Annotated in this window: 40 protein-coding genes (2 of these 40 only partly in view); 18 read left to right on the forward strand and 22 right to left on the reverse strand. The window is 71.1% G+C overall.

Annotated elements, in window-relative coordinates:
- Positions 1-1,286: the 5' portion of a PA14 domain-containing protein gene (locus KLK06_RS07055; RefSeq protein WP_214634476.1), read on the reverse strand. 1,225 nt of this gene lie to the left of the window's left edge; only the first 1,286 of its 2,511 coding nucleotides appear in the window; its start codon is at positions 1,284-1,286; its stop codon lies beyond the left edge, outside the window.
- Positions 1,287-1,457: 171 nt separating this feature from the next.
- Here KLK06_RS07055 and KLK06_RS07060 point away from each other — a divergent pair, with 171 nt between their 5' ends.
- Together KLK06_RS07060 and KLK06_RS07065 are read left to right on the forward strand one after the other, a co-directional pair.
- Entirely contained in the window at positions 1,458-2,258 is an 801-nt protein-coding gene (locus tag KLK06_RS07060; RefSeq protein WP_214634477.1) for a DeoR/GlpR family DNA-binding transcription regulator, read from the forward strand.
- Between the two features lie 65 nt (positions 2,259-2,323).
- A complete protein-coding gene (locus tag KLK06_RS07065) occupies positions 2,324-3,814 on the forward strand; it encodes a sugar ABC transporter ATP-binding protein (protein ID WP_214634478.1) in 1,491 nt (496 codons plus the stop codon).
- 9 nt (positions 3,815-3,823) lie between these two features.
- Here the strand turns inward: KLK06_RS07065 and KLK06_RS07070 are convergent, their stop codons facing one another.
- Positions 3,824-4,882: a CehA/McbA family metallohydrolase gene (locus KLK06_RS07070; RefSeq protein WP_308168152.1), complete on the reverse strand. Its 1,059-nt coding sequence runs from the start codon at positions 4,880-4,882 to the stop codon at positions 3,824-3,826.
- Positions 4,882-5,751 carry a haloalkane dehalogenase gene (locus KLK06_RS07075; protein ID WP_214634480.1) on the reverse strand — a complete coding sequence of 290 codons (870 nt, stop codon included), beginning with the start codon at positions 5,749-5,751 and terminating at the stop codon, positions 4,882-4,884. Before KLK06_RS07075 ends, KLK06_RS07070 begins: the two co-directional genes overlap by 1 nt.
- Positions 5,752-5,899: 148 nt before the next feature.
- Between KLK06_RS07075 and KLK06_RS07080 the strand changes: the two genes are divergently transcribed.
- Positions 5,900-6,496, forward strand: a complete 597-nt coding sequence (locus KLK06_RS07080) for a TetR/AcrR family transcriptional regulator (RefSeq protein WP_214634481.1) — start codon at positions 5,900-5,902, stop codon at positions 6,494-6,496.
- A gap of 61 nt (positions 6,497-6,557) precedes the next feature.
- On the opposite strand, the gene KLK06_RS07085 is transcribed toward KLK06_RS07080, so the two are convergent.
- The gene (locus tag KLK06_RS07085; protein WP_214634482.1) at positions 6,558-7,424 is read right to left on the reverse strand and encodes a polysaccharide deacetylase family protein; all 867 of its coding nucleotides are present in this window, start codon (positions 7,422-7,424) and stop codon (positions 6,558-6,560) included.
- A gap of 194 nt (positions 7,425-7,618) precedes the next feature.
- On the opposite strand from KLK06_RS07085, the gene KLK06_RS07090 reads away from it, so the two are divergent.
- The 6 genes from KLK06_RS07090 to KLK06_RS07115 all read left to right on the forward strand — a co-directional run bounded on the left by KLK06_RS07090 (position 7,619) and on the right by KLK06_RS07115 (position 13,473).
- Positions 7,619-8,671 (forward strand): AraC family transcriptional regulator, encoded by a 1,053-nt coding sequence (locus KLK06_RS07090; RefSeq protein ID WP_214634483.1) that lies wholly within the window; start codon positions 7,619-7,621, stop codon positions 8,669-8,671.
- A 125-nt stretch (positions 8,672-8,796) separates the two neighbouring features.
- Positions 8,797-9,234 carry a VOC family protein gene (locus tag KLK06_RS07095; RefSeq protein WP_250904963.1) on the forward strand — a complete coding sequence of 146 codons (438 nt, stop codon included), beginning with the start codon at positions 8,797-8,799 and terminating at the stop codon, positions 9,232-9,234.
- A 47-nt stretch (positions 9,235-9,281) separates the two neighbouring features.
- Entirely contained in the window at positions 9,282-9,458 is a 177-nt protein-coding gene (locus KLK06_RS07100) for a hypothetical protein (protein WP_214634485.1), read from the forward strand.
- Positions 9,455-10,792, forward strand: a complete 1,338-nt coding sequence (locus KLK06_RS07105) for an NAD(P)/FAD-dependent oxidoreductase (RefSeq protein WP_214634486.1) — start codon at positions 9,455-9,457, stop codon at positions 10,790-10,792. The genes KLK06_RS07100 and KLK06_RS07105 overlap by 4 nt, the downstream gene beginning before the upstream one ends.
- Positions 10,793-10,892: 100 nt before the next feature.
- Complete coding sequence (locus KLK06_RS07110) at positions 10,893-12,356, forward strand: hypothetical protein (protein WP_214634487.1); 1,464 nt, start codon at positions 10,893-10,895, stop codon at positions 12,354-12,356.
- Between the two features lie 217 nt (positions 12,357-12,573).
- On the forward strand, positions 12,574-13,473 hold the full coding sequence (locus KLK06_RS07115; RefSeq protein WP_214634488.1) for a M23 family metallopeptidase: 900 nt from the start codon (positions 12,574-12,576) through the stop codon (positions 13,471-13,473).
- A gap of 93 nt (positions 13,474-13,566) precedes the next feature.
- On the opposite strand, the gene KLK06_RS07120 is transcribed toward KLK06_RS07115, so the two are convergent.
- On the reverse strand, positions 13,567-14,169 hold the full coding sequence (locus tag KLK06_RS07120) for a bifunctional 2-polyprenyl-6-hydroxyphenol methylase/3-demethylubiquinol 3-O-methyltransferase UbiG (protein ID WP_214634489.1): 603 nt from the start codon (positions 14,167-14,169) through the stop codon (positions 13,567-13,569).
- A gap of 67 nt (positions 14,170-14,236) precedes the next feature.
- Entirely contained in the window at positions 14,237-15,226 is a 990-nt protein-coding gene (locus KLK06_RS07125) for an alpha/beta hydrolase (protein ID WP_214634490.1), read from the reverse strand.
- A 68-nt stretch (positions 15,227-15,294) separates the two neighbouring features.
- Here KLK06_RS07125 and KLK06_RS07130 point away from each other — a divergent pair, with 68 nt between their 5' ends.
- Positions 15,295-15,873 (forward strand): TetR/AcrR family transcriptional regulator, encoded by a 579-nt coding sequence (locus KLK06_RS07130; RefSeq protein WP_214634491.1) that lies wholly within the window; start codon positions 15,295-15,297, stop codon positions 15,871-15,873.
- On the opposite strand, the gene KLK06_RS07135 is transcribed toward KLK06_RS07130, so the two are convergent.
- Positions 15,870-16,796 carry an SDR family oxidoreductase gene (locus tag KLK06_RS07135; protein ID WP_214634492.1) on the reverse strand — a complete coding sequence of 309 codons (927 nt, stop codon included), beginning with the start codon at positions 16,794-16,796 and terminating at the stop codon, positions 15,870-15,872. The two genes, KLK06_RS07130 and KLK06_RS07135, sit on opposite strands and share 4 nt — an antisense overlap.
- Before the next feature lie 184 nt (positions 16,797-16,980).
- Between KLK06_RS07135 and KLK06_RS07140 the strand changes: the two genes are divergently transcribed.
- Together KLK06_RS07140 and KLK06_RS07145 are read left to right on the forward strand one after the other, a co-directional pair.
- Positions 16,981-17,895, forward strand: a complete 915-nt coding sequence (locus KLK06_RS07140; protein WP_214634493.1) for a helix-turn-helix transcriptional regulator — start codon at positions 16,981-16,983, stop codon at positions 17,893-17,895.
- Positions 17,896-18,154: 259 nt separating this feature from the next.
- Positions 18,155-19,498, forward strand: coding sequence for a sulfatase (locus KLK06_RS07145; RefSeq protein WP_214634494.1), 1,344 nt, complete (start codon positions 18,155-18,157; stop codon positions 19,496-19,498).
- Positions 19,499-19,630: 132 nt separating this feature from the next.
- Here KLK06_RS07145 and KLK06_RS07150 read toward each other — a convergent pair whose 3' ends face one another.
- From KLK06_RS07150 to fxsT, 7 genes are all read right to left on the reverse strand, one after another.
- Positions 19,631-20,746, reverse strand: a complete 1,116-nt coding sequence (locus KLK06_RS07150; RefSeq protein ID WP_214634495.1) for a MerR family transcriptional regulator — start codon at positions 20,744-20,746, stop codon at positions 19,631-19,633.
- Positions 20,747-20,939: 193 nt separating this feature from the next.
- Positions 20,940-21,956, reverse strand: coding sequence for a hypothetical protein (locus tag KLK06_RS07155; protein WP_308168130.1), 1,017 nt, complete (start codon positions 21,954-21,956; stop codon positions 20,940-20,942).
- Between the two features lie 144 nt (positions 21,957-22,100).
- Positions 22,101-23,711: a serine/threonine-protein kinase gene (locus KLK06_RS59630; protein ID WP_250904965.1), complete on the reverse strand. Its 1,611-nt coding sequence runs from the start codon at positions 23,709-23,711 to the stop codon at positions 22,101-22,103.
- Between the two features lie 135 nt (positions 23,712-23,846).
- Entirely contained in the window at positions 23,847-24,926 is a 1,080-nt protein-coding gene (locus KLK06_RS07165) for an FAD-dependent oxidoreductase (RefSeq protein WP_308168131.1), read from the reverse strand.
- Positions 24,927-25,027: 101 nt separating this feature from the next.
- Positions 25,028-26,521: a M28 family metallopeptidase gene (locus tag KLK06_RS07170; protein ID WP_214634496.1), complete on the reverse strand. Its 1,494-nt coding sequence runs from the start codon at positions 26,519-26,521 to the stop codon at positions 25,028-25,030.
- A 187-nt stretch (positions 26,522-26,708) separates the two neighbouring features.
- The gene (locus KLK06_RS07175; RefSeq protein WP_214634497.1) at positions 26,709-28,175 is read right to left on the reverse strand and encodes a S8 family serine peptidase; all 1,467 of its coding nucleotides are present in this window, start codon (positions 28,173-28,175) and stop codon (positions 26,709-26,711) included.
- Positions 28,176-28,261: 86 nt separating this feature from the next.
- Complete coding sequence (fxsT, locus tag KLK06_RS07180) at positions 28,262-31,303, reverse strand: FxSxx-COOH system tetratricopeptide repeat protein (RefSeq protein WP_214634498.1); 3,042 nt, start codon at positions 31,301-31,303, stop codon at positions 28,262-28,264.
- A gap of 85 nt (positions 31,304-31,388) precedes the next feature.
- Here fxsT and KLK06_RS07185 point away from each other — a divergent pair, with 85 nt between their 5' ends.
- Positions 31,389-33,425 (forward strand): alpha-amylase family glycosyl hydrolase, encoded by a 2,037-nt coding sequence (locus KLK06_RS07185; RefSeq protein ID WP_214634499.1) that lies wholly within the window; start codon positions 31,389-31,391, stop codon positions 33,423-33,425.
- Here KLK06_RS07185 and KLK06_RS07190 read toward each other — a convergent pair.
- Positions 33,422-35,239: a GMC oxidoreductase gene (locus KLK06_RS07190; protein WP_214634500.1), complete on the reverse strand. Its 1,818-nt coding sequence runs from the start codon at positions 35,237-35,239 to the stop codon at positions 33,422-33,424. The two genes, KLK06_RS07185 and KLK06_RS07190, sit on opposite strands and share 4 nt — an antisense overlap.
- Before the next feature lie 117 nt (positions 35,240-35,356).
- Between KLK06_RS07190 and KLK06_RS07195 the strand changes: the two genes are divergently transcribed.
- Entirely contained in the window at positions 35,357-38,125 is a 2,769-nt protein-coding gene (locus KLK06_RS07195; RefSeq protein ID WP_214634501.1) for an AAA family ATPase, read from the forward strand.
- Between the two features lie 48 nt (positions 38,126-38,173).
- Here the strand turns inward: KLK06_RS07195 and KLK06_RS07200 are convergent, their stop codons facing one another.
- Genes KLK06_RS07200 through KLK06_RS07210 form a run of 3 tightly spaced genes read right to left on the reverse strand, consistent with a single transcriptional unit; the run spans position 38,174 to position 40,326 of the window.
- Entirely contained in the window at positions 38,174-39,064 is an 891-nt protein-coding gene (locus KLK06_RS07200) for an SMP-30/gluconolactonase/LRE family protein (protein WP_214634502.1), read from the reverse strand.
- Between the two features lie 41 nt (positions 39,065-39,105).
- Positions 39,106-39,681, reverse strand: coding sequence for an MBL fold metallo-hydrolase (locus tag KLK06_RS07205; RefSeq protein WP_214634503.1), 576 nt, complete (start codon positions 39,679-39,681; stop codon positions 39,106-39,108).
- A 9-nt stretch (positions 39,682-39,690) separates the two neighbouring features.
- Positions 39,691-40,326 carry an HNH endonuclease family protein gene (locus tag KLK06_RS07210; protein ID WP_214634504.1) on the reverse strand — a complete coding sequence of 212 codons (636 nt, stop codon included), beginning with the start codon at positions 40,324-40,326 and terminating at the stop codon, positions 39,691-39,693.
- A gap of 114 nt (positions 40,327-40,440) precedes the next feature.
- Here KLK06_RS07210 and KLK06_RS07215 point away from each other — a divergent pair, with 114 nt between their 5' ends.
- Genes KLK06_RS07215 through KLK06_RS07225 form a run of 3 tightly spaced genes read left to right on the forward strand, consistent with a single transcriptional unit; the run spans position 40,441 to position 43,819 of the window.
- Positions 40,441-41,064 (forward strand): TetR/AcrR family transcriptional regulator, encoded by a 624-nt coding sequence (locus KLK06_RS07215; protein ID WP_214634505.1) that lies wholly within the window; start codon positions 40,441-40,443, stop codon positions 41,062-41,064.
- On the forward strand, positions 41,061-42,404 hold the full coding sequence (locus tag KLK06_RS07220; RefSeq protein ID WP_214634506.1) for an MFS transporter: 1,344 nt from the start codon (positions 41,061-41,063) through the stop codon (positions 42,402-42,404). The genes KLK06_RS07215 and KLK06_RS07220 overlap by 4 nt, the downstream gene beginning before the upstream one ends.
- Positions 42,401-43,819, forward strand: a complete 1,419-nt coding sequence (locus KLK06_RS07225) for an aspartate aminotransferase family protein (protein WP_214634507.1) — start codon at positions 42,401-42,403, stop codon at positions 43,817-43,819. Before KLK06_RS07220 ends, KLK06_RS07225 begins: the two co-directional genes overlap by 4 nt.
- 29 nt (positions 43,820-43,848) lie before the next feature.
- Here KLK06_RS07225 and KLK06_RS07230 read toward each other — a convergent pair whose 3' ends face one another.
- Both KLK06_RS07230 and KLK06_RS07235 read right to left on the reverse strand, forming a co-directional pair.
- Entirely contained in the window at positions 43,849-49,305 is a 5,457-nt protein-coding gene (locus KLK06_RS07230) for a non-ribosomal peptide synthetase/MFS transporter (RefSeq protein ID WP_214634508.1), read from the reverse strand.
- Complete coding sequence (locus KLK06_RS07235) at positions 49,302-51,689, reverse strand: non-ribosomal peptide synthetase (RefSeq protein ID WP_214634509.1); 2,388 nt, start codon at positions 51,687-51,689, stop codon at positions 49,302-49,304. Before KLK06_RS07235 ends, KLK06_RS07230 begins: the two co-directional genes overlap by 4 nt.
- Positions 51,690-51,853: 164 nt before the next feature.
- Between KLK06_RS07235 and KLK06_RS07240 the strand changes: the two genes are divergently transcribed.
- Positions 51,854-52,993, forward strand: coding sequence for a monooxygenase (locus tag KLK06_RS07240; RefSeq protein WP_214634510.1), 1,140 nt, complete (start codon positions 51,854-51,856; stop codon positions 52,991-52,993).
- 90 nt (positions 52,994-53,083) lie between these two features.
- On the opposite strand, the gene KLK06_RS07245 is transcribed toward KLK06_RS07240, so the two are convergent.
- Together KLK06_RS07245 and KLK06_RS07250 are read right to left on the reverse strand one after the other, a co-directional pair.
- Positions 53,084-55,177: a carbohydrate-binding protein gene (locus tag KLK06_RS07245; protein ID WP_214634511.1), complete on the reverse strand. Its 2,094-nt coding sequence runs from the start codon at positions 55,175-55,177 to the stop codon at positions 53,084-53,086.
- 187 nt (positions 55,178-55,364) lie between these two features.
- On the reverse strand, positions 55,365-57,671 hold the 3' portion of the coding sequence (locus KLK06_RS07250) for a carbohydrate-binding protein (protein ID WP_214634512.1). Its footprint extends 249 nt past the window's final position; 2,307 of the gene's 2,556 nt are visible here — the last part of the coding sequence; its start codon lies beyond the right edge, outside the window; its stop codon occupies positions 55,365-55,367.

A 57,671-nucleotide genomic window follows, 5' to 3' on the forward strand; every position in this document is an offset into this window, starting at 1 on the left:
TCGGTGACACCGACGACGAGCTCCTGGGATCCGCCGCGCTTGAGCGCGTCGGTCACGTCCACGGTGATCCGGCCGTAGCCGCCCTTGTGCGTGCCGACCTGCTTGCCGTTGACGTAGATCGTGGCGTCCCAGTCGATCGCGTCGAGGTGCAGCAGCAGGCGCTCGCCGCTCCACGAGCGCGGAACCTCGAACGTCCTGCGGTACCACATGCGGTCCTCGTGCCGGCCGATGCCGGACAGCTGCGACTCCACCGGGTACGGGACGACGATGCGCTCGGCCAGGTCACGGCCGGTGGGGACGGCCTCGCCCGGCTTGGCGGCGGCGAACTGCCAGGTGCCGTTGAGGCTGCGCCACCTGTCCCTGACCAGTTGGGGGCGCGGGTACTCGGGCAGCGGGTTCGCCGGGTTCACGTCCTTGGACCAGCGGGTCTTGAGGATGTAGGCGGACTCGTTGGCGACGAAGGCGTAGGGGAACGCGGCGACGGGCGTGCCGTCGGCGAAGGAGAGGCCGGTGCCGTCGTAGGCGGCGCGCAGCGTGCTCCCCGCCTTAGCCGGAACCGGATATTTCAGCTTAAGCACCACCGTGTCCCGATTTTTCAGGACTACGGAGGTTACGGGCCATTTGGTGCCGGCGACTGTGAGGACCAGGTGGTCGGTCAGGTCGGCGGGCAGCGGGGCGAGCGCCTTGGCGAACGTCAGCGTGGCCAGGTCACCCGTCGAACCGACCTTCGCCTCGGTGGGCCCGGGCGGGTCGAACCCGTCCGGCGGCGTGAACGCCTCGGACGGCACGGCCACCTTCGGCTGGCTGGCGCTCTGCCAGCGCAGGTGCAGGTTCGCCCCGCCGAAGTGCTCGAAGTACTCGACCTTGATGTCGTAGTCCTTGCCCGCCTCCAGCGCGATGGGCGTGCCCACCTGCTCCCTGTCCCAGTCGTCCACCCAGTGGTCGATGACGGCCTTGCCGTCCACCCAGAGCCGGAAGCCGTTGTCGCCGATGATCGAGAACGTGTACGTCTCGGAGTGCTCGGGCCGGATCTTGCCGGTCCACCGGACGGTGACGTCGTCCTCCCTACCGGTCAGCAGCTTCAACGTCGGGTTGAGGTCGGCCAGTTCCAGACTCGGGTCCACGACGCTGGCCTTGAGCTCGCCGAAGTCGAACGCGCCGGCCGCCGAGGCGAGGTAGTAGTCGCCGCGCAGCCCGTGCCGTTCGGCCGCGGCGCCCGCCGGGGTGGGAGCCTGCCATAACACGGCCAGCAGCACGGCGATCATTGCCGCGAGTGACTTTCGCACAGAGTGTCCTTTCGCGCTGGGGCATACCAGCCGATCAAGATCGGACAGGTTATGACCCTTCCTGGGTCCCAAATAAGCATCCATGGACCGAGCCGGTCAAGATTTCCGATCAAATTCGTTCTCATATGATCAGAGGTGAGCCGGAGTTGAGCATTCGTCTATGATCGGGTCGTGAGCGACACGCAGAGCGACGGCCGCAGGCCGGTGTTCGCCGCGGAACGCCGGCAGCGCATCCTTGAGCTGGTGCGTGCCAACGGCGCCGTGTCCCTGCGCGAGCTCGCCCAATCCGTGCACTCCTCCGAGGTGACCGTCCGCCGCGACCTGCGCGCGCTGGAGTCGGAGGGCCTGCTCAACCGCCACCACGGCGGGGCCACCCTGCCCGGCGAGCTGTCGCGCGAGGCGGGCTACACGCACAAGGTCTCGCTGGAGGCCGCCGAGAAGGCCGCGATCGCCGACCTCGCCGTGGCGCTGGTCGAGGACGGCGACGCCATCGTCGTCGGGCCCGGCACCACCACGCAGGAGTTCGCCCGCCGCCTGACCAGGCACGCGGAGCTCGCCGTGGTGACCAACTCCCTGCTGGTCGCCCAGGTGCTGGCCGGCTCGCCGCGGATCGAGGTGATGCTGACCGGTGGCTCGCTGCGCGGTTCGATCCTGGCCCTGGTGGGCAGCGCGGCCGAGCACTCACTGTCCGGGCTGCGGGTGCGCCGGGCGTTCATCTCCGGCAACGGGCTCACCGCCGAACGCGGCCTGTCCACCCCCAACATGCAGGTGGCGGGTGTCGACCGGGCGCTGGCCGCGGCCGCCGAGGAGGTCGTGGTGCTGGCCGACCACACCAAGATCGGCGTCGACACGATGGTGCAGACCGTCGCCGCCGAGCAGATCGGCCATCTGGTCACCGACGAGGGCGCGCCGGGCGACGTGCTCGACGAGCTGAGCGGCAGGGGCGTCAGGCTGCACATCGCCCGCATCTGATCGAATGTGACGTTTCTGTTACTGGATTGTTTCCTTCCGCGACCACGATCGAGGCGGAGGCAAGCGTGATACAGGTGGCCGGCGTTCTCAAGACATTCCAGGGCGTGACCGCGCTGGACCACGTCACGCTCTCCGTGCGCCCCGGCGAGGTGCACGCGCTGATCGGCGGCAACGGGGCCGGCAAATCCACCCTGGTCAAGGTGCTGTCCGGCGTCTACCAGCCGGACGCGGGCCAGCTGCGATACCTGGACGAGCCCGTCAGGTTCGGCAGCCCGGCCGAGGCCAGGCGGGCCGGCATCGCCACCATCCACCAGGAGACGAACCTGGTCCCGACCATGAGCATCGCCCGCAACCTGCTGCTCGGCAGGGAGCCGCGCAGCCGCCTCGGGCTGATCGACTTCACGGCCGCCAACGCCCGCGCCGAGCAGGTCCTGGCCGAGTACGGCCTGCGTACCGACGTCCGCAAACCCCTGGGCACGCTGAGCGAGGGGGCCAGACAGCTCGTGGCGCTGGCCAGGGCGGCCACCGCCGACGCCCGCCTGGTCATCATGGACGAGCCCACCTCCGCGCTGGAGCACGCCGAGCTGGAGACGCTGTTCGGCGCGGTGGCCCGGCTGCGCGACGAGGGCCGCTCGGTCGTCTACGTCACCCATCGGCTGGAGGAGCTGTACGAGGTCTGCGACCACGTCACCGTGCTGCGTGACGGCCGCGTCGTGCACACCGGCCCGCTGGCCGGGCTGGATCGGCTCCGGCTGGTGTCGCTCATGCTCGGCCGGCCGTTCCACCCGGTGGAGGAACCGATCGAGCCCGGCGAACCGGACGAGCCGGCCGACGAGCCGGTGCTGGAGGCGAAGGGGCTCACCCGTCACCACGTGCTCGACGGCGTGTCGCTGGCGGTGCGCGCGGGCGAGGTCGTCGGCCTCGGCGGCCTGCTCGGCGCCGGGCGCAGCGAGACGGCCAGGGCGATCGCCGGTGTCATGCCGGTGGACGCGGGCCAGGTGACCGTGGCCGGGGCGGCGGCCCGCAAGTGGTCGATCAGGAGCGCCATCCGCGCCGGCGTCGGCCTCGTACCCGAGAACAGGAAGACCGAGGGCATCGTCCCCACGCTGTCGGTACGCGACAACATCGCGCTGGCCGCACTCCCCCGGCTGTCCCGGGCCGGGATCGTCTCCGACGCGCAGATCGACGGCATCGTCGAGACGTTCATGAACCGGCTCGGCATCAAGGCCGTCTCACCGCGCCAGCCCGCGGGCGAGCTGTCGGGCGGCAACCAGCAGAAGGTGCTGCTGGCCCGCTGGCTGGCCATGCACCCCAAGGTGCTGCTGCTCGACGAGCCGACCCGCGGCGTCGACGTGGCCACCAAGCTGGAGATGCAGTCGCTGCTCGACGAGCTGGCCGTGGACGGGCTGGCCATCCTGCTGATCTCCTCGGACGTGGCCGAGCTGGCGGGCAACTGCGACAGCGTGGTGGTGCTGCGCGACGGCGCGATCAGCGCGCAGCTCAGCGGCGCCGAGGTGACCGAGGACCGCCTCCTCGCAGCGCTGGCGAAGGATTAGACCCCCGGTTCAGGTCAGAATGATCGGGTTGCTGAGCGCCGCCATGCGCCCTTCGGCGTGGCGTACTTCGACGCGGACGAACGCCGATTCCGCCGCGCTGGTACGCCACTCCACGGCGCCTGATCCATCGCTGGGCAACGATTCGCGGTGCGCCTTGCCGCGATCGGTGTGGAAGCTGACCGTGCCGGATGGCACACCGCGTACGTCCACCCGTACCAGCGCCGGCTCGTCGCGGGTCGTCAGCCGCTCACCGATCCCGGCGCTGCGATCACCGGCGGAGACCGTGAGCGACAGTTCGATGGCGGCCGACTCGGCGATCCAGCTGCGGCCGGCCCGGATGCCGGCGAGGACCGCGTCCGTGCTCAGTTCCTCGGCCAGCACGACGGTGTGCGGTGTACCGATCTGGCCCTCCAGATGGGTGTCGCTGTTTCCCATCGCGGGCCGCCATCGCCCGCCGTGGATGTCGGCGGCCAGACCGCGGCCCCACTCGGCCAGCGCTGCCTCGTTGTCGGCGTTCCAGGGCAGGTCCGAGGTCCACAGCCCGTTCCACACCTCGACCACGTCGAACTTCTGGAACGGATACATGAACACGCCGGAGGGGTACGGCGCGTGCGGGTGGGCCGCCACGCACAGCCCACCGGCTCGACGTACCTGGTCGAGATGCCGGTCGACCACGTCGTCGCGTAAGCCGTATCGCCAGTCGACCACCTGCCCCGGGTCGATGCCCAGCGCCAGCCAGTGCCCGGTCCGGGTGGTGACCTCCTGGCCCAGGATCACCAGCAGACCGGTGGCGTGCGAACCCCACGCGGCGTGCGCGTCGGACGTGTTGTGCTCGGTGGTCGCGATGAAGTCCAGCCCCGCCTCACGGGCACCGGCCGCCAGCCGCTCCGGCGTCAGCTCTCCGCCGTTCGAGTGCACCGAATGCACGTGGCAGTCACCTCGGTACCAGCCACGCCCCCGACCCGCCACCCGCCTCGGCGGGAACCGCGACTCCGCAACCCGTTCCGCCCGTTCGTCAGCCTTGGCCATCCCGGCAGCGTAGTTCACGGCGACCAGCGCCCCCATCATCACGGTCGAGAGGCGTCCAGGCGGTGGTGGGCGGCCCAGTCGGTGATCGCTTTGGCGATGGTCTCGGGTTGGTCTTCGGGGGCGTGGTGGCCGGCCGGGCCGCAGTGCCGGGTCTCCAGAGCGGCGATGTTCGCGGCGCACCACGCGGCCATGCGGTCGTCGATGAGGAGGGTCGGCGAGGAGTCGAAGGTGAGCAGGAGTTTGGGGACGTCGGTGCTGGTGGCCAGCCAGGCGTCGTACTGCTCGACGCGTTCGGCGACGTCGGCGGGCTCGCCGTCCAAGGGGAGGGAACGGGCCCATTCCAGAAGGGGGCGGCGGCTCTCGCGGGTCGGATAGAACTCCAGATAGGCCTGGATCTCTTCCTCGGGGAGCGGGTTGAGCACGCCGCCGGTGAAAGCCGAACGCACAAAGAAGTCCTGGTCGAGCACCAGCGTCTCGCCCTGCGGTCCGCGCATGGCCTCGGCGCGGGTGCGCGGCCCATCGCCCAGCTCGCTCCAGGACATCGGCCGGACGATCGTCTCGAAGAAGGCCACGCCGCGGACGCGGCCGGGGTGCCGGGCCGCCCAGTCGAAGGCCAGCGATCCGCCCCAATCGTGGCCGACCAGCACCACCTCTTCCAGACCCATCCGGTCGAACCAGGCGTCCAGGTAGCGGGCGTGGTCGCCGAACCGGTACGGCACGTTCGGCCTGCCTGAGCGCCCCATACCGATGAGGTCGGGGGCCAGCAGCCGGACCTCCGAGCCGACCGCGGGCAGCACCTTGCGCCACAGCCGGGACGAACCAGGATTGCCGTGCAGGAAGACCCAGGCAGCGCCGCTGCCGGTCTCCTCGTAGTGCATCGTCGAGTCGAGCACATCGATCTTAGGCATGTGAACCGTCCTCATATCTCATCGGCCGGCGTTCGGGACCGGGCGGAGGAAGCCCGACACGATACGTGGCGTGTCGCCTTAGCGAGTATCGATCTCTCGCGCTCGGCCTGTCAACACGACACGTTCCGTTTCCCTATAGGCTGGGCACATGCCGAATCCGCCGAATCCGCAACGCCGCAGCGAGAAGAGCCGCCGCGCCACCCTCGACGCGACGCTCGACCTGTGCGCCGAGCAGGGATATGCGCAGGTGACGGTGGAAGGCATCGCCGCCCGTGCGGGCGTGAGCAAGAAAACGGTCTACCGGTGGTGGCCGTCCAAAGGCGCGGTCGTCCTGGAGGCCGTTCACGATGCCGCGGTGCGGCCCACGGTCTTCCCGGACACCGGCGATCTCGTCGCCGACCTGTGTACTCAGCTGTCCGGGGTCATTGACGTGCTGAGCGCGCCGCGCACACGATCGGCCTTCATCGGGGTGCTCACCGAGGCCCAGCATGACCCCGGCCTCGCCGAGCAAATGCATCGCCAGTGGATCGGCCCGCGCATCGATCAGTTCAAGCACCGCCTGCGCAAGGCTCAGGATCAGGGGCACCTGCCGCCCGGCGCCGATCTGGATGTGATCATGGACGTGGTGTACGGGCCGATCTTCCACCGCCTCATGGTCCATCTCCCGCTGCCCGACGAGGCTTATCTTCGCAAGGTGGTCGACAGTGTTCTCCCCGCGTCCGACCAGCCTCCCCGCGAGCGCTGAGCCCACTCTTGTACGTACGGTGGTGGGCTTGCGCGCCTCGCCGGGCCCCATCCGGGAGTCGTCAGGGAGCTGTGCTCGTGCCCGTGCTCGCGTAGTGCTCGGCGATCTCGTCGCTCGTCGTCAGCCACACGCCGGGGTGCTGGACGATGTACTCAAGTGCCTGATCGAGGTACTTCGCGCGGAACGCCTGGCCGATGACGAACGGGTGCAACGCCAACGCCATGACCCGCCCGCTGTCGGCGGACTCGGCATAGAGCTGGTCGAACTGATCCTTGACCAGTTGCACGAAGTCGTCGCCGCTCATGCCGTGCATCGTGAAAATGCCCAGGTCGTTGAGTTCGAGCGAGTACGGCACGCTCAGCATCCCCGGGACGTTCAACCGGTACGGCTGGTCGTCGTTGGTCCAGTCCAGCACGTAGGTCAGGCCGAGCTCGGCGAGCAGGGACGGCGTCTGGAACGTCTCGGTGAGCGCGGGACCGAGCCAGCCGCGCGGCCGCTGCCCGGTGGCCTTCTGGATGGTGTCCACCACCTCGCTCAGGTAGGCGCGCTCGTCGTTGACGTCGGCCTGGAGCGTGGAGTTGTTCTTGCCGTGGGCGAGCCATGCCCAGCCGCGGGCGTTGCCCGCCTCGATGATCTGGGGGTACTGCTCGCACACGTCGGCGTTGAGCAACGTGCTCGCCCGGAGCCCGTGCCGGTCGAGAACCTCCATCACGCGCCAGATCGCCACCCGCGGGCCGTAGTCGCGCCAGCCGTAGTTCAGCGGATCCGGCACCAGCGTCGCGGTCGCTTCGTTGATGCTGGTGGAGGGGCGGTCGATCGTGAAATGCTCAACGTTCAGGCCCACGTAGAAGGCGACGCGGGCGCCTCCTGGCCAGCGGATCGGTTCGCGTCCGACGATCGGGCTGTAGTCGAACAGAGTGTTCTCCATCGCGTTTCCTCTCGGATTGCGTCACGGCCCCGTCAAGGGCTGCCTGTCCATAAAGGTAGGAACCCGAACGCTCCGTCAGGAGGGCCGAAGGCGCCACCGAGTGGGCCGAAGACGCCACCCAAATTGCGACATATCCTCTTTTTCCGGTATGTCAGGCTTGGCGGATCATCGCCGCCCCGGGAGACAGGCCGTTGATGGTGAACAACACGATGCGAGACGGCGTGGTGGCAGACACCGCGAAAGGCACCGTCTCCCCCCATCTGACCCGCTTACTGCTCCGCGCGGGCATCGCCGCCGGCCTGGATCGATCGTCCCTGGTCGGCGTTCCCGGCCTCTCCGTGCTGGATGAGAACGGGATCCGCATCCCCACCGCGACCATCCTGCGGGTCTGGGAACTGATCTCCAGCCCGATGTGGGGAACGGGTAGCAGCAAGCGGGTCATGGAGCTGTGGCGGCCGGGCGCGCTGGGTGTGTGGGACTACCTTTTCTCCGTCTCCAGCACCCTCGGCGACGCACTGCGCGCCTCCAGCCGCCACTTCACGGCCATCGCCGACCCCGCCGACCAGCTCCTCGTCACACACGACGACGACGGCGGAACGACAGTCGGCTGGCAGGGCCCCTACCGCAGCCATCCGGAATACCCGATGATCGCGGAATTCGTGCCGTACATGCTGCTCACGGTGACGAGCCTGGGAGCCGGGCGACGGCTCACACCGGTGCGCGTACGGCTTCCGCACCGCCCGCCCACCGACGCCAGGCGTCTTGTCGAGCTGTACGACACCAGAAGCATCGAGTTCGAGGCCGACCATCCATCGGTCACGTTCGCCGAGGCGGACATGGACGTTCCCCTGCCCCGCGCCGACCCCGCGCTCGCCGCGATCCTGAACGACCATGCGCGACTGTCCATTGCGGCCGCCCGGCCGGTGCTGGGCTGGCTCGACCGCTTCCACGCCATTCTCGAGTCCGCGGTCGCCGACGGCCCGCCGGGCCTGGACCAGGTGGCCGGCCGGCTGGCCATGAGCCCCCGCACCCTCCAGCGACGCCTGCGCGATGAGGGCACCAGTTGGCGGGAAGAGCTGGAAAAGCTTCGGCAGCGCCGGGTGGACCGCCTGCTGCGGGAGACCTCGCTCAGCGTGGAGTCCATCGCCGCGCGAGTCGGCTTCACCGACCCCCGGGCGCTACGTCGAGCCATCCACCGCTGGTACGGCCACGGCCCGGCCGTCATCCGCGCGAGCGGCCCGACCTAGTCCACGCTGCCCTTCCCCGCCCCAAGACTTTCCCGAGCGATTTGATGAGGTTTGTGTACTTCCACGATGCGTGAGGTGAGGGTGGATGTCAGGACACAGGAGCCGAGGGAGCTGACATCGTGGACATGAAGCTCGAGGTTGTGGTGCTGCCCGTCGCCGATGTGGACCGGGCCAAGGACTTCTACAAAGCACTGGGCTGGCGAGAGGATGCCGACGTCGCCACCGGGGAGGACTTCCGGGTGGTGCAGCTGACACCCCCAGGATCGGGGTGCTCGGTCATCTTCGGCACCGGCGTCACCTCGGCCACTCCGGGCTCGGCGCAGGGCCTGTACCTGATAGTGACCGACATCGAGGCGGCCCGGGCCGAGCTGGTCGACCGTGGCGCCGAGATGAGCGAGGTGTTCCACGACTCGGGTGGCGTGTTCCACCACGCCGGGACCCGGGAACGGGTCTCCGGCCCGGATCCGGACCGTGCCAGCTACGGCTCGTTCGCGTCGTTCAGCGACCCGGACGGCAACGGCTGGTTCCTCCAGGAGATCACCACCCGCCTGCCGGGCCGGTGACCTGCGAGCTCCGGTCGGCGCGATCCTTTGCGAAGAGGAGTACTGGCATGCAGGCGACCTATGGTTCCACGGCCGAGTTGGCCGCCGCGTTGCGCCGTGCGGAGGCCGCGCACGGCAAGCACGAGGAGGAGATCGGGCAGCCCGACCCGGACTGGCCGGACTGGTACGCGCAGTACATGGTCGATGAGCAGACAGGCCGCCCCGGCCCGGGGGCGAGCGCATGAGCGACTACGACGTCATCGTCGTGGGCGCCGGCTCGCCGGGCGAGCATTGCGCCGGCGAACTCGCCGACGGCGGCCTGCGCGTCGCGCTGGTCGAGCGCGATCTGGTCGGGGGCGAGTGCTCCTACCGGGCGTGCATCCCGTCCAAGACGCTGCTGCGCCCAGGAGAGGCGGTGCACGACGCGCGCGAGGCGGCGGCCACCGCGCAGGTCGACGTCGGGGCGGCGCTGGCCTGGCGTGACTTCATGGTCTCGGACTACTCCGACGCCGGGCAGGAACGCTGGCTGGCGGACAAGGGCATCGCCCTGCTGCGGGGAACCGGCAAGCTCACCGGAATCGGCGAGGTCGAGGTCGATGGCGTACGCCACTCCGCCCGGCATGTCGTCGTGGCGACCGGCTCGGATCCGGTTGTCCCGCCCATCCCGGGCCTGCGCGAACTCGACGGCGTGTGGACCAACCGCGAGGTGACCGGCATGAAGGCCGTCCCGCGCCGCCTGCTCGTCCTGGGTGGCGGGCCGGTCGGCGTCGAGATGGCCCAGGCCGTACGGCGCTTGGGCGGCGAGGTGGCCCTCGCCGAGGCCGCCGCGCACCTGCTCGCCCACGAGCCCGCGCCACTGGGCGAGGCGCTCGGCGAGGTGCTGCGCGCCGACGGCATCGAGCTGCGGCTGGGCGTGCACGCGACCGCCGCGCGGCGCGACGGTGAGGACTACGTCCTCATCCTCGACGACGGCGGCGAGCTGCGCGGCGACCGCCTGCTCGTGGCCACCGGCCGGCGTCCGCGCGTGGACGGGATCGGCCTGGAAACGGTCGGCGTGAAAGCCGACGGGCACGGGATCCCGGTCGACGCGCGGCTGCGGGCCGGAGAGCGGCTGTGGGCGATCGGCGACGTCACCGGCGTACGGCTGCTGACCCATGTAGGCAAATACCAGGGCGAAGTCGTCGCCGCCAACATCCTCGGCGAGCCCCGCGAGGCCAATTACGCGGCCATACCGGACGTCGTCTACACCGACCCGCAAGCAGCCGCGGTCGGTGCCGCCGAGGCCCGGTTCGCCGCCACCGTCCCGGTGTCCGAGGTGGCCAAAACGGCCACCTACACGCGCGCCTACGCCCAGTCCAACGGATTCCTGACCCTGCTGTCCGACGGCGAGCGGCTGACCGGCGCCTACGCGCTCGGCCCGGAGGCCGGCGAGTGGCTGCAGCAGGCCACCCTGGCCATTCGCGCCGAGGTCCCGCTCGCCGTGCTGCGCGACACCATCCAGCCCTTCCCCACCTTCTCCGAGATCTACGTCTCCGCCCTCAAGGCACTCCACACCACCATCACCGCCGCGCGCCCGTGACCCATCGGCTCGCGCCGGAGCTTCATGAGTGTGCATCCCTTCCGGCAAGTCTCGTCGCCATGTCCGCCCTCCGGAGCCGACCGGCGCTAAGTAAAGGCAGGTGGGATCAACCAAATCGCTTCGTTCGTGGCTACGGGCCGATCCATGGCGCACGCTGCTGATTCTGGTAGCCGTCTGCTACGGGATCGTCCAGTTGGCCGGGGTCACTCCCAAGATGGGAGTGGGGTGGGACGAGGTCGTCTACGTCAGCCAGGTCGACCCGCGGGTGCCCGCCACCGAGTTCATCGCGCCCCGCGCTCGGGGAATCACCCTGATCGTCGCCCCGGTGGTGCTGATCACCTCGTCGACGGAGGCGCTGCGGATCTATCTGAGCCTGCTGTCGGCCGTGGCACTGTACGCGTCGTTCGGAACCTGGCTGCGGGTACGCTCCGGACCGACGGTGCCCCTCGCCGCCCTGCTGTTCGCGTCCTTGTGGCTGTCGTTGTTCTATGGCGGCGCGGCCATGCCGAACATGTGGGTGGCGTTCGGCGCGGTGGCCGCCGTCGGCTGCTTCCTGCGCTGCACGCGGCCGGACAGCGGGCGGGGGCCCCTGATAGGGCTGGCGGTGAGCGTGGCCGCGGTGGCCCTGCTTCGCCCGCCGGACAGTGTCTGGCTCGTCCTCCCGCTCGCGGTGGCGCTCGCCAAGCCGGGATGGCGGCGGATCGGAGCCGGGGCGGCCCTGATCGTGGGTCTGGTGGCCGGCTGGGCCGACTGGATCATCGAGGCATTCGTCCGCTTCGGCGGCCTGGTCGCTCGATGGCAGGCAGCCGGAGCGGCGAACGAGACCGGCCTGCACTTCTCGCTTTACGAGCACGCTCGAGCGCTCAACGGACCGTTGCTCTGCCGGCCTCCCGCGCACTGCGGGCCCGTTGTGCTGCCCTGGCTGCTCTGGTGGTGCGCGATCCCCGTCCTGGTCCTGCTCGGCCTGTACGCGGCGCGACGCCGTGAACGCCTGGCCGAGTGCGTGATGCCGGCCCTCACCGGCCTGTCGATGGCCGTGCCGTACATCTTCCTGGTCGGCTACGCGGCGCCCCGGTTCCTGCTGCCCACGTACGCGCTGCTGGTGTTCCCGATCGCGCACTGCGCGCTCTGGCCGCTGGAAGGGGCACGCGGGCAAGCGGCTCGCCGTGCCGGTGCCGCTCTCGTGGCCGCCGGCTTCCTCGCGCAGTTCACCCTGCAGGGCCTGACGCTCGACAAGGTCGTCTCGCCTCGCCTGTCCAAGCGGCAGGCCGACGTCGAGGTCGCCGGCGCGTTGGCCACGTTCGCCGTCCACCGGCCTTGCCTGGTGTACGGCGAGCACGCGGTGATGATCGCCTACCGGATGGGGTGCGAGGCGCACACCGTCTTGCGCTGGCCGCAGGACAGCGAGGTGCCGGCCCCCGTGCTCGGTGCCCAGAACGCGGGAAAGACCGTGGTCGCCGTCGACAAGGGCCGGTCGATCCCGGCGCCGTTCCTGCTGGCGTGGGAGAGGCGGCGGCTGCCAGGAGTGCGGCCCGGCACGTGGTACGCCTACGTTCCCCGCTGACGATCCATCGGGGATGACCTCGGCCTCGACGCCAAGCGCAAGAAGCCGCAAAATTTCATGTCACAAAGATTGATGAAGAGAACTTTCAGAGTTATGTTCATGATCGACCCTCCCTCCCGCGGCCTTCCCTCCCCGTCGAAGTGGATCACCGTGCCGCCAACGTAGGAACTGGGCGCCTAACCACATCCCCCCAACGCACCTGTTCAGAGAGGTGAGCATGCCCACAACCGGCAGGCCGACCTGGCCCAAGACCCTCCGATTCGCGATCACCGCCCTGTTAGTCACTTTCGCGGCGGCGCTGGTCCCCCAGTCCGCCTCAGCGCAGGGCAGCGCCGTCCTGGCCGTGGCCCACAAGAGCCCGTTCAACTGCGGGAAGACCTTCTACGCCAACAACTGGACCCCCACCCACAACCCCTCGGGCTCCATCGACTGGCAGGACTACGGCAGCGATGACATCAACGGTGAGACCGTACGTGCCACCGCTGCGGGCACCGCGTACTTCTATGACGCGGGAAGCACCAGCTACGGCAAGTGGGTACAGGTCAATCACAGTGACGGCACCAGTACCCGATACGCCCACCTCGCGACCCAGGTGAAGTCGGCCGGCAGCTCCATGGCCGTCGGTCAGGGCACCGTGATCGGGACTGTCGGCTCGACGGGCGGCGCGACCGCTCCGCACCTGCACTACGAACAGCGCACCTCCAGTGGCGCGATGGACACCAGCCCGACCGTGGACGGCGTGAACGTGCCCTTGGGCACGAAGAAGGCCGTTACGAGCACCAACGCCTGCGGCGGCAACCCCTACACCCCCGAGGAGGTCTGCGGCAGCGGTTACTCGGTCATCGACTCGGCCGCCCTCACCGGAGGCCGCACCTATCTGCTCTACAACTCGGGCAATGGCTACAACTGCGTCACGACGTTGAAGACGACGAGCCTCGGCACGGCGTCGGCGGTGTCGGCATTCCTTGAGCCGGAAGGAGAAAGCGGGACGACCGACTCGGGCAGCTACGGCTATTACGCGGGGCCGGTCAAGCGGGACGCGGCCGGACAATGCGTCAAGTGGGGCGGTTCGGTCGGCAGCAGCTCGTACACCAGCGGCTTCGAACACTGCGGTTAAGAGCGTTGTTCAGGTGATGGTCGGTCGCTGAAGGAGCCGTGGCAGGGTTCCTCCAGCGACTGGTCTTCTGAGCGGACCGCTTGCTGACCCCGCTCAGTCCTGCGGCTTGCGCCACATGATGCTGTAGCGCAACAGGAGGTGGCGGCGATACCGGGAGCCGGGCAGGATCTCTGTCGCCAACGCTCGCATCTGCGGGTACGTCACCGGCGGCGGCCACACCATGGGGGACGGATGCTGCCACTGGCCCTTCGCGGCGCGGTGGAGGGCACCGACGACGACGCCGGCCAGGTCGCGCGGCAGGTCGTTGGGCATGCTGCTGCGGGCCAAGCCGACGATGGCCAGGACGCCGCCGGGGCGCAGCAGGTCGCGCATGCGGGCCAACCCCGTGGCGGCGTCCACGTGATGCAGGGTGGCCACCGACGCGATGACGTCGAACGAGGCGGGCTCGAACGGGTGGGTGAGGAAATCGCCGAGGATGTAGTCGACGTCGTCCGGGTACCCGCGGGCATGGTCGATGCTGGTCGCGTCAAGATCGATGCCGGTGACATGTGGCACGGCCTGCCGGAGTGCGCGGGATAGCATGCCCTCGCCGCAGCCGATGTCGAGGGCGCGCTGGGCGCCATCGGGGACCGCGCGCAGGATGTGGGGATGGTAGTGGATGTTGTGGTTCCACCGCTTTCCGTCCTTCACTGTCATGTGATCATCCTGCCGAACATGGGCCCCGCTGGTCGGGTGGTCGGTGAAAGCGGCAGGCCAGGGCCCGTCACCGAACGATGGCGCCCCGGAGGAACTCGACGATCTCCGCCCGCGCGGCCTTCGCCTGCGGCACCACGCCCGGCATGCTGAGGAACGCGTGCGTCGCCCCGGGATATTCGGTGAGCCGCGCGGGCGTCCCGGCCGCGCGCAGTCGTTCGGCGTAACAGCGGCCGTGATCGGCCACCGGATCAATGGTGGGCACCAGCACGAGCGCTGGGGCCAGCCCGCTCAGGTCGTCGGCGTACAGCGGCGACACCGCACGAGGATCCGTTCCCGGCGGAACGGCGAATCGCTGGAACAGCCGCATCTGCGTCATGGTGAGCATCGGGCTGTCGGCGTGCCGGCTCATCGAGGCGTGCTCGAACCCCGTCGGGGTCAGGTCGACCGGGGCGTTGGCCAGCACCTGCGCCCGCAGGGGCAGGCCGGAGTCTCTGGCGCGGATCGCGGCCAGGGCGGTGACCATCGCGCCGGTGCTCTCACCGAAGACGGCGGTCCGTGCCGGGTCGACTCCCCACTGCGCGGCGTGCCGCACCACGTGCTGGAGCACGTCCCAGCCGTCGTCGACGGCCGCCGACATCGGAGTCTCCGCGTCGAGGAGGCGGTGCTCGACCGAGACGACGACCGCGGGCAGCCGCGCGGCGAGGTGGCTGTTCACCCAGTCGCTCTGCACCGCCGTGCCCACGAACCCGCCTCCGTGCACGTGGAGCACGAGTGGCAGGCCGGCCCGGTCGGCGCCTTCGCGCCCGGGCGAGGGCCGGGACACCCGGACCTTGAGCCTGCGATCGGGCAGCGCCACTTCCTGCCACTCGATCGTGGCGCCGCGGTCCGGAAACCCGATGATCAACCGCGCCAGACGGGACGCCCGCTTGCGGTTCACCGTGTCGCGCAAGGTGACCAGTTCCTCGGCCGTCATCGTCGACCAGTCCGGCTCCTTTCCCAGGGCACTCATCAACCGGATGCCCAGCGGCGGCCGCTCCGTACCCGTGACCTCGCTCATGTGTCCTCCAGAGTTTCGATACCTCAAGTATCGATACTCATGGTAGCGCAAGAGGTTAGGGTGTGGGCATGACCCGAGCGACCACATCCGCCAGACCACCAGGTCGCCCGCGCTCCGGCGTCCACGCCGTGGTCTTCGCCGCGACGCTGAGCACGGTCCACGAGCTCGGCTACGCGCGTGCCACCGTCGAACGCATCGCCGCGGTGGCCGGCGTCGCGAAGACGACGATCTACCGTCGCTGGCCGTCGAAGGGCGCGTTGATCGTGGACTGCCTCCTTGACGCGTTCGGCCCGGTGCCGTTGGCGGGCACCGGTCGAGCCGAGCTCATGACCTCGGCCATCCGCTGGATCGCGGCGAAGATCGGCGAGCCCGGGGTCGGTGACGCGTTCGCGGGCGTGTTCAGTGACGCCGTCAGTGATCCGGCTCTGCGCGAGGTCCTGTCCTCGCGGTTGCAGGACCCGTACCGGCTCGCGCTCCAGGACGCGCTCGGCGAGCCGGAGAACCGGGTCCTGTTCTTCATCGACGTCGTCGTCGGAACCTTGCTCCACCGGATGGGCATGACCGGCGAGCCGATGGTCGACGCCGACGTCGCCGCGCTGGTCGAGATGGTTCTGCCGCACTTCGGCGAAAGCGCAGGTCCGGCCTAGACCTCGAAGTAGTGGCCCTGTCCCATATCGTCGAGGAGATCGGCGTGCGTCGGCTGCCATCCCAGAAGTTCGCGAGTCAGCGCGCTCGAGACCGGGACGTCCATCCCGAGGAAGCCGGCCAGCCAGCCGAAGTGCTCGCCGGCGTCGTCCTGGGAGATCGAGGCCACCGGCAGGTCTAGCCGGCGGCCGATCACCTGGGCGATGTCGCGGATCGGCACGCCCTGCTCAGCGACCCCGTGCAGGATGGTGCCCGCCGGAGCCTTCTCGAGCGCGAGCCGGAAGAGGCGGGCGGCATCCAGCCGGTGCACCGCCGGCCAGTGATTGGCCCCGTCGCCGAGATAGCCCGAGACGCCCTTGCCGCGGGCTATACCGATCAGGGCCGGCATGAAGCCGTGGTCTCCTTCACCGTGCACGGTCGGGGACAGGCGCACGACTGACGAGCGCACGCCACTGGAGGCCAGGGAGAGCGCCACCTGCTCATTGGGGAGGCGGGCCGCTACCGGCGAGCCGGGGGGCAGCGCGAGCGGGTCGCGTTCGGTCCCGACGGTCCCCGGCTTGAGCGCCAGCGTGCCGGAGGTCACGACCAGTGGCCGGCCGGAGCCCTCGAGAGCGGCGCCGAGGGTCTCGATGGCCCGCCGATCGGTGCGCGCCGCGTACTCGTACTGCGACAGTGTCGTCTCCTCGTGCCGCGGGGCGTCGCGGGTGTACGCGGTGTGGATGACGCCGTCGGACGCGGCGGCGGCGTCACGCAAGCCGTCGAGGTCGTCGAGAGCGGCGCGGTGCGCCTCGGCGCCGACAGCCGTCAACGCCGCGGCAGCCGCGTCCGAGCGGGCGAGGCCGACGACCTTGTGCCCTGCTTCGAGGAGTTCGCGGACGACGGCAGAGCCGACGAAGCCGGTCGCGCCGGTGACGAAGACATGCATCAGGAGATCCTCTTCTATCTGTGGTAGCTGATCGACGGACCTTCCGCTGGCTGCAGCGAGCCGCGGCCACGTCGTTCGGCGGTGATTGGAGTTTGTGCCGTCCGCCACGGGTCAGCCAGATCCCTGCCGGGGGTGGCCCTGATGGGGCCACGTCCGAGCCGCCCGGGCGCCGTAAGCTCGGCGCATGGCCGAGGGCAATGCGATGGGTGAGTTCCTGCGCGCACGGCGGGAGTTGGTGCGGCCGGAGGACGTCGGCATCCCCGAGCTGGACCGTCGCCGCGTGCCCGGGCTGCGCCGCTCGGAGCTGGCGATGCTCGCTGGGATCAGTACCGAGTACTACGTCCGTTTGGAGCAAGGCCGCGACCGGCACCCGTCGACCATGGTCCTGGAAGCGCTCGCGCGAGCGCTCCAGCTCGATGAGCACGCGACCGCGCACCTGCACCGGCTCCTGGCGCCGGCGCCCCGCCGCGCACCACGGCGCAGGGCCGAGAAGGTCTCGCCGCAGATCGACGTACTGCTGCGGTCCCTCGACCCGACCACGCCCGCCTACGTCACCGGCCGGCTCACGAACGTGCTGGCCGCGAACACACTGGCCACGGCCGTGCTTCCGCTGCTGGTGCCGGGCACCAACTTCGTCCGCGCCACCTTCCTGGATCCGATCGCCGATCAGCTCTATGACGACATCGAGGCCCGCCGGGCCGCCGCCGCGGCCGGCCTGCGCGCCTTCGCCGGTCCCGACGTCGATGACCCCGAGCTGACCGAGCTCGTCGGGGAGCTGTCAGTCAAGAGCCCGGACTTCCGCCGCCTCTGGTCCCGGCACGACGTCAAGCCCATGCACGGCGCCCTGCCCCGGCTCGGCATCCGCCACCCCCAGCTCGGCCCGATCGACCTCTACCACCAGAAGCTCCAGATCCCGGGTGCCGGCGGGCAGGTCCTCGGACTCCTCTACGCGGAGCCCGGCAGCAGGAGCGAACAGGCCGTGGCCATGCTGGCCGCGATGATGGCGAAACCAGAGGGTCATCGAGTGGGTCGGCGCGCGCTAGGTCTGAGTACCACAGATGCGGCCGATGCCCCGCGCCCCGAAGCGCGGAGTAGCTGAGACATCCACTCGCAACCGCGCCAGCCGATCGCCGACGGCCACAGTATGGACGCCGTCTTGACGGTCCGGTCGTCCCGCTGGCAGCGTCGTCGCCATGGTCTCTGGCGCCGGCCACCACCACCACCTGGGCACGCCTGCCGTGCTCGTGGGGCGCGGCATGTCGATCTGTGCCGGCAGTCCAGCGCCATCTGTCCTCTTCGGTTCCCTCCCGCCGCGCGCCCACGCGCGTTCCCCTTCATCTCTGACCTGAGGAAAACGCATGTCCGAACGCTCCCCCCTGCCCTCCTCCGATGCCCAGGACGGTTTATCGCGCCGTGCGCTGGGCGGCTTGATCGGCGGTGGCGCACTGTCCGCCATAGCCGGGACGGCCGCCGCTTCGCCGGCCGTCGCCAGTAGCGGTACGACGGCCGAGCAGCCCTTCCGGGCGCGCACCGGCGCAAGCAGCGGGCGGCGACCCAATCTGCTGGTCATCCTCGGCGACGACCTCGGCTGGGCCGACCTCTCGTCGTACGGCGCACCGCATATCAAGACCCCCAACCTGGACCGCCTCGCCCGGCAGGGTGTCCGCTTCACCGACGCGTACGCCGGATCCGCGACCTGCTCGCCCACCCGGTTCAGCCTCTACACCGGCCGCTATCCGGGCCGTACCAAGGGCGGGCTCGCCGAGCCCATCGCCAACCGTACGCTCGGACTCGACCCCACACACCCGACCCTGGCCTCGCTGCTGCGGACGGCCGGCTACTCCACCGCGCTCATCGGCAAGTGGCACTGCGGCTGGCTGCCGAACTACAGCCCCACCAAGTCCGGTTGGGACGAGTTCTTCGGCAACCACGGTGGCGCACTGGAGTACTTCTCCAAGCTCGGCGACCTCGGCGACTACGACCTCTACGAAGGCGACGCCACCTACCAGGACCTGCGCTACTACACCAACGTCCTGACCGAACGGGCCGTGGAGTACATCGGCCGCGACCACGCACAGCCCTGGCTGCTCAACCTCAACTTCACCACCCCGCACTGGCCCTGGCTCGCCGAGGGCGACGCGGAGACCGGCGCCGGGATCGCCGCGAAGATCCGCGCGGTCACCGACGCCGGTGAGATCTTCAGCGTCCTCGGCCACTTCGACGGCGGCTCTGTCGCCAAGTACACCGACAACTGGCCCCTGAGCGGTGGGAAGTTCCAGCTCCTCGAAGGCGGCATCCGGGTGCCGACGATCGTCCGCTGGCCGGGGCGTATCAATCCGGGCCAGGTCAGTCACGAGCCGAACTTCTCGCCCGACTGGACCGCCACCTTCCTGGAACTGGGCGGCGCCAGGCCGGCCCCGGCCTACCCGCTGGACGGCACCAGCCTGGCGGGATATCTGCTGCGCGGCCACGCGCCCGGCGAACGCGACCTCTTCTGGCGGGTACGGGCCAACCGGGCGTTGCGGCGCGGCGATTGGAAGTACTACCAGGACGCCGACGGCACGGACTATCTGTACGACCTCGCGCGGGACTCCCGCGAGCAGGCCGACCTCGCCTCCGAGCGGCCGGAGCTGCTCGCGGAGTTGAAAGCGGCCTGGGAGAAGACCGACGCGGGCCTGCTGCCGTACCCAACTGCCGGGTGACCGGCCGAGCAGTTCGGCGACGAAGGCCGACGACGCCGTGGCAGACCTCCGTACCGTGTCGCACCCGCTCAGCGCCGCACATGGCCGGCGGGCCGTCCAGGAGCCACCATGACGCTGACCCTGCGACGCGGTTCAAGCTATGAGCAGGCGGAGGCCGAGATCTGCCGCGTCGAGGTCGGCGAGGTCGCTGTTGCGCTCGGCCCACCGGCCGGAGTCGAGGTCGTCACTGAGGCTTCGCACCGCCCGCTGCTCGGCCTCCGGCCCGACCCTCGTCCACACCGACATCGCACGGCGCACGTGATCCTCCAGGTACGCCCCCGGTCGGCGCCAGTACGCCTCGAACAGGCCATCAGCGCAGTCCCACGGAATGGACACCGGCTCAGCGCGGGCGTCGATCGCGTCGACCATCCCAGCGAGCGAAGGAAATTCTGCGAGGACGGCGGCGAACTCGGGCAGGTAGTCGCGGGTAAGCCAGAACCGGTCCTGCCATCCGGGCTCGTCGGTGTCGAACGTGAGCACCACCACGCGGCGGGCCACGCGCCGCATCTCGCGCAGCCCCGCTATCGGGTCCCCCCAGTGATGAACGGTGGAAACGGCCATCGCGACGTCGAAGGACTGGTCCTCGAACGGCAGGCTCTCCGCGGCGGCGGCCACGCACGGCGCCGAGCCGGCAGGCCGCTGCCCCCGCATGACCGCCGATGGCTCCACCGCGGTCACGTCGCGATCAGCAGGCTCGTAGGAGCCGGTGCCGGCCCCGACGTTCAGCACCGTCTGCGCGTCCCCGAGCGCGTCCCAGATCTGCGCGGCGATCCGCGGCTCGGTACGCCGTGTCGCGGTGTAGGCGCCGCCGATCGCGTCGTACAGTCGTGCACCGAGTATCTCCAGTTGCTCCTCCGGTGTCACCTTCACTCCCTTCGCCCGTGCCTCAAGTTCCCTGTCGATGGCCGCCACCATGGCGTCAGCGCGATCACGCCGCTCCAGCAGCAGGCCGCGCAGTCGGCGCAGGTGCGCGACCGCGTCGGTGGACGGGTCGCCGACCAGTTCCGCAACCTCCCGCAGCCCGAAGCCCAACCGCCGATAGGCCAGCACCTCCCGCAGCCGCTCCACGTCGCCCGCCGAATAGGCCCGGTATCCGGCCACGGTCCGCGCCGACGGCCGAACGAGCCTGATCTCGTCATAGTGATGCAGCGTGCGGACGCTAACGCCAGCCAGCTCGGCCACACGTCCCACGGTCCAGTGATCCTCCACGGCACCGACTATGCAGCCTGACGCCACGTGAGGGTCAAGAACCTCACTCACGGCAGCAAGAGCCGAACGCGAAGCAGCGGTCCGAGGCGACTCCTGCAAGCGCGAAGCGCCCAGAAAGCGAAGCCCTAATGAGAGCTAACGGATCTGTCCGGAGCGAAGCGGAGGTCCTTTGTAGCCCGGGCGCCCCATCGGCTCAGTACACCGAGATGTGCGGGTGGTCATAGTGGTTGGCCGTGGTGCCGCCGCGGTCTGACATCGTGCGCCAGGCGCCGGTCCTGGCGTGCCAGATTCGCTGCCGGTAGATGATGTACATGATGCCGAGCCGCTTGGAGTTTTTGATCGCCCAGGCGGCGATCTCGTTGCCGCGGGCCACCTCGGCGGCCGTCGGCATCGAGCCGCCGCGGCTCAGCATGAAGTCGCACGCCCGCCCGAGCGGGTGCTCGCCGCCGTCCTGGATCGCCCGGTAGCAGCCGATCCCGTTCGGTACGTCGAACCGCTCCTTCACGAGGGTCTTGACCAGGCGCATCCGGGGCGTGATGTTGTCGGAGCCCCCGGGTAGCTGCGGGACCCAGGTGCCGTCCGAACGCCGTACCCCCGGCGCCTTGTAGAGCTTGTCGATCTTGTCCTTGATCTTCTTGATCAGGCTCTCGGCTTTGTCCTTGCGCTTGCCGAGGTCGGCGACCTGGGTGCCGAGTTCCTCGGCGCGGGCGGCCGCCTCTTCCTCAGCCTGCCTGCGGCCGTCTCTGACCTGGGCGAAGCCGCTTAGCCGGGCGTTCTGCTGGTCTATGAGGTGCTGAGAGAGGGCAAGGCCGCCCATGAGCGCCGACGGGTCCTCGGTCCCCGAGAGCATGGTGGCCGCGCTCGGGGGGCCGCCGTTGGTGTATTGGGCGATGGCCATCAGCCTGAGTTCGGCCGACTCGCGGTCGTAGATCTCCTGGGCCGCGGCCAGCTTCTCCTTGGCGGCCCGCTCCGCCTTCTCGGCCTTCTGGTGGGCGATGCGGCCGTTGTAGTACTCGGTGATCAGCTTGTCCGACTGCTTCCGCAGGGCGGTCAGTTCCTTCTTGAGCTGCTTGATCGTCGGTTTGGGGGCCGCGTGCGCGGGGGTGGCCGGTCCCGTTATCAGGAGCACCGCTGTGAGCAGCGCGGAGAGCGCTTGGGTGAGGGTTCGGATGGGACGGCGCCGCCGGTCTGCGGGGGATGCAACCGCCACACTTCTCCTTCGCCCGAGCTGGCGGGGCTCCGAAGTAGCCCCCTATCCGAGGCTAGATAGTAGGGGATCACATGTATCGGACGGCAAATTAGCAAATTTCGGCATGACCGTCATTGTGGAGGCACACCCGGCGCGGGTCACGGGTCAGTCGTCGGGGTTCGGAGGGCAGGACGGGTGAAGGGGCCGGGGCCGCCTGGCTCTGCGGGCCGCCCAGTGGCGGCCGAGCAGAGCCGAGCCGGGGACCAGCACGAAGCCGAGCAGACCGCTGCCGATCTCGAGATCGACGTCCGCGTCCAGCAGGCCGTCCTTGCCCTCGAGCAGCGGCACGCCGACCGACACCTTGACCGACACCGAGACCAGCGGCTGCGCGGCCGTGGCCGGGGCGGGGGCCTGGGTGGTCGCGGGGTGGGTGGTGGCCGGGCGTTCGGACGGCTTGGGCTCGCTGGTGGCGGGCTTCGTCGTGGCCGCCTGCTTGGTGGCCGGCCCGCCGGTCGGCTTGATGGTCGGCTTGATGGTCGGTTGTGAGGTCGCGGGGTGAGTGGTCCGTGTCGGCTCCGGCCCACGGGTGGGTTCGTGTGAGCGGGCAGGCTCGCGCGATCCGGTGGGGTCGGCGTGATCCCTGGTGACCGTCGGAACCACAGCGTCAGTGGTGCTCGGGCCGGTGGAGATGATGGGCGGCTCCGCCGTACCCGATCGGCTGGGGATGAGGGGGGCGGACGTGCTGACGGGCGGGAGCGCGGCGACGCCGTCCGGCGGTGAATCGTTCCAGATCACGAACGCCGCCACCACCGCGGCGGCGGTCGCGACCACCAGACCGCTCGTCACCGCGAACTTGGCCACCGGCGCGAGCGCGTTCTCGAACAGGCTCGTGCCGCTCCCCTGCGCCGGCAGCGGCTTCGACAGGGGAAGGAGCGCGGTGAGCGGCACGGTCAGCAGGCCGAGGCCGGCCCGGCCGCGCACCTCCCAGCCGGTGCCGTAGGCGAGGTCGGCGACCTCCTCCAGCTCCTCCAGGAACGCCTCGGCCGACTCCGGCCGGTCGGCGGGGTCCTTGGCCAGGCCGTGCCCGACCAGTGCCCGCATCGGCTCCTCGATGTCCTCCAGCGGGGGTTCGGCGTGCTGGTGCTGGTAGGCGAGGGCGGCGTAGTTCTCGCCGGTGAAGGGCCGGTGCCCGGTGAGGCACTCGAAGAACACCACGGCCGCCGCGTACACGTCCGACGCCGGCCCGGCCGGGGCGTCCGCCCACTGCTCGGGCGCCATGTAGGAGGGGGTCCCGGCGAGCGGTGCGTTCTCGCCGGAGTGCGCGGCGACACCGAAGTCGACCAGCTTGCTCTGTCCGTCCGGCGAGACGATCACGTTCTCGGGCTTGAAGTCACGGTGTACGACGCCGCGCCGGTGCGCCTCGGCCAGCCCGAGCAGGGCGCCCTTCAGTACGGTCAGCGCCGCCTCGGGACCGGTGGCGCCCGCGTGCCCCAGCAGGCGGCGCAGGGTGATGCCGTCCACCAGCTCCATCACGATGCAGGCGTCGTCCTGGCCTTCGACGTAGTCGAGCAGGCGGGCCGTGTGCGGGCTGTCGAGCTCGCGGATCAGCCCGGCCTCCGCGCGGAACCGTTCGGCGAACAGCTCGTCGTCGCGTAATCGCGCGGACAGGTGCTTGATCGCCACGGGCATCCCGTCGGGCGCCCGTAATGCGAGCATGACCCGGCCGGTCGCGCCATGTCCAAGTTCCCGGACTTCGGTGTAGCCGGGAACGTCCATCGGTGGGACCTCCAAAGACGGATAAAGATCCTTATACCTGACGCTAACCCGTGGTAACGCCCCGTGTCGAGCGTTATTGCCCGCGTCACCGAACCCTTGCGGCAATCGGTATGTTAACTACGCTTTATAGTAGGTTCAGGCGGCTGGGGCCACGGCGAGGAGCCGGCGGATGTTCCCGGCGGCGGTCCGGCCCGCGCGGTTGGCGCCGATCGTGCTCGCCGACGGGCCGTATCCCACAAGCTGCAGCAGGGGCTCGGCGATCACCGCGGTGCCGTCCACCCGGATCCCGCCCCCGGGCTCGCGCAGCCGCAGCGGGGCGAGGTGGTCGAGCGCCGAACGGAACCCGGTGGCCCAGATGATCGTGTCCGCTTCCGCGTACCGCCCGTCATCCCAGCTCACCCCATCGGCCGTGATCCGGCTGAACATCGGCAGCCGCTCCAGCGCCCCCTTGGCCAGCGCCTCCCGGACGATCGGCGTGTACCCGAGGCCCGTCACGGCGACCACGCTCTGCGGCGGCAGCCCGGCGCGTACCCGCTCCTCGACCATGGCGACCGCGTCACGGCGCGCGTCCTCGCCGAAGTCGTCCAGAGGGCGGAACACGGGCGGCCGGCGAGTGACCCACAAGGTGCTCGCGGCCACGTCGGCGAGCTCGGAGAGCACGTGGGCGGCCGAGGTCCCGCCGCCCACGACGACCACCCGCCGCCCCGCGAACTCCTCCGGTCCCCGGTACGTCGCGTAGTGCAGTTGACGACCGCGGAAGGAGCGCGCGCCCGGATAGTACGGCCAGTACGGACGGGTCCAGGTGCCGGTGGCGTTGACGACGGCTCGCGCCACCCACTCCCCCGCGCCGGAGGTGACGACGAGCCGCCCGCCTTCGCCACGCGCCACCGCCGTCACCTTGACCGGCCGCAGCACGGCGAGCCCGAGCTCTCGTTCGTAGTCCGCGAAGTACGCGGGCACCACCACGGCGGCGGGCCGCCACCCATCAGCCTCGCGCGGACCGCCCACCGCCGGATCGGCGCGCCGCACGCCGGGCAGGTCGAAGAGGCCGTGCACCTTGTCCATGGTCAGCGACGGCGACCGGTGCCGCCACGCGCCACCCGGCCCGTCAGCCGCGTCCAGCACCAGCGGCTCGAAGCCGAACCGGCGCAGGAAGTAAGCGCTCGACAGCCCGGCCTGCCCGGCCCCGATCACCACGACGTCGATCTCGTCCACGTACGGATGCAACCGGCGCGACCCCACGGCTCTTCCCGGCCGGTGAGGCAAGCACGCGAAAACGGGCGGGCCATGAAAGCCCGCCCGTCGATAGCGGCAGGTCAGCTGACGGAGCTGGTCACCGCGGCCCGCGCACCGGACGCGACCGCCGCCCGGCCGGGGATGGAGCGGGTGTTGAACGCGTACCTGGCCACGGAGTCGGCGATCGCGTCGGCGTCCACGTCCAGCGCGGTCGCGTTGATGTTGGCGGTCGTGTCGCACGCCTGGTGGTAGCAGACGTCATAGGCGACGCCCGCCGTACCACCGAACAGGGCCGCCTCCGCGGCCGTCTTGATCCCCTCGGCGCCGGTGAAGATGCCGCCGGACGGGATGCCGACCGCGATGAACGGCCCGTAGTCGGAGCGGCCGTCGAAGTCGGTGCCGTTGTGGCCCAGGCCGCGGCTGTCGTAGAAGGCTTCGAGCTGCTTCTCGATCTGCGCGGATCCGGGCGGGCCCGCGGGCGAGCCGACGGCGTCGGAGTTGTCGCCGTCATAGAGCTTGTAGGCGTAGTTGGGCGAGGCGACCATGTCGAAGTTCAGGTACAACCTGATGCGGTCCCGCTGTGCCGGGGTCAGCTTCTCGACGTACTGGTCGGAGCCGAGCAGACCGATCTCCTCGCCGGCCCAGAACGCGAACCGCACCTTGTTCTTGACCGGGAAGCCCGCCATCTCCTCGGCGACCTCCAGGATGGAGGCCGTGCCGGAGCCGTTGTCGTTGATGCCGGGCCCGGCGTGGACGGAGTCGAGGTGCGCTCCGGTCATGACGACGTTGCGCGGGTCGCCGCCGCGGCTCTCGGCGATCACGTTGTCGTTGGTGCCCAGGACGAGCGTGGAGTCGACCTTGAGGTGGACGCTCGCGCCCGGCGTGGCGGCCAGCGCGTTGCCGACGGCGAAGTCGGCGAAGACCATCGGGACGCCGGCCCGCCACTCACCGATGTCCAGCGGGAACGCCTCGGTCCTGCCTGCCTGGCCCTCGTTGAAGACGATGATGCCGGAGGCGCCCGCCGCTCCCGCGTTGCGGATCTTCAGGGCGAAGGCGCAGGTACCGCGCTGGATGAGCGCGATGTTGCCCGGCGTGAAGCCGGCGAAGTCCGCCGCCTCGCAGCCGCTGTTGGAGGTCGGCGTGGCCGTCGGCGGCAGGGTCAGGTCCACGCCCTGCACCGGCGCGGTCACCTCGCCCGCCGGAGAGGGCTGGAAGCTGAAGAAGTCCTCGTTCGGGACGTAGCCGTTGAGTACGGGCGGGCTGTTCTCGGTCCAGCTCTCGACGAAGTTGATCGGCTGGAGCGTGACCTTGTAGCCGGCCTTGCGCAGCTTGCCGGCGACGTAGTCGCGGGAGGCGTCGTAGCCGGGCGTGCCCGCCGCCCGCGTGCCGCCGTTGGCGTCGGCTATCGCCTGCAACGCGTCCAGGTGCTTCTTGACGTTCGCGCCTTTGACCTGCTTCACCAGCAGCTTGGCGAAGAGGTCGTCGAGCCCGCCGGCCTGCGCCGGGACGGCCATGGCGAGAGGCAGGGAGAGCGCCGTGATGAGGATGAGGACCGTTCTGCGGATCGTGCGCATGCGGATTCCCCCACTAGGGACGGATCTGGAATCTCCCCCGACACGTACTGAACCGGAACCTAAACCGCTGAAAGCCCCCTGAGAAGGCCCAGCAGGGCCGCGGCGGCCGCCCCCGCGGCGCCGCCGCGGCCCCCCGCCGGGGTCGGACCTGCCCAAAGGCTGGGCCGCCCGGCAGTCAGGTGGCCCGTCAGACGGGCGGTGGGACGGTGTGCAGGTTGCGTGGTGTGACCGAGCGCGCCAGCAGGTACGCCGCCGCGGCGTCGACGAGCCCCGCACCCGTCGCCCCGTCGAAGCCCTCCCCCGCGAGCTCGCCCGTCCCGCTCTTGCCGTCGACGACGTCCCGCGCCGACGCCCTGAGCAGCGCCTTCACCAGGTCGGGCGACAGCCCCGGCTGGACCTGCTTCAGCAGGGCGCACACCCCGGCGATCTGCGGCGCCGCCGCGCTGGTGCCGCTGATCACGCTCCAGCCGTCGTCGGGCGCGGTGCCGTCCTTGACCGGGTATCCGGGCCCGGCCAGCGAGGAGTCGATGACGTCGCCGGGCTCGGTGGGCAGCATGATGTACAGCGCCCTGGGCTGCCGTCCCACCAGCCCGCAGACGTCGGGCACGTGCCGCCCGGGGTAGATGAGGCTGTCGAAACTGCTCGCGTAGTCGGACGCCTCCATCCTGAACTCCCCGTTGGCCTGCGTCTCCTCCACGTACACGCCGCCCGCGGCGATGACGTCGGGCATCATCGCGGGGAAGGAGATGTGGCCGTTGCCCGCCGAGAAGCAGACCGTGATGCCGCGCACCCGTACGGCCTCCAGCACGGCCAACTCCAGCGGCCGCAGATGGTTGGGCAGCCCGGTGAGCCCGTTGAGGTCATAGCCCCAGCTGTTGGTCAGGACCGCGGGCGACAGGTCGGAGGCGGTCTTGAACGCGAGCGTGGCGTTGCCGCCCATCTTCACGCCGACGAAGTCCACGTCGCGCGCGCAGGCGAAGATGTTGGCCGCCTCGGCCGTGCCGTGGCCGTACTCGTCGTGGTCCACGCGGGTGGCGTCCGGCGCGAGGGTGGCGTTGTAGTTGTAACCGTGATGCGGGTAGAAGGGATGTTTGTAGAAACCCGTGTCGACCATGGCGACGAACACGCCCCGGCCGGTCACCCCCCGCTCGTGCACATGGCAGGCGCGCAGGAGCAGCCCGACGTCGTCCGGCACCCGCAGGTGGTGATAGGCCACCCGGGGCGGCAGCGGCGAGCCGTAGAACTGCGGCGGCGCCTGCGGGTAGGCCCGCTCGATCAGCGGATCCAGGTCGGCCGGCAGCGTGAACGGGACCCCGGATACATGCGACAAATAGGAGACCTCGTCGTCCACGGTGGCGACCGGCGCGCCGCGCAGGCTGTGCGGCCTGGCTTCCACACGGGTGTTGAACGTCTCCTCCCAGAGCCGGCGCGGGCCCTCCGCACTGATGGAGAACGTCCCGATGTGCCGGACGGTGAACCCCCTGCGCCGCAAGGCGAGCGCGGCCTGCGCGGCCCGCTCCGGCGGCGGTCTGAGATCGTCAAGACCCGCCGCCTGTACGGCCGACGACTCGGCGAACATGGAGGCCCGCCCCGGTGGCCGCACCACTGCCTCGAAGTGGACGGTGGACTCGCGCCGTTCGGTGATCGTGGTCATGCTTCCCCCTGGACGCGTCCGTGAAATCCGGCATGTCCCCAGGGTCACGTTCCCGGGCGGATCCGGCCTCGGGGAGCGGCTGAGGGCTAACCCTGAATGGGGCTCCTGCCACGTGCCAGAATCCGCTCGGCCCTGGACCGGCAGTCGGCGGCGGACTCCCGCTCCTCCAGCCGCTCGTGCGCCTCCGCGAGGTCGAGCAGGGTGTAGGCCACGTCGGGGTGATCGCTGCCCAGCACGCGCTCGGTGCCCGCCAGCGCGCTGCGCAGCAGGTCGCGCGCCTCGGCGGCCCGGCCGTCGGCCAGCAGAGCCTGGCCCAGCCGCCGGACGCCCAGGTGGACGTGGGCGTGGTCGTCGCCGTAGGCGTTCCTGAACACCTGGATCGCCCGCTCCTGGTGGTCCCTGGCCAGCTTCGGCTCGCCGGTGTCCAGGTCGACCAGGCCGAGGTTGGTCAGCGGCATGCCGACCTCGCCGTGGCCGGGGCCGTAGCAGAACTCCAGGATCGACAGCGCCCGCTCGTGGCTGATCCTGGCCTCCTCGAAGCGGCCGGTGAGGCGCAGCGCGTACCCGAGCTTGTCGAGCGTGTGGGCGACGTCGGGATGCTCGTCCCCGTACACGGCGGCGAGCATCGACGCCGCCTGCTCCTGCAGCTTGACGGCCCGCTGCGGGCGGCCCGTGTCCTGGACGACGAGGCCCAGCCCGGAGAGGGTGTGGGCGACGTCCGGGTGGTCGGGGCCGAGGATCGTGCGCGCCGTGGCCAGTGCCCTGGTCAGCCATTCCTGGGCGGCGCGCAGGTCGCCCGCCGTCCACGCGGCGAAGCCCAGGTCCCGGCTGACGCGGGCGATCTCCCTGCGGTCCGGCTCGTGCCAGGCCGTCAGGATGGCCAGGGCGCGTTCGAGGGTACGCCTGGCCTCGGGCAGGCGGCGCTGGCAGACGAGCACGTCGCCGAGCCGTTGCAGGACCCGCGCCACGGCAGGGTGGTCGCCGCCCATGGCCCGTTCGGCCAGCACCAGCGCCTGCTCCTGGGCGGCGCGGGCGCCGTTGATGTCCCCGGTGAGCTCCAGCAGGTTGCCGTGGTCGGACAGGACGGCCGCCAGGTCGCCGTCGGCGCCCGGCTGCCGCCTGACCAGCCGCAGCGCCAGCTCGAACAGCTCCTGCGCCCGCTCGAACGCCGCCCGGACCGTGAGGTAGTGGCCGGAGCCGCAGAGCATGCGGGGCAGGCCCGGCACGACGAGGCCCGCGCTGTCGGCCTCCTGGCCGAGATGGATGACGTCGGGGATGACGCTGTCCCAGGTCCGCCAGGTGGTGGGGTTCTCGGCGTCGGCGGGCACGACCGAGCTCAGGATCCGCACGGCGCAGGTCACCCAGGCACGCCGCTCCTCGCCGGGCAGCCTGGCCCAGACCGCGGCCTTGACGAGCGGGTGCATGCGCACCCGTCCCCGGTCCCGCTCGACGAGCGAGTGGCGCAGTAAGTGGGCGATGGCGTCCTGCAGGGCCAGCTCGTCCTCGACCGCGTCCTTGAGCGCGGGCGGCAGCACGCCGGGCATGGAGTGCAGCAGGTCGAGCGAGACGCCGCCGGGGCCCAGCGTCGCGCAGAGGTGCAGCAGCTCGATGGCGACGGGCGACGCCTCCGCGACCCGCTCGAAGGCGAGCTGCCAGACCGTGGCGAACGCCTTGTCCCGGGTGAGCAGCTGGTCCGCGCGGCGCCGGAACAGGTCGCCGTACTCGTCGAGCTTCATGCCGGTCTGCTCGCTGTAGGCGGCGGCCTGCTCCAGCGCGAAGGGCAGGTCACCGAGCTGGTCGGCGAGCGCCCAGGCGCCGCTGGTCCTGGCCACCCGCTTGGACAGGAAGTCGACGGACTCCGACCGGGAGAAGGGGCCCACGCGGATGCCCACGGCAAGCTGGCCCCAGGCGGGGTTGCGCGAGGTCACGATGACGTGCCCGGCCCGCAGCGACGACAGGAACGCCTCGATCAGCGTGCCGTCCTCGACGTCGTCGAGGATCAGCAGCCAGCGCTCCATTCCGGCCAGGCGCTCGCTCAGCGCGGCGAGGATCTCGCCGCGGTCGGCCTGCTGGCGTACACCCAGGCGCAGCGCCAGCTCCGCCAGTACGCTCCAGAAGGCGACGGGTTCGACGGCCGAGGCTTCCCAGACCACGTCGTAATCGGCGGCGTGCCGGTGCGCGTACTCCCGGGCGGCCTGCGTCTTGCCGGTGCCGCCAAGCCCGTGCAGCGCCACCACCCGGGGCGGCGGGCGGGTCGTCGGCTCGGTCAGCGCGGCCTCGATCTCGTCCAGGATCGCCTCGCGGCCGGAGAACACCTGGTTGCGCGAGGGCAGATTGACGATCCGCCGCGGCGGCGCGTCCTGGCGCGCCGGTGGGGCCGGGCTGCCGTCGAGCCCCGGATCGTGCCGCAGGATGGCCTGGTGGGTGGCCTGTAACGCCGGGGCGGGGTCCACACCCAGCTCTTCGGCGAGGATCCGGCGGACCCGCTCGTACACGTTCAGCGCGTCGCCCTGCCGCCCGCACCGGTAGAGCGAGCGCATGAGCTGGGCGACGGACCGCTCGCGCAGCGGATGCTCGCTGACGCGCTGCTCCAGGCGCGGCAGCGCCTCGGCGTGACGTCCCAGAGCCAGCTCCGCGTCGGTCCGGCCCTCCTCGGCGCTGAAGCGCAGCTCCTCGAGCCTGATGGCGTCGCACTGCGCCCACGGCTCGGTGGCGAACTCGGTCAGCGCCGGGCCGCGCCACAGGCCGAGCCCCTGGCTGTACAGTGCCACGGCCGCCGCCCAGTCCCGCTGGGCCAGCGCCCGGCCGCCCTGCTCGACCAGCCGCTCGAAGCGGAAGGCGTCGACCATGTCCGGCTCGACGACGACGCGGTAGCCCGAGCCGTGCGACTGCAGGATGTCGGCGCCGTTCAGCGCCTTGCGCAGCCGGGACACGTGGGCGTGCAGCGCGCTCAGCGCGCTCTTGGGCCGCGACTCACCCCAGACGTGCTCGATGAGCTGGTCAGAGGTGAGAACCTCACCCTGATGCAGGAGCAGAACGACGAGGATGGCCATCCGCTGCGGTCCGCCGAGCGCGACGGAGTCGCCATCGATCAGGACGTCGAACGTGCCCAGGATCCGGATGTCCACGCGTCTCCTCTCCTCTTGCCTGCGACTGTAACGCGGTTCAGATTGGGCAGACAGGGACGAATCCAAGGCCAAGGAGCCTGGCGCCATGGCGAACATCGACGAGATCACCGGCCAAGCCCCGCCCCGGAGCATCTGGGAGGCCGTCTGGCCCCAACGTGAGAGCTATCACCCCTCGCCGTCCGACTGGCGCGACGAGGTCATCTACTTCCTGCTGCCCGACAGGTTCAGCGACGGCCGCGAGGCCGAGCGCGACCCCGTCGACCGGGCCCGTCCGGCGAACTCCCGCCCGGCCGGGTGGATGTGGAACCGGTGGGCGGCCTCCGGCCGGGACCGCTTCCAGGGCGGCACCCTGCGGGGCGTCATCTCCAAGCTCGACTACCTGCGCGACCTCGGCGTGAGCGCGCTGTGGATCGCTCCGGTGTGGAAGCAGCGGCCCGTCACGTCCGTCGACGGCGTCCCCGCGCCGGACGACCCCCACGGCTACTCCATCCAGCACTTCCTGGACATCGACCGCAGGTTCGGCACCCGCGAGGACCTGGTGGAGCTGGTACGGGAGGCCCACGAACGCGGTATCCGCATCATCCTCGACATCCTCATCAACCACACCGGCGAGAACTGGGACTACGACCTCGGCACCCCCGGCCATCCTCAGTACGTGGTCCGCCCGCCGTACGCGGGCCGGGAGGGGAGGCTGCCGTTCGGCGCGTGGCGTGACGGCACGGGGCAGCGCCTGCCGCACGGCACCGCGCCGACCGAGCCCGACCACGGCGTATGGCCGAGCGAGCTGCACGACCCCGACGCGTACACCAGGGCGGGCGGCGACGGAGGCGGCTGGGGCGCGGGCGGCGACGAGGAGCCGGACGCGCCCTACCGGCGGGCCGACTGGTTCAGCCGGGACCTCGACCAGTCCAGGGAGCTGCAGACGATCATCCGCATCTGGAGCTACTGGGTGGCGCTCACCGACATCGACGGCGTGCGCATCGACACGCTCAAGCACGTGCCGCCCCAGGACGCCACGCTGTTCTGCGGGGCGCTCAAGGAGTTCGCCGACGGGCTGGGGAAGGCGAACTTCCTCATCGTGGGCGAGGTCGGCGGCGGCGACACGATCGAGGAGCGCTACCTGAGCCTGATCGGGCGCAATCTGAGCGCCGTCCTGGAGACCGGCGAGACGCGGCGGCTCATGCGCGAGGTGGCGCTCGGGCGGGAGGGTTTCCCCTTCCCCGACGCCGTCGAGGAGTTCTTCAGCAGGTTCGCCACGCATGGGGTGACTCATCGTTCTCTGGGATCCGCCTACGTCTCGTCGCTGGACGATCACGACGACCTCTGGATCGATCCGCAGCTCAGGTTCGGCGCGCTGACGCCGCCGGGCCGGAGCGAGCCCGATCCCCGCCAGGTCACGGTCGGGGTCGCGCTGCTGCTGTACTCGCTGGGCATCCCGTGTCTCTACTACGGCACCGAGCAGGGGCTCACCGGCCCTGAGGAGAGCGAGCGCGGGTGGCTCAGGGGCGAGGGCTGGGGGATCCGCGACCTGTCGGGTGACCGGTATCTGAGGGAGGCCATGTTCGGGCCGGAGCATCCGCGCAAGGCGGGAGCCGCCGGCCGTCCCGCCGACGACGAGTCGCCGACCGCAGCGCACCTGTTCGACCCGGATCTGCCGGGGTTCGGCCCCTTCGGCACCGCGAACCACCACGTCTTCGACCAGGACAACGAGATCTACCAGCGGGTCAGGATGCTGCTGACCACGCGGGCGGCCCATCGGGCGCTGCGCGCCGGCCGGCAGTACCTGCGCAGGCTCGGCCGGGCCGACGGCGGCTACGCGCTCCCCCGGCCCGGCGAGGTGCTGTGCTGGTCGCGCGTGCTGGCCGGGACCGAGGTGGTCTGCGTGGTCAACCCGAGCCTGACCGAGACGCGCGGCGCCCTCGTCGAGATCGACGGCGCCCTCAACGCCCGCACGCAGGCGCTCACCGTGGTGGCCAACACGGCCGAGGTCGGCGGGGTGACGAAGCACCCGCTCAAATCGACCGCGACCGTGCTGCCCGGCCCCGGCGCCTCGCGCCACATCGAGCTGCAGGATCTGCCTCCCGCGTCCGTGCTGGTTCTGACGAACCAATTCGTCGGCTAGACCAGCCCGCCAAGAGAAAGGTGGTCCGCCAGCCGCATCGCCAGGGCCGTGAGCGTCAGCGAGGGGTTCGCGGCCGGCGATGTCGGGAAGACCGACAGGTCGCAGACGTAGAGGTTGTCGTGTCCCCACACCTTCAGGTCGGGGTCGACCACGCCCATGCCGGGGTCCTCGCTCATCCGCAGCGTGCCGACCTCGTGGCCGACCGCGCCGAGATCGGCGTCGAACGGTTCCGAGGCGGCCGGGTCGCCGCCCATGATCCGGATGATCCGGCTGCCGATGTCCCGCACCGCCGCGAAGTAGCCGGGGATCTCGACCGGCTTCATCGTGATCACCGGCCGGCCGGTGACCGGGTCCAGCTCGACGGTGTTGCCGTCGAGCAGCGACACCGACGGGAAGAAGACGATCTCGCAGTCCATGCGGGAGACGTCCGCGGCCGCCGGGACGGCGTCCTCGTCCACCCGGTACTGGTTGAGCCCGATGCCCATCTCCACCACCACGTTGATCGGCATCGAACCGACCGAGCCGCGCAGCAGGATCTTGACCGAGTCGTGCGCGGCGTATCCGGGCGCGTCGCTCGGCAGCGTGAACTTCCAGACGTAGGTCGGGTGGTCGGTGATCCCCTTGCCGACCCACTCGTTGCCGAGCTGCGCGCGGCGGGCGAGCACGGCGCTGCCCACGGTGCCGGCCGCCATGATCACGCGCCCGCCGTCCGCCAGGCGGAACTCCCGGTCCTTCCCGGCGATCAGGTCGCGCGCCCGTACGGCCGCCACCCTGGGCCTGCCGCCCGACCGGTCCCATTGGAACCCGACGACCTCGTGGTTGAGGTTGACGTGCAGGCTCTTGTTCCACCCGTCGCGCAGGCGGTCCTCCATCAGCAGCGCCGCCGTCGAGAAGATCCCCGAGGGGATGCCCAGCCGGTGCGCCACCGAGTTCTCGGCCGCCACCTGCACCTCGTGCTGGCGGAAGCGCTTCAGCTGGGTGCGGAGCAGCTCCTTGACCGTCCTGCGGTAGTCGCTGAGCGCGGGGGGCGTGCCGTGCATCAGGTCGGTGGCCTCGTCGTACCACTGGGTACGCAGGTCGTCGCGGACGCCGCGCGGCCACGACTCGAACTCCCGCCCGGCCATCGGCGGGATCAGCGCCCCCCAGAAGACCGACTTCCCGCCCAGGCAGAACGCCTCGGCGACCTGCATCCGGGCCGAGCTCGTCCGGTAGCGCTCCGACCGGTACTGGTACCACAGGCCCCAGACGGTCCTGTTCGCCTCGGCGCCGGTGCTCTGCAGCCTGGGCATGTTGCCGACATGGGTGGAGAACAGGTAGCCACCGGCCTCCAGCACGAGGACCTGCGGCATCCGCCCGCCCTTGGCCGCGGCGAGCCTCGTCAGCTCGTGGGCCAGGACGCCGCCGCCCATGCCGCTGCCGACGATGACGTAGTCGTACACCGCCCCCTCGTCCAGCTTGGGGGCGAAGTGCCGGCGGGCCGGCAGCGGGTTGGTGACGATGATGTCGTCCCGGGTCGGGAACAGCTCCGACTGGCTGCCGGTCATCGTCTCGATCCGCTCGCCCGCCGCGATGTCCGCGGGCGAGGCGACGCGGTTGCCGTTCAGCGCCTCCCAGGCCCCGTCACAGTGGAACTTGAACTCCACGGCCGTCCCCGCCGGCGGCCTGCCGAGCTCCACCCGCCACTCGTCCGCGCCCTCCACATAGCGGCAGGGCACGCGGACCCGCCACCCGTCAAGACTGCTGAACACCCCCAGCCGCGCGTCGGGACGGATCGCCCCGCCTCGCAGCACGATCGTGAACGTCTCCCCATCCATGCAAGCCCCCTCGCATGTATCGCTAAATCTCCCGATGCTGGTATATCTCGCTCCGCTTAACCTCCGCTTGCAGCCGACGACAAGGTGAGTGCGAGGACACCAGAGCACTGTGTGCGCATGCGAGAACGAGAGCTGGAGTCGCTGGCGGCCCGCTTCGAACTGGCCCGCCGGGGTGAGCCCGGGCTGGTCCTGATCCACGGCCCCGCCGGCATCGGCAAGAGCACCCTGCTGCGCCGGTTCCTGGCCACCCTCGACGACCACGCGCACGTCCTCGCCACCGACGCCGTGGAGAGCGAGTCGGTTCTGCCCTACGGCGTGCTCACCAGGATCGCCGGGCTGCAGCCCGCGGACCCGTTCGAAGCGGGGGCACGGCTCCGCGACCGGCTCGACGAACTCCAGGCGGCACGGCCGGTGGTGATCGCCATCGACGACGCGCACTGGGCCGACTCCGTCTCGCTCACCGCGCTCGCGTTCGCCTGGCGACGGCTGCGGCCCGCGCGCGTCCTGACCGTGCTGACCAGCCCGGACCCCTACCAGCCGGCCTCGCTCCAGCCGCTGCTCACCCGCGAGATGTCGGTGCGCCTGGCGCTGACCGGCATCAGCGCCCGGCAGGTGCGCGCGCTGACCCACCTGCCCCTGACCGAGCAGGCGGCCGGACGGCTGTGCGAGCACACCGGCGGCAACCCGCGGCACATCCTCCAGGTCCTGGAGGAGACCGACCTCGACGAACTGGCCGATCCGCAGATCCCGCTGCCGGTGCCGGGGGCGCACGCGCGCGACGCCCTGGCCCGCCTGGCCTGGTGCAGCGACGCCGCCCGGTCTTTGGTGGAGGCGGCGGCGGTCCTGGCCTGCGACATCGCCGTGGTCGGCGTCGGGGGCGGGGTCAGCTGGGCGGCACCCGAGCCGGCACCCGGCTCGGGTGCCGCCGCCCGGCTGGAGGGGCCGCTCGGCGCGGCAGCCACGCCTTTCGACGACGGGCCGCTCAGTGCGTCTGCCAGGCTGTTCGGCGAGGGGCCACTCAGTGCTGCCGCCCGGCTGTTCGGCGAAGGGCTCCTCAGTGCGCCCGCCAAGCTGGCCGGCGAGGTTCCGCTCGGCGCGGCCGCCAAGCTGGCCGGCGTCCGCGCGCCGCTCTCCGCGCTGGAGGAGGCGCTGGGGGCCGGGCTGCTCATGGAGCGGCCGACGGGTGCCGGGATCCTGATCCGCTTCTCGTACCCACTGCTCAAGGGGGCGGTGTACCAGCACATGGGCCCCACCAAGCGGCTGCGGCTGCACGCCGCGGCGGCGACGCTGGCCCAGGACGAGACCACCCGGCTGGAGCACCTGCTACGGGCCGCCGAACGTCCCGACCCGCCACTCGTCCAGGAGATCGCCGCGGCAGGGCGGCGCAGGGCGGCGGCAGGCGACTGGGGTCAGGCGGCACGTCTTCTCGCGCAGGCGGCCAGGCTGGACCGAGAGCCGGGCCCCGACGCCGTCGAAGCCCTCCTGTTCGACGGCCGCCCATCCGAGGCCCACGCCCTGGCAGCACGACTCGGCGCCCACGACCCGACCACCAAGACCGGTACAGCCTTCCCAACGGCTCCAGAGCCCGACATGCGCGAGATGGGCGCCGAGACGGTTTCGGAGGCTGGTGCGCGCGAGATGGGCGCCGGGGCCGGTGTGGCGGACGGTCGTTTCGCTCGAGGGGTGCTGGCCCACTACGCGGGCCGGACCGAGGAGGCGGTGATGGCGCTCGCCGAGGCGCGGGCCCTGTGCGCGCGGCCCGCGCTGCTGGCCAGGATCGACGCCTGGAGCTGCCGCCCAGAGCCCGGCGACTATCTGCGCCTGATGCGTCACTCCGGCGGGCTGGGGGGCTCGCCACCGGCCAGGCTGCTCACCGCCGCGATGAGCAGCCTGGCCGGCTACCGGCAGGGCCGCTGGGACGACGCCGCGGCCCGGGGGCAGGTCGCCGCCGCGATCGCCGACGAGCTCGGCCCGTGCTGGATGTCCGCGCACGCCCACGCGGTGGCGTCACTCGTGCCCGCGGCCAGGGGCGACTGGCGGCGCGCCGGACAGCATGCCGACGCGGCCCGCCGGCTGGCCAGGGACGCGACGGCGCCGGTGGCGGTCATCGGACCCGCGTTCGCCGCCGCCCACCTGGCCGCGGCCCGGAACCGGCCAGACGAAGTGATCACCCTGCTGACACCACTACTCGACCTGTTCACCCGCCCCAAGCCCGCTCCCTCATCGCCTGACCCGACCGCGTACGCCCAGATCGCTGCCTCGTCGCCCGACCTGACCGTCCACGCCCAGCCCGTGCCGCTGGACGCGATGGCGTATGCCGAGCGCGGGTTGCTGCCCTGGGCCGATCTGCTGCTGGACGCGCTCATCACGGAGGGCGACCTGCGCAGGGCCGATGACGTTCCGGCGGGCTCGCCCGGTGTCCGGGCTCGGCTGCTGGCGGCGGGGCATGAGACCGAGATGGCCCGGGTGGCGTTCGAGGCGGCGTGCGTGAAGACCGAGGAGCCGTTCGACCGGGCGCGGGCCCTGCTGGCGTACGGCTCGTTCCTGCGCAGGCTCGGTCGCCGGGCCGCGGCGGCCGAACAGCTCAAGGAGGCGCTGCGGGAGCTGGAACGCCTGGAGGCGGTGCCGTACGCGCAACGCTGTGAGATCGAGCTGGCGGCGTGCGGGCAGCAGCACGCGGTCTCCGCCCTCGGCCTGACCCCGCAGCAGGACGCCGTGGCCCAGCTGGTCGCCAACGGGTTGACCAACCGGCAGATCGCCCGCGAGCTGCTGCTGAGCGTCAAGACGGTCGAGTATCACATCAGCCAGGTGTACGCCCGGCTGGGCGTGTCGTCCCGCGTCGCCCTGGCCAACGGCGTCCGAGCCCGCACAGGCTCGGAACTCTGAGGCGTTCGTTCGGCGGTCCGTCCGGAGCCCGGCACGCCAACCGTCCCGTCAGAGCGTGCACGGCAGGACGGGGCGGCCGGGTACGCCGGGGTCGGCCGCGAAGAGTGCGCCCGCGGCCGGCTGATCCGTTCGGTCGACGTCGAGGGCTGAGGTGGTGATGAACAGCTGGTCGAGGTTCGCGCCGCCGAAGGTGACCGCGGTGACCTTGCGCACCGGAAGCCGGATGACGGCGTCGAGACTGCCCTCCGGGCCGTAGCGGTGCACCGCGGCGCCTCCCCACAAAGCCACCCACACGCCGCCCTCGGCGTCGACCGTGAGCCCGTCGGGAGCGCCGTCGGCCGGGTCCACGACCGCGAACGGCCGCCGCCCGGTCAGCCCATGCTCGCGGTCGTAGTCCAGGACGTCGATCCGGCCGGTGGCCGTGTCGGCGTAGTAGGCGAGGTCACCGCCGGGGCTGAAGTCCAGGCCGTTGGAGATCGTGACCTCCGGCAGCACCACGCGCAGCCCGCCGCCGGGCTCGGCCACGTACAGAGAGCCGCGGCCGGGGGTCTCGTCGTAGGCCATGCTGCCGATGTAGAAGCGGCCGTCGGGGTCGCAGCCGCCGTCGTTCATCCGTACCGACGGATCGCTCCACGCCTCGCCCAGCGAGCGCAGCGGGGCGTCCAGCTCGTCGGAGTCGGACAGCAGCAGCTCCCGCTCCGCCGCGACCACGTAACCTTCGCAAACGTAACCCCCGGAAACGGAGCCCGCGGCGCGCGGGCGGATGGTCGCCGCGACCGCGCCGACGTGGCGGCGGCGGACCGTGCCGTCCGGATCGAGCGCCAGCACGTCACCGGCCAGCATGTCGACGAACCGGAGCCCGCCCCAGCTCTCGGACCATACGGGGCCCTCCCCGTGCTCGGCGACGGGTGCGGTCACGGTGTACGCGGCGATGGCCATGCCGTTCTCCTCTTGCTGGGCTCTGACCTCCCTATTGTCGATCACGACCGGCTGGCCGCCGGGTAGGTCCACCGGTGTCCCGTCGGCAGGTTCACCACGTCGGGTCCCTCCTCGCGGGCGTCCGCCAGGGACTTGGCCTCGATTCCGGTGCCGTTGCGGCGGATCACGCGAGCGAGCAGGTCGTCGTCGCCGTGGGCGTCGTGCACGGGGACGAGCACACGGGCCCCCAGGGCGCCGCTCCCGGCGACGGCCTGCTCGGGACCCATGACGATCGGCGGCCCGGCGAACACCCGCAGCCCGTTGACCGGCAGCAGCGCCAGGTCGACCGGCGGGTGTTCGGCACGGTACCGCTCCAGGAGCGACACGTCGCGGATCTCGCCGCCGAAGAAAACCCGGATCCCGCCGCTGCTGAGCACGTACGCGTTGTGGCGCCACAGGAGGGTGCGCCCCGCGGGGGTCGCCTCGATCGCAAGCTCCTCGGTGGGGTGGCCGGTCTGTCCCCATGCGAGGTGTGCCCCGCATCCCGTAGCCCGCGCGGCGCCGGTGATCCGGTCGTCCCGGCGGGCCCGCTCGATCAGCCGGGCCCGCGCCTGGTGGCGGTGTTCCACGGTGAACATCGCCCGACCCTATCGACAGGTGTCGAGCATCTCGATCAGCGCGGCCTTCTCCTCCTTCGTGATGCGCAGCGCGTAGTGGCGCTTGACGGTGACCCACGACCGGGCGTACGTGCACCAGTAGCCGTTGAGCGGCGGGCGCCAGGTGACCGGGGTGCTGCCGCCCTTGGCGATGTTGGCGGTGGCGCTGACGGCGATCAGTTCGGGGCGGGTCAGGTCGTTGGCGAAGGCGTGGCGGCGGGCGTCGCTCCAGGTGTTCGCGCCCGAACGCCAGGCGTTGGCCAGGGGGACGAGGTGGTCGACGTCGATCTTGGCCTCGCTGGTGAGCACCTTGCCGTCGTACTGGCTGTACCAGGTGCCGGCGACGACCCGGCAGGACGCGTCGCGCTCGACGGCCTCGCCATCACGATTCAGGACGATCTCTCGGGTGTCGCACATGCCCCACTGTGGGGCCCATTCGGGCATGAAGCGGATGTGGCTGTAGCCATCGAGCGAGCCCCTCTCGGCGACGGTCAGCCCGTCGAGTGCCGTACGGGCGACATCTTCCGACATCGGGTGGGGCAGCGCGGTCGCGGAGGCGCCGACCGGCGGGACAAGCAGGAGAATCGTGAGAAGTGGGACCACGAACCGCCCTGAGAAGATGGTCATGGATTAGCAGTAACAGCCACTCCCGATCATGTCACGAGAAGTAATTGAGATGGCACCTAAAGTGACTCCATCAAGTGATTGACGGAGTCGCGTGGCCGAACTAGGTTCGCTCACATGACAGAAAACGGCCAGGTCGCCGTGATCTTGAAGGTCGCGACGCAGCTCTTCGCGGCGCTCGGTTACGACGGCACCTCCACCCGGCAGATCGCCGACGCGGCGGGCCTGAACATCGCCACTGTCAACTACCACGTGGGCGGCAAGCGGGAGCTCTACCTCGCCGTGATGGAGCGCGCCCACCAGGCCGAACGCGCGGCCCTGGAAGGGCCGCTGGCCCGATTGCCGGGCGACGACCCGGTCACCGGGATCCACCGGCTGATCGACGACTACATCGACTTCTGCGTGTGCCATCCCGAGGTGCCGGCGCTGTGGATGCACCGCTGGCTCTCCGACGCCAGCGACCTCACCGAGCTGGAACGCCAGTACGTCCAGCCGCTGGTGGCCATGGTGACCGATGCTCTGCGTCCCGCGGTCGAGGCCGGGGTGATCGACGACGCGATCGACCTGGAGTACACCATGTGGTCGGTGATCTGGTGCGTGCACGGGTTCGCCAAGGGCGGCGTGCTGGACGAGGAGGGCCATCGCAGGGGCGGCAGCGACCGGGTGGCGCTGCGGCGCTTCCGCGCCCACCTGCACCTGACCCTGCACCGCGCGCTCGCGCTCCCCGGCCAACTCCCGTGACCACCGCGCCGGCGAGCGAGCGGCTCGCCCGGAGCCGGTTACTCGGCTACGGCGCGGGCTCCGTGGGCACCGGGGTGTTCTCGGCCGTTCCCGGGCTGCTGCTGCTCTACTACCTGACCGACATGCTGGGCGTGCCGGCCGCCGCCGCGGGTGCCGTGCTGGTCGCGCCGAAGATCTGGGACGTGCTGCTCAACCCGCTCGTCGGCGCCGCCAGTGACCGCGAGGCCGTACGGACCGGCCGGCGGACCCGGCTGCTGCTGACCGGGGCGGCCACGCTGCCCGTGGCGTTCGCGTTGATGTTCGCCGTACCGGACGCCGCGCCCGGCGCGCTCTGGGCGGGGGTGGCGTTCCTGGTGGCCGCGACGGCGTTCGCCTGCTTCCAGGTGCCTTACGTGGCGCTGCCCGCCGAGATGTCGGCGAGCCGGGCCGAGCGGACCAGGGTCATGTCGTGGCGGGTCGTCTGCCTGACCGTCGGCATCCTGGTCGCGGGCGGGCTGGCCCCCGCGGTGGTGGACCTGGCCGGTGGCGGCCGGCCCGGCTACGCGGTCATGGGCGTCACGATCGGCGCGGTCATGGCCGCCGCGCTGGTCACCGCGACGCTGGCCACCCGCTGGGTGACCTCGCGGCCGGGTCCGCGGCAGCTCGGCCCGGTGGCCGCGTTCCGCATGGCACGGGGCAACACGCCGTTCTTCGCGCTGCTGGCGGCGTTCGTCACGCAGGCGCTGGGGGTCGCGGTGATGCTGGCGGGCGCGCCGTACGTGGCCTCCTACCGGCTCGGCGACTACGGCCTGACCTCGGTGATGTTCGTCTGCCTTGTCGCCCCGAGCATGCCGGCCGTACCCCTGTGGGCACGGCTGGCCCGCACCCACGGGCCCGTGCGCTGCTACCTGGCCGCGACGCTGGGCTTCGGGCTCGCGGCGCTGGCGCTCGTCCCGGCGATCGCCGCGCGGTCCCTGGTGGCGACGCTGGCGCTGACCGCGCTGGCCGGAGCCTGTTACGCGGGGCTGCAACTGCTGCCGCTGTCGCTGCTGCCCGACACCGTGCACGCCGACACGGCCCGCACGGGGCACGCGCAGGCGGGCGCGTTCACCGGGCTGTGGACGGCGGGCGAGACGGCCGGGCTGGCGCTCGGTCCCGGCCTGTTCGCGCTGGTGCTGGCGGTGTCGGGGTTCGTGTCCGCGCCGGTCGAGGCGCCTGTCGCGCAGCCGCCCGCCGCCCTGACCGGACTGCTGACGGGCTTCACCGCGCTGCCCGCCGCGCTCATGCTGATCAGCCTGCCGTTCATCGTCTGGTACGGCCGGGTCGCCCGGAACGAGGACCGACACGAGGAGAACGCGTGAACCTGCCCGACACCGGGAGGACCACCGAGGATCTGCTGGCCGAGGTGGCCAGGCTCAAAGAGCACGACCTGCCGGTCAGGGGCGGCCAGGTGACCGCCTACGTCTACGACACCGGCCGCGACGAGGTGCACGAGGCGGCGGCCCGCGCCTACGCGGAGATGCTGGAGGTCAACAGCCTCGACCCGACGGCGTTCCCCAGCGTGGTGGAGATGGAGAAGCAGGTCGTCGGCGCCGTCGCCGACCTGCTGGGCGGCGGCCACGGCATCTTCACCAGCGGCGGCACCGAGTCGATCATGCTGGCGGTGAAGGCCGCCCGTGACGCGGCCGGGCGGGCCCGCCCCAACCTGGTGCTCCCCGTCACCGCGCATCCGGCCTTCCACAAGGCGGCGCACTACCTCGGCCTCGAGGTCAGGCCGGTGCCGGTCGATCCGGCCACGTTCAAGGCCGACGCGCGGGCCGTGGCGGCGGCCATGGACGATGACACCGTCCTGGTCGTCGCCTCGGCGCCGTCGTACCCGCAGGGCGTGATCGACCCGATCGGGGAGATCGCCGCCGTGGCCGCCGCGGCGGGCGTCTGCTGCCATGTGGACGCGTGCGTGGGCGGGTGGCTGCTGCCGTGGCTGCGGGCGGCGGGCGCGGCGGTCCCGGCGTTCGACCTGTCGGTGCCGGGGGTCACGTCGCTCTCCTGTGACCTGCACAAGTTCGGCTACGCGCCGAAGGGCGCCTCGGTCGTGCTGTTCGCCGACCCGGCGATGCGCCGCAGGGCGTACTTCGCCTCGGCCGCCTGGCCCGGCTACACGGTCATCAACGCCACCGTGCAGAGCTCCAGGTCGGCGGGGTCGCTCGGCGGCGCGTGGGCCACGCTCCAGGCCCTGGGCCGCGACGGCTACCTGGCGCTGGGCCGGGCCACGCTGGAGGCGACGGCCAGGTTGCGCGCGGGCATCGCGGCGGTCCCGGGCCTGCGGGTGCTGGGCGAGCCGGAGACCTCGCTGGTGGCGTTCACGTCGTCGGAACTCGACGTGTTCGTCCTGGCCGACGAGGCCCGGCGGCGGGGCTGGTTCCTCCAGCCGCAACTGTCCTACGCGGGCATCCCGGCCAACCTGCACATCACGGTCACCGGGGTGACGCTCTCGGGGATCGAGGCGCTGCTGAAGGTCATCGGCGAGTCGGCGGCGGCCGCCCGGGTCCGCGGCCCCGCCGTACTCCCCGACGGGCTGATCGACCTGGTCGTGAACCTGGATCTGGCGGAACTGGACGACGCGGCCTTCGCCGAGCTGGCCGCGGCGGTCGGGGTGGACCTGCGGCCCGGCGCGGGGCAGCCGGAGATGGCGCTGGTCAACGCGGTCCTGGACGCGCTGCCCACGGCCACGCGGGAGGCGGTGCTGGTGCGCTTCCTGTCGGTGATCTACAGCTGAGATCCACGGTTGAGCGGGCCGCCGCCGTTCTACCGCCGAGCGTGCCGTTCTGTGTCGAGCAGCAGGTCCGCCTCCCGTTGCAACGCGTCGCGGTCCCAGGTGACCACGGCTCCGGGAACGGCGTCCGGCAGGACGTCCTCCATGTAGCGCAGCTTGCGCCAGCGCAGGCCGTACACCGCCAGCGCGATCTGGGCGGCACCGAGGACGACGATCATGAGCGCCATGCCCCGGCCGGGCCCGGTGCCCAGCACGGTGCCCGCGGTCCCGCTCAGCCAGCCGCCCTCGCGCATCGCCGGTTCGAAGAACGCGTCGGCGAGCCGACCGGCGCAGAGGTAGCCGAGCGGTTCCGTGAGGTTGGCGATCATGCGGTTGCTGGCCAGGATCCGGCCCTGCAGCTCCATCCCGACCTTCGTCTGGATCATGGTCTGCCAGTGGCCGTTGAGCAGCGCGAGGGAGGCGGCGATGGCGGCCAGTCCCACGGCCAGGAACAGCGCCGAGGGCAGCAGGCCCACCAGGATCATGCCGGCACCCGTCAGCAGGGTGAACCCCACCATCCCCGTGGCCCGCCGTTCGAACCCGCCCCAGAACGCCATGGCCACTCCCCCCGCGATCCCGCCCACGGCGCCGACCACGGAGGCGACGGTCAGCGTGGCGGCGGACGCGAACGACAGCACCAGCGGCGGGGTGAGGGCGATGGCGAAACCGAGCATGAGGTTGAACGCCAGGAAGAAGACGATCATCGCCACGAAGCTGGGACGCCGGGCGATGTAGCGGACGCCGTTGGAGATCTCCTTCCAGATCGTCTCCTCCCGCCTGCGGAACAGCGTGTCGGGGAACCGTACGACGAACAGCGTGAGCAGCGAGACGAACACCGTCGCCAGGTCCACCACCAGCACGCCGCCGAGCCCGATCAGCACGATCAGCGCGCCGCCGAGCAGCGGTCCCCCGGCCTGGCTCAGCGCGACCAGGGCCTGGGTGACGCCGTTGGTCCGGCCGAGGTACTGCTTGGGGACCAGTTGCGTGGTCGCCGCCAGGTAGGCCGGCTGCTGGAAGGACCCCGCGATCGAGCTGAGACCCGTGGCGATGTAGAGCTGCCACACCTCCAGCGACCCCGTGGCGTACATGACCAGGCAGAACCCGCTCCCGCCGACGGCCACCAGATCACCGGTGATCATCACCAGGCGGCGGTTCCATCGGTCGGCCGCCGCGCCCGCGAACGGCAGCACCAGCAGCGCGGGCAGCAGCCCGCAGACCAGGATGACGGAGAACTGCGTGGCGCTGCCCGTCTCCAGATACACCCACACCCCGAGGCCGAACGCCAGGGCACGGGTGCCGAGCATGGAGACGAGCTGGCCGAGCGTGACGAGCAGGAATCCCCACAGACCCGAGGCGGCCAGCGGGACAATCGGTTTCTCTTGCGCGGGCTCCTGCTGCCGCCGCTCGAACCAGCGGGTGAGGATGGCGGCGAGCTCGGCGGCCTGGTGCTTGAGAAAGAAGTGCCCGGCGTCCGGGATCACCTCCAGCTCGGTGTCGGCGCACAGCAGGTCCCACTCGCGGTGCCGTTCCTCGTGGAACTCGGTGAGCCGGTCCCGCTCGCCGACCACGCTCAGCGCGTGCAGCGTGCGGGGACGGTCCGCGGCGTGGCAGTGCTCGGTGTAGAACTGTTCGGCCTGCCGGGAGTCGTGCCTGAGGGCGCGCAGGATGAACGCCTGCTCCTCCGGGTCCAGGCTGTCGGTGAGCCCGCCGATGCCGCGCAGTGTGTCGCGATAGAGGCGGTCGGATCGCCAGCGGTCGCTGGGCAGGAGCCTGGCCCACAGGTCGAAGAGCCGTCCCGGCAGGCGCGGCGCCGGGAACGCGCCCCCGAACACCACGCCGACGACGTCCCCGCCCCCGGCCTCCAGCCGCTGGGCGATGTCGAAGGCCAGCGCGGCGCCGAGGCAGTGGCCGTACACGATGACGGGGCCCTGGACGGTCGCGCGGATCTCGGCGACGCACCGGGCCGCCAGCGTGTCGAGCGGCTCCATCGAGGCAGACGGGTCGCCGAAGTCGTGTCCTGGCAGGTCGACGGCGAGCAGGGGGAACTCGGGCGGCAGGGCCCGGGCGAGTTCGCCGTAGGCGGCCGCGTTCCCGCCGCCGAAGGGCACCGCCACCACGGTGGCCGCCGTCGTCCTCGCCGGGGTCGCCGTCGCGCCCGGCAGCCGTACGAGGAGCCCGCCTTTGGGGTTTTCGCCCTTGAGCAGGTCGGCCAGCTCGCGGATCGTCGGGTGCTGGAAGATCGCCGCGACCCGCAACCCGTCGCCGATCTGCCGGGCCAGCCGCATGGCCGAGAAGGAGTCGCCGCCGAGCGCGAAGAAATCGTCGTCGATCCCCACCTCCGCCAGCCCGAGCACCTCGCACCAGATCCCGGCCAGGCGCTCGTCGGCCCCGTCGCGCGGTGGCGCCGACGGCCGGTCGCCCGCGATGCCGGGCCCCGGCTCGGGGAGCGCGCGCCAGTCGAGCTTCCCGTTCGGGGTGATCGGCAGCCGGTCCATCTCCACGAAGGCCGCGGGCACCATGTACGGCGGCAGCTTCGCGCGGGCGTACTCGTGCGGCGCCGGACCGTCCCCGCGCATGACGCAGTACGCCACCAGCCGGGCCCGCCCCTCCTCGTCGTGCCGGACCACGACGGCGGCGTCACCGATGCCCGGATGCCCCCGCAGCACGGCCTCGACATAGCCCGGCTCGACCCGGTACCCGCGGATCTTCACCTGCCGGTCCAGCCGCCCGAGGAACTCGAACACCCCATCGGGCAGCAGCCGCCCCCGATCCCCCGACCGGTACGCCAGGGCGCCCGCGTCGAACGGGTCCCGGATGAACCCGTCCCCCTCGGACAGGTACCCGCGGGCGACCCCCGCGCCGCTGATCAGCAACTCCCCCGCCGCCCCCACGGGCACCGGGCGCAGCCGCGCGTCCACCACGCGCACCCGCACATTGTCGAGCGGACTCCCCAGAGGCACGACCGGCCCGCCACGACCGCCGCGCCCGGCCGGGACGCGGTGGGCGAGCACCGCGACCGTGGTCTCCGATGGCCCGTAGTTGTTCCAGATCGAACAGTCCGGCCGGACCTCGCGGACGGCGTCCACGAGCTCCCACGGGCACGCCTCCCCCGCGAGGACGAGGTAGCGCGCCGGGACGACCGCCGCCAGCAGCCCCGCGTCACGGACGGCCTGGAGGTGGCTCGGCACGAGCTTCATGAAGTCGATCGGGTGCCGCCGGAAGTAGCCGGCCAACTGCTCGGGATCGACCGCCCACTCGTACGGCAGCATGTGCACGGTCCCGCCGGTGGCCAGCGCCCCGTACAGGTTCGTCAGCCCGAGATCGGCGGCGAGTGTGGACACGAGCGCGAAGTGCAGCCTCTCCGGCACGTCCAGGCGGGTGAGGATCGCGGTGAGGTAGTTGGTGAAGCTGCCGTGCTCGACCACCACCCCCTTCGGCCGTCCGGTGGACCCCGAGGTGAACACCACGTACATGGCCTCATCCCGGGCGATCCGCCGCCCCAGGTCCGTCCCGGGATAACCGGCCAGGATCCCGCCGATCTCCTCCAGCACCACGGCCCGGACCGGCCCCCCGTCCGAACCGGCCGTCTCGATCGGCGCGTGGTCGACTTCGGCGTGGGTCAGCAGCACCTTCGCGCGTGACTCGGCGATGACCGCCGTGAGGTGGCTCGCCGGCGCCGCCGGATCGAGCGGCACGTACGCCGCCCCCGCCTTCTGCGCGGCCAGCATCGCGACGACATGGTCCACGGAGCGCTCGAACAGCAGGGCCACCAGGTCGCCGGGCCCCACTCCTTCGGTCACCAGGTGCCTGGCCAGCCGGTTCGCCCGCTCGTTCAGCTCGCCGTAGCCGGCCACGTCGTCGCGGCACCGGACCGCGTCCCGTCCGGGCTCGAGCGCCGCGTACGCCTCGAACCGGGCCAGCAGGGTCGCGGCCTCGTCGAAGTGCGGCGGCCCGGCCGGCGCCGGCCGTACCGTCTCCAGATCCCCGGCCGGGACGGCGGGCAGCGCGGCTATCGGCGCGTCCAGCCCGGTCAGGGGCGGACCGGTGAGCAGGGCGCCGACAACCTCGGCGAAGTGGCCGCCGAGGCGCTCCACCAGCTCGCGCGACAGCAGCTCCGCCGCGTACGTCAGCGTGACCCGCAGCTCCCCCTTCGTCTCGACCACCGCGCAGGACAGGTCGAACCGGGCCCGCGCGTTCCCTGCCCGCAACGGGGTCACCGCGAGGCCGGGCAGGTTCTCACCGAGGTCGGTGGCGGTGTGGTAGTTGAACATCACCTGGACGAGCTGACCCGCGCCGAGGTCCCGCTCGGGCGCCAGCTCCGCCACCAGCCGCTCGAACGGCAGCTCCTGATGGTCGTAGGCGTCCAGCGCCCGCTCGCCGACCCGCCGCACGAGCTCGCGGCAGGTCGGCGCCGGGCCCAGGTCGAGCCGGAGCGGCAGGGTGTTGATGAAGCAGCCCACCAGTCGCTCGGCTTCGGGGCGGTCCCGGCCGGAGACGGGCACGCCGACCACGACGTCCTCCGTGGCGCAGTGCCGGTGCAGGACGTACCCGAAGGCGGTGAGCAGGAGCACGAACGGGGTCACGGAAGCTTCCCGCGCCACCTCCCGCAGGCGGCGGCAGGTCCGGCGGTCGAGCGTGAAGTCGAGCTCGGCGCCGCGGTCGGAGCGGATCGCGGGGCGTGGCCGGTCCAGCGGGAGTTCCAGGATGGGCGGCATGTCGGCCAGCCGTTCACGCCAGTGGTGGAGGTGGTCGCGTACGACGTCGTCGGTCAGGCGTTCGCGCTGCCAGGCGGCCACGTCGGCGTACTGGACCGGAAGCGGGGCGAGCTCGTGGCCGGCGTAGGCGTCGAAGAGATCGCGGACGAGCTGCCGCGACGACCACGCGTCCGTCGCGATGTGGTGCGTGACGAGCAGCAGTGCGTGGTCGTCGTCGGCCAGCCGGACGAGCGTGGCCCGCAGCGGGAACTCGCTGTCAAGACGAAAGGGGCATTCCGCCTGCGCGGCGAACACCTCCCGCACGGCGCCCGGCAGCTCGGCCCGGGCGGCGTCCGGCCGGTCGGCGTCTGTAAGGTCGATGACGTCGAGGGACGGGCCGTGACCGGGTGGGGCCAGGACCAGTTCGGGTTCCGCACCGTCGGATGAACAGGTGGTGCGCAGGACCTCGTGACGGTCCACCACGGTCGCCAGGGCGTCGCGCAGGGCCCCGGTATCCAGCGGACCGGTCAGCCGCATGGCCTGGACGACGTTGTAGGCCGGGCTGGCCGGGTCGAGGTTCTGCAGGAAGTGCAGACGTCGCTGCGCGAACGACATGGGCAGCCGGCCGGTGCTCCGGTCCAGGCGCGGGATGGGGGCGGGCACGGCGGCGGTACGGGTGGCCGCCAGGCGGCTCAGCCTGGCCCGCTGTTCGGGTGAGAGGCGTGACAACCGTTCGGCCAACGCGGTGGGCGTCATGCGGCACCCCTCTCGCATCCGTCCGTCAGACTCCCGCATCCATCCGGCCTGCCGGATACGTCCCGCTCGCCCACGTCGGAGAGTCCCTGAACGACCGCGACGGAGCGACCCTGCCGGGTAGCGTCGGAGACGTCCTGCCCGGCCGCGTCGGAGGAGCCCTCCATGACCGCGTCCAAGGCGTCCTGCTCGACGCTCTCCAGCATGGCCAGCAGCTCGTCGGCGTCCATCGCCAGCAGCCGTCGGTCGGCTATCTCCCGGGCGATGGCGGTGACGGTGGCCGCGGCGAAGATGTCGCGCACGGACAGGGTGACGCCGAGGTCGCGCCGGATGCGGGAGACGAGCTGCATCGCCGAGATGGAGTCGCCGCCGAGCGCGAAGAAGTCGTCGCCCGCGGAGACCGCGCCGACCTCGAACAGCTCGGCCCACCGATCGGCAAGCCACCGCTCCACGTCACCGTCCGAAGCGACGTACGCTCCGGCCTCCGCGGAATTCGCCCGCACCGCAGCGGCTCCCAAGTCCGCTGAACTCTCCCGCACAGTGACGGATCGCGGGTCCGGGCGGCTCTCCTCCGCCACGGACTGCTGGCCCCCTGGGCTCCCGGCCACGACAGGCCGATCGTCCCACGAGCCCCCCGCCACGACAGACCGCTCGTCCGGTGGGCTTTCCGCTGCGACGGGTCGGCGGTTGAGCTCCGGCGCCGTGATGGGTCGCGCGGTCGGCTCCATCGTGGGGCTTCCCGGAGACGCGCCGGGCCGGGCGAGCAGGCGCAGGGCCGTACGGTCGATCTTGCCGTTGGGGAGGGACGGGAGCTCGGCCAGCTCGACCAGTGCGGTGGGGACCATGGCCAGGGGAAGCGTCGTGGTCAGGGCGCGCCGCAACGCGAGCAGGTCGAGGTCCCGGCCCTTCGCGGGGACGACGTACGCCGTCAGGCGGGCCCGCCCGGCCGACCGCTCCGCGGTCACGTGGACGTCGCTGACCGGCCCGCAGGCGCGGATCGCCGCAGCCACTTCGGCGGGGTGGATGCGTACACCGTTGACCTTCAGCTCGTCGTCGGCCCGCCCGAGGACGACGAGTTCCCCGGCGTCGGACACGCGGCCGAGATCACCTGTGCGGTAGGCGGTGACGTCGCCGAGGTCGGCGAAACGGGCCGCCGTCTCCTCGGGCATCCCCACGTAGCCGTGGCCGGTGTACGGGCTCACCAAAACAATCTCGCCCTCGGCCGCCGGGTTCCGCAGCGCCGCACGGACAAGGGCGGCGTCGAACAGCCCGGCGGGGTCGATGAGGCAGAAGCGCGTATGCGGAACGGGCTCGCCCACCGGGAGATCGCCCGTGAACCGCCCGGAGACGGGCAGCCGCTTCCAGATCTTGGGCAGCGTGGTCTCGGTGGTGCCGTACAGATTGACGCGGGTGCGGGTGCCGGGGAACACGAGCTGCCACTCCTCCAGCAGGGCGGCGTCCAACGGCTCCCCGGCGAAGAACACCGTCCGCATGGACTCGCACCGGGTACGGCCGTGCCGCAGCCAGCCGCGGGCCACCGACGGCACCGCGTTGACGACGCTGACGCGGCTGTGCCGCAGCCAGGCCACGGTCGCCTCCGGCGAGTCGGCCTCGCGCAGGGCCGGGATGACCAGCGTCGCCCCGGCCCACAGGGGCAGGAAGACGTCGCGGACCGCCACGTCGAAACTCAGCGCGGTCAGGAACGCGACCCGGTCCCCCGGCTCGACGCCGAACTCGGCGCACTGCCAGGCGAGGAACGAGGTCAGCGCGGCGGCCGAGCCCAGCACCGGCTTCGGCCGTCCGGTGGAACCGGAGGTGAAGAACACGTACGCCCCGTCCGCGATTGCAGCCGCGCCGAGCTCGCCGGAGCCGAGCTCGCCAGGGCCGGTCGGCTTCGCCGCGTCACGTGAGACCACTCCGGGGATCGCCGCCGCATCACGCGACACCACCCCAGAAACCGCCGCCGCATCACGCGACACCACCCCAGAGACCGCCGCCGCATCACGCGACAGCGCCTCGGGAAGCGCCGCCGCGTCACGCAGCACGACGCCGGGCCTGATCAGGCCGAGCAGGGTCTCCTTGCGGCGGGTGGGCAGGTCGGGGTCGATGGGCACGGGAACGCCGTCGAGCGCCAGTACCGCCAGGAAGTCCACCACGAACTCGATGGACCTGCGCCGTTCGATCGCCGTGAACCTGCCCGGCCCCACCGCGCCGGACAGCGTTCCGACGCGTTCCTCCATTTTTCCGGCGAGGGCCGCGTAGGTGAGTGATCGCGTGCCGCATTCCACTGCGACCTGCGTGGGCCTGGTTACGGCGTGCAGGTATATCCGATCGACAAGTCTGCGCTTCTCGATCGAGGGCGTATATGCCCTGGTGTGCTCCGTCACCGCTCTCCTCAGGTGTCACGAGACATGTGGCCGCGCCGTCGCGACCTCACCCGACAAGGCGTTCCAGGGTGTTCCAAGGCGGAGAGAGGCTGTCATACCAGGGGAGGACGAAGAACATACCGGGGGTGGATGTCCTGCGGCGGCATCCGCGAGACGGTAGGGCCATGATTCGACTAGCCCGGGCTGCCGCCGCGTTCGCCTTGGTCGCCCTGCTCGCCTCGTGTGGGACGGCCACGACGGCCACCCCGGCGACCCACACGAGCCACGCCGGTAGCCATGGGGCCAAGGCCACGCCGGTGGCCGCCCCATTACGGGCCGGCGAGCGGTTCGAATCCCTGACCATGGCCGAGGCCTACACGCCGAGCGGCCCCAACGGCGGCACCGACGACTACCGGTGCTTCATGATCGACCCCAAGCTGACCAGCCAGGCGTTCCTGACCGGAGCCCAGTTCCAGCCGCAGAATGCCGACATCGTGCACCACGCGATCTTCTTCAGGCTCGGGCCTGAGCAGGTCGCGAAGGCGAAGGCGCTCGATGACGGCACCCCCGGTCAGGGCTGGACGTGCTTCGGCGACGCGGGCGTGGACGACGCCTCCTGGGTGGCGCACTGGGCGCCGGGCACCAACGAGACGCTGCTGAATCCGCGCTACGGCTACGCGCTGCCGCCCGGCAGCAAGCTCGTCATGCAGATCCACTACAACACCCTCAACGCCAACGGCAACCCCGGCTCCGACCAGTCGAGCATCCGGTTGCGGCTCACCGACAAGCCCCTGGAGCCGCTGGAGACCGAGCTGTTCCCGGCACCGATCGAGCTGCCGTGCACGCCGCAGGAGACCGGCGCCCTGTGTGACCGGGCCGCCGCCGTCAAGGACGTGGTGCGCAGGTTCGGTCCCGGGGCCGACGGGCAGGCGGAGATGCTGGCCAAGAGGTGCGGGTCGCTCAAGCCGGGGCCGACGCAGCACTGCGACATCCCCATCCCGGGCAACGTGACGCTGCACGCGCTGGCCGGGCACATGCATCTGCTCGGGCGCTCCATCAAGGTCGAGCTCAATCCCGGCACGCCCAAGGCGCAGACGCTCCTGGACGTCCCGAAGTACGACTTCGACGACCAGGCGCTGCGTGTGCTCGCCAAGCCCGTCACGGTCAAGAAGGGCGACGTGGTGCGGGTGACCTGCACGCATGACGCCGCACTGCGCAAGCAGCTGCCGCAGTTGCAGAAGCTGCGGCCGCGCTACGTGGTCTGGGGCGCGGGGACCAGCGACGAGATGTGCCTGGGCATCGCCATCTGGTCGAAGGCCGCATAAGGGGCTGAGGACGCCTCAAGAGAGGGCCGCATAAGGGGCGTCGGGCGCACGCACTCCGCCAGGTCGGGGTGCGTGCGCCCGTGATCGGGGTCAGCCGAGCGTGATGCGGTCCAGGTTCGGGCCGCCGCCTGCGGTCGTGGCGGTGAGGCGGATCGTGTTGGCCCCTGCCTGGAGGTTCAGCGCGACCGTGCCGTCCGCCCAGGTGTCCCAGTTCGCCGTGGCCGGGAACGACTGGGTGGTCACCGCCGTGCCGTTCACCGCAACCTCCATCGGCCGGTCCACCGCCGTTCCGTTGGCGTACCGGATCGTCAGGGTCCCGGCGCCCGCGGCGGCGGCGGTGACGGCGAACTCGACGTACGAGCCCACGAGGTTGTCGTAGTTGACGAAGCCGGTCCCGGTGAAGCCGGTGTGGTTGGACTCGGCCACGCCCTGCGAGATCGTCGCGTTCTCCGCCTGATACTCGGTGCCGACCGGGGTGGGGGCCGATACGTCGACGTAGTCCGCGTTCGGGCCGCCGTTGGCGGTGGTGGCCGTCATGCGGATGGTGTTGGCCCCGGTGACCAGCGGCAGCGTGAACGTGGCCGTCGCCCAGGTGTCCCAGTTACCGGTGCCGGGGAAGTCGCGGGTCAGCGTGGTGCCGTTCGCGGTGATGGTCATGGGGCGGTTCACCGTCGTGCCGTTGGCGTATCTCAGGGTGATGTTGGCGTTGCCCGCCGCGGTGGCGTTGACGCCGAACTCGACGTACGAGCCGACGACGTTGTCGTAGTTGACGAAGCCGGTGCCCGAGTAGCCCGCGTGGTTGGACTCGACCACGCCCTGCGAGATCGTGGCGTCCTCCGCCTCGTAGTGGGGGCTCGCCGTGGTGGGCCGGGCGCGGATGAGGCGGGTCTCACCGGGGCGCAGGGTGGCGCTGTAGGAGGAGGCGACGGTGCCCTCGGAGCCGCCGGACCACAGGTTCGTGACCTCGGCCGGGCCGGTGAAGCCCACTTGCGACCAGGTGACGCTGACCGTGGAGTTGCCGGACGTGCCGGTGTTGTAGAGGGCGACGATGTAGTCGCCGTTCGACTCCCGTTTACGCCAGACCTGGTTGACACCACTGTTCACAACGCGCTGGGCGGCGACGCCGTCCTGGTCGACGGCGATGAGCCGGTCGTTGGTCAGCATGGCCAGGTCGGTCGAGGTGAGCGCGGTCAGGTCGGTGCCGAGCAGCAGCGGGCTGGAGATCATGGCCCAGTGCGTCATGTGGGTGCGCCGCTGGTCGGCGGTGAGGCCGACCTGGTCGCCGTTGCCGACCTCCAGCGAGTCGTAGTCGTTCCAGCCGCCGGGCCCGGCGTACTGCTGCCAGGAGGCCGCCGAGGCGAACCGGCTGGACACGTGCGACCAGTCGGTGAGCGGGAACCCGCTCCCGTTCGCCCCAGGACCGCAGTAGCACTCGACGTCGCCCTGGGTGCGCCAGCTGTTGGCCAGCCGCTTCCAGGTGGTGGCCTGGGCGATGGGCAGGTTGTTGGACAGCGCGAAGTTGATCGGCCGGCCGGTCTGGCGCAGCGCCTTGTCCCAGGCTTCGACGTCGGCGACCGTCGTCGCGTCCACGCCGTCGATCTTCAGGTAGTCGACGCCCCAGGAGGCCATCTGGTTCGCCCACGAGTTGATGAACAGCTGCGCGCCGGGGTGGGAGTAGTCGAGCCGGTACATGTTCTTGCAGTTGTAGTTCTTGTGCGTCTGCGAGGTGTCGGCGATGTCCTGCGCGTGGTACGAGGTGCCCTCGATGGGCTTGTTGGCGGTGACGGCGTTCTTGGCGATGCCGGGCGTGACGTAGAAGCCGAACTTCAGGCCCTTCGCGTGCACATAGTCGGCCAGCGCCTTGATCCCGCTGGGGAACTTGGCGGTGTCGACGGCCCACCGCCCGAAGCCGTCGACCTGGAAGCCGTTGGAGTCGCACTTCTGGTAGAAGTCGTCGAGGTTGATGTAGACGTAGCCGTGCGCGGCGAGGCCGCTGCTGACGAGCGCGTCGGCCTGGGCCTTCATTTTCGTCTCGTCGGGCCAGCGCCGCACGAAGCTCCAACTGCTCCATCCCATGGCGGGCCTGATCGACAGGCCGTTGTCGGAAGCGGCCGCGGGCTGCACGCTCACGAACAAGCCCGCTAAGAGCACCGCCACCGCCGCGACTATCGCTCTCCGTCTCACGGATATTTCTCCTTCGCTTTTACGGCCAGCCCGGTGAGCGCCAAGCGCCGTACGGGGCCGGGGTCTGTCCAGGGGAACGCTCCTCCGGTGGAGCCGGCGCGCCGCCGTGACGTGCGCCTTCTTGACCGTGGCTTCCGTTGGTGCCGGCCGCCGTGCGGGCGGTGCGCGTCCGCACGGCGGCCGGGGTTCAACCGATCGTGATCCGATCGAGGTTCGGGCCGCCGCCGGCCGTCGTGGCGGTGGCGCGGATGGTGTTGGCGCCCGCGTTCAGCGGCACCGTGATCGACTTGGTGGCCCAGGTGTCCCAGTTGGTCGTCGCGTCGAAGGCGAGTTCGTCCGAGACGAGCGCGCCGTTGACCGTGATGTCCATCGGGCGGTTGGCCGTGGTGCCGTTGGCGAACCTCAGCGTCAGCGTGGCGTCCCCCGCCGACTCGGCGTTCACCGCGGTGAACTCGACGTACGAGCCGACCAGGTTGTCGTAGTTGACGAAGCCGGTCCCGGTGAAGCCGGTGTGGTTGGACTCGGCCACGCCCTGCGCGATCGTCGCGTCCTCGGCCTGGTAGTCGGTGGCGCCGCCACCGCCGCCAGGTGTCACGTCCACGTCGATGTAGTCGAGGTTGGGGTTGCCGTTGGCGGTGGTGGCGGTGGCCCGCAGCGTGTTGGCGCCCGCGGTGACCGGCACGGTGAAGGTGTCGACGGCCCAGGTGTCCCAGGTGCCGGTGCTGCCGTAGTCACGGCCGGCGAACACCGTCGTGCCGTTGACCGCGATCGCCGACGGGCGGTTCGTCGTCGTCCCGTTGGCGTACCCCAGCTTGATCGTCGCCGTGCCCGCGGTGGCGGCGGTAAAAGACCACTGCAGATAGGAGCCGGCGGCGTTGTCGCCGTTGACATACCCCGTGCCGCTGTAACCCGGGTGCGAGTTCTCGAAGATGCCCTGCGAGATCGTCGCGTCCTCCGCCTCGTATCGGCCGGGTGGCGGCGTCGTGCCGCCGCCGCCCGCGTACTCGCCGCCGACCCAGGCCTCGTCCACCCGCCATCGCGAGACGCCATGGTGGCCGGTCTTGGTGAGCCGCACGTACCGGTGGGTCGAGGCGGTCAGGTCGATGACCTGCACGCCGCGCGCGTTCGGCACCGTGCCGGTCTTGACCGCGCTGCCCCAGCTCGTCCCGTTGTCGCTGACGTACACCTGGTAACCGGAGATCCGCGCGGACCCGGACGACGGGTAGACCGTCGAGTCCTCCCGCTGGTTGAAGGCCAGGTACTGGATCCGCTTGGCCGAGCCGAGGTCGAAGGTCAGCGACGCGGGTTCGGCGGCGTTGCTGTCCCAGTAGGTGAGGTAGTCGCCGTCACCGGCGGCCGAGGCGGCGTGCCCGCTGGTGGACGAGGTGGCCGACAGGGTGACGCCGCTGTAGATCCCCTCACGGCCGCTGGAGATGACCTTGAAGACCGTGTCGTACTGGTCCCACGAGGAGATGCCGCTCAGCGTCAGCGTGCCGCCCGCCTGCGTGAAGGTGACGGGGGCACCGGTGCGCAGGTTCGTCACCGAGCTGATCCGGTAGCCGTTGTCGCGCAGCGACAGCGTGCTGCCTGACGGCGGCGTGACGACGTGGATGTAGTGCCGGTTGGGATCGTTCTTGGCGATCGTGGTCACGCCGTGGGCGCCGTTGTTCCAGAAGCCCGGTTTGAGCCCGCCGAACATGTAGCCGCCGCCCTCGGTGCCGCCGAGCGACTCCCAGATCTCCCCCAGGTAGGTGTCGGCGAAGTTGTTGAAGCTCACCTGCTGGGCGGGGAACTTGCCGTTGACCATCGCGGTCTCGGCCATCAGGGCCTTCACCGACGATCCGGCGTTGGTGATGAGCCGTCCCAGCGTGAGCTTGCGGTCCACCGCCTGGTCCGACCCGCCGTACCACCAGGGGCCGCCGGTCGGCAGCTTGAAGTCCGCCTCGATCAGCCTCGGCAGCGCCGTGTAGACCGCCTGCGGGTAGTCGTAGGACGGCGTCATGCCGGTCTTCTGCTCGTTGCTGATCATGTCCATGATCGGCGTGTCTTCGTTGTTGTTCGAGATCGTCATGTCGGGGCGCTGCTGGTAGATCTTGGCGTAGAGGTTGTTGCTCTCCCAGTAGGCGTTGTCGTTGTCGATCCAGAACCCGGCCAGCTTCGGATAACGCTGCATCTGCTCGAAGAACTGCAGGTAACTGAACTCGCCGAACCCGTCACGCGTGGTCAGGTCCACGTTGTGGCCGACGTAGCTGGAGAAGGCCGAGGAGTTGAGCCAGTCGCCGGAGCTGAGCCCCTCGTTGTGCCACTGCGGGTCGTCGGTCATGTAGTTGATGACCTTCAGCCCCTGCGCGTCGGCCGCGTCGATCAGCTCGCCCAGGAAGTCCCGCGTCGTACGGCACGAACCGGGGATCGAGGACGGGTACGGCCTGGCGTAACCGAGCCGGCTGTGGAAGGTGGCCAGGACGATGTACTGGGCGTGCAGCTTCTTGGCCTC

The organism is Nonomuraea sp. NEAU-A123, from assembly GCF_018603905.1.
Taxonomy (GTDB): Bacteria; Actinomycetota; Actinomycetes; order Streptosporangiales; family Streptosporangiaceae; genus Nonomuraea.

What these genes read in the sequence shown, in the direction of transcription:
- KLK06_RS07070 (WP_308168152.1), bottom strand. Translation starts at nt 4,882, where the DNA reads ATGATGGGGGCGCTGGTCGCCGTGAACTACGCTGCCGGGATGGCCAAG.
- KLK06_RS07075 (WP_214634480.1), bottom strand. Translation starts at nt 5,751, where the DNA reads ATGCCTAAGATCGATGTGCTCGACTCGACGATGCACTACGAGGAGACC.
- KLK06_RS07080 (WP_214634481.1), top strand. Translation starts at nt 5,900, where the DNA reads ATGCCGAATCCGCCGAATCCGCAACGCCGCAGCGAGAAGAGCCGCCGC.
- KLK06_RS07085 (WP_214634482.1), bottom strand. Translation starts at nt 7,424, where the DNA reads ATGGAGAACACTCTGTTCGACTACAGCCCGATCGTCGGACGCGAACCG.
- KLK06_RS07090 (WP_214634483.1), top strand. Translation starts at nt 7,619, where the DNA reads ATGGTGAACAACACGATGCGAGACGGCGTGGTGGCAGACACCGCGAAA.
- KLK06_RS07095 (WP_250904963.1), top strand. Translation starts at nt 8,797, where the DNA reads ATGAAGCTCGAGGTTGTGGTGCTGCCCGTCGCCGATGTGGACCGGGCC.
- KLK06_RS07100 (WP_214634485.1), top strand. Translation starts at nt 9,282, where the DNA reads ATGCAGGCGACCTATGGTTCCACGGCCGAGTTGGCCGCCGCGTTGCGC.
- KLK06_RS07105 (WP_214634486.1), top strand. Translation starts at nt 9,455, where the DNA reads ATGAGCGACTACGACGTCATCGTCGTGGGCGCCGGCTCGCCGGGCGAG.
- KLK06_RS07115 (WP_214634488.1), top strand. Translation starts at nt 12,574, where the DNA reads ATGCCCACAACCGGCAGGCCGACCTGGCCCAAGACCCTCCGATTCGCG.
- KLK06_RS07120 (WP_214634489.1), bottom strand. Translation starts at nt 14,169, where the DNA reads ATGACAGTGAAGGACGGAAAGCGGTGGAACCACAACATCCACTACCAT.
- KLK06_RS07125 (WP_214634490.1), bottom strand. Translation starts at nt 15,226, where the DNA reads ATGAGCGAGGTCACGGGTACGGAGCGGCCGCCGCTGGGCATCCGGTTG.
- KLK06_RS07130 (WP_214634491.1), top strand. Translation starts at nt 15,295, where the DNA reads ATGACCCGAGCGACCACATCCGCCAGACCACCAGGTCGCCCGCGCTCC.
- KLK06_RS07135 (WP_214634492.1), bottom strand. Translation starts at nt 16,796, where the DNA reads ATGCATGTCTTCGTCACCGGCGCGACCGGCTTCGTCGGCTCTGCCGTC.
- KLK06_RS07140 (WP_214634493.1), top strand. Translation starts at nt 16,981, where the DNA reads ATGGCCGAGGGCAATGCGATGGGTGAGTTCCTGCGCGCACGGCGGGAG.
- KLK06_RS07145 (WP_214634494.1), top strand. Translation starts at nt 18,155, where the DNA reads ATGTCCGAACGCTCCCCCCTGCCCTCCTCCGATGCCCAGGACGGTTTA.
- KLK06_RS59630 (WP_250904965.1), bottom strand. Translation starts at nt 23,711, where the DNA reads ATGGACGTTCCCGGCTACACCGAAGTCCGGGAACTTGGACATGGCGCG.
- KLK06_RS07170 (WP_214634496.1), bottom strand. Translation starts at nt 26,521, where the DNA reads ATGCGCACGATCCGCAGAACGGTCCTCATCCTCATCACGGCGCTCTCC.
- KLK06_RS07175 (WP_214634497.1), bottom strand. Translation starts at nt 28,175, where the DNA reads ATGACCACGATCACCGAACGGCGCGAGTCCACCGTCCACTTCGAGGCA.
- KLK06_RS07185 (WP_214634499.1), top strand. Translation starts at nt 31,389, where the DNA reads ATGGCGAACATCGACGAGATCACCGGCCAAGCCCCGCCCCGGAGCATC.
- KLK06_RS07190 (WP_214634500.1), bottom strand. Translation starts at nt 35,239, where the DNA reads ATGGATGGGGAGACGTTCACGATCGTGCTGCGAGGCGGGGCGATCCGT.
- KLK06_RS07195 (WP_214634501.1), top strand. Translation starts at nt 35,357, where the DNA reads ATGCGAGAACGAGAGCTGGAGTCGCTGGCGGCCCGCTTCGAACTGGCC.
- KLK06_RS07200 (WP_214634502.1), bottom strand. Translation starts at nt 39,064, where the DNA reads ATGGCCATCGCCGCGTACACCGTGACCGCACCCGTCGCCGAGCACGGG.
- KLK06_RS07205 (WP_214634503.1), bottom strand. Translation starts at nt 39,681, where the DNA reads ATGTTCACCGTGGAACACCGCCACCAGGCGCGGGCCCGGCTGATCGAG.
- KLK06_RS07210 (WP_214634504.1), bottom strand. Translation starts at nt 40,326, where the DNA reads ATGACCATCTTCTCAGGGCGGTTCGTGGTCCCACTTCTCACGATTCTC.
- KLK06_RS07215 (WP_214634505.1), top strand. Translation starts at nt 40,441, where the DNA reads ATGACAGAAAACGGCCAGGTCGCCGTGATCTTGAAGGTCGCGACGCAG.
- KLK06_RS07230 (WP_214634508.1), bottom strand. Translation starts at nt 49,305, where the DNA reads ATGACGCCCACCGCGTTGGCCGAACGGTTGTCACGCCTCTCACCCGAA.
- KLK06_RS07240 (WP_214634510.1), top strand. Translation starts at nt 51,854, where the DNA reads ATGATTCGACTAGCCCGGGCTGCCGCCGCGTTCGCCTTGGTCGCCCTG.